This is a genomic window from Bradyrhizobium sp. UFLA05-125 (genome assembly GCF_059803515.1).
In genome coordinates this window covers 1-55671 of record NZ_JBANBJ010000023.1, presented here as the reverse complement: position 1 = coordinate 55671, position 55671 = coordinate 1, and the positions used below count along the sequence as shown (strand labels likewise).

The following is a 55671-nucleotide window of genomic DNA, read 5'->3' as shown; positions in this document are numbered from 1 at the left end:
CCCGCGGCTCGCGGGCCTTTACGCATGCGGGACGATGGACTTATCGAAGCCGTGCACCAGATAATGTCCGGCGTCCGCCCAAGTAGCCCGGCCGCGGGCATGACGGCGCAGTAGGCGGCGGGAGAAAGCCCAACATGGTCTCAGCAGCGGAACAACTGGCAGCCAACCTCAATTTCGGCGCGCTTGCCAAGGCCGACGAACTGAAGAAGCGCATCTGGTTCACCCTGGGTGCGCTGCTCGTTTATCGGCTCGGCACCTACATCCCGCTGCCCGGCATCGATCCCAACATCTGGGAGCAGGTGTTCCGCTCGCAGGCGGGTGGCATCCTCGGCATGTTCAACATGTTCGCCGGCGGCGGCATCCACCGCATGGCGATCTTCGCGTTGAACATCATGCCGTACATCTCGGCCTCGATCATCATCCAGCTCCTCACCACCGTCTCGCCGCAGCTCGAGGCGCTGAAGAAGGAAGGCGAGGCGGGCCGCAAGACGCTGAACCAGTACACCCGCTACCTCACCGTGATCCTGGCCGCGTTCCAATCCTACGGCATTGCGGTCGGTCTGGAAGGCGCCGGCAACGTCGTCAGCGACCCCGGCCTGTTCTTCCGCCTCTCCACCGCGATCACGCTCACCGGCGGCACCATGTTCCTGATGTGGCTGGGCGAGCAGGTGACCTCGCGCGGCATCGGCAACGGTATCTCGCTGATCATTCTCTCCGGCATCGTCGCCGAGCTGCCCTCGGCGCTCGCCAACATGCTCGAGCTCGGCCGTCAGGGCGCGATGTCGACCGGCCTGATCCTGATCGTCATCATCATGGCGGTCGCCGTGATCGCCTTCATCGTGTTCATGGAGCGCGCGCAGCGTCGCCTCCTGATCCAGTATCCGAAGCGCCAGGTCGGCAACAAGATGTTCGAGGGCCAGTCCTCGCATCTGCCGCTCAAGCTCAACACCTCGGGCGTCATTCCGCCGATCTTCGCGTCCTCGCTGCTCCTGCTGCCGACGACGGTTGCGAACTTCAACGCGGGCAAAGGACCGGAATGGTTCCAGTGGCTCACGACGCAGCTTGGCCACGGCCGGCCGCTGTTCCTCATCCTGTATCTCGCGCTGATCGTGTTCTTCGCGTTTTTCTACACCGCGATCGTGTTCAACCCGACCGAGACCGCGGACAACCTGAAGAAGCATGGCGGCTTCATCCCGGGCATCCGTCCCGGAGAGCGCACCGCCGAATACATCGACTACGTGCTGTCGCGCATCACCGTGATCGGCGCGATTTACCTCGCGATCGTCTGCTTGATCCCGGAAATTCTGATTTCCTACGCCTCGGTGCCCTTCTACTTTGGTGGCACCTCGCTGTTGATCGTGGTCAGTGTCACCATGGACACGGTGGCGCAGGTTCAGGGATATCTGCTCGCCCATCAGTACGAAGGGCTGATCCGGAAGTCGAAGCTGCGGGGCCGCCGCAACAGGTAAGTTCGGACTTGCGGTCCCGGTCGCCGTTGCGATCGGTGCGCTGCTACCCGTTTAGAACGCGCATCATTCCGTTGGTAGCGTTGACGGGGGCGGCTTGAGCCGTCTACCTGACCGTGCAGACCGATTCCCAAAGCCTTCGTCGCTTGCGGCAAGGCGACGCCGTGTCATTATGGGTAGTGGTGCGGCGCTGATTGTGGTTTGCACTATTCTCGATCTTCAAACACAGGTGCGCGATTTATCGCTCACCGATCCGGGGGCGAACGCCAATGAGAATTATCCTTCTGGGACCGCCGGGGTCAGGCAAGGGGACCCAGGCGCAACGGCTGATCGAGCGCTATGGCATCGTGCAGCTCTCGACCGGTGAGATGCTTCGCGCTGCGGTTGCGGCGGGAACGCCGGTCGGGCTGAGGGCGAAGGAGATCATGGCGAGCGGCGGCCTCGTGCCCGACGATGTCGTGGTCGGAATCATCGCCGACCGGATCGAGCAGCCCGATGCCAAGAAGGGCTTCATCCTGGACGGCTTCCCGCGCACCGTGCCGCAGGCCGAGGCGCTGGACGAGCTGTTGAAGCTCAGGCACCTCAAGCTGGACGGCGTGATCGAGCTCAGGGTCAACGAGAGCGCGCTGCTCGACCGCGTCGAGACCCGCGTTGCCCAGATGCGCGAACGCGGCGAAGAGGTCAGGGTCGACGACACCCCGGAGGTGTTGACCAAGCGGCTCGCCAGCTACCGCAGCCAGACGGAACCGCTGATTCACTACTATTCCGAGCGGCGCAAGCTCTCGACCGTCGATGGCATGATGACCATCGAGGAGGTCACCCGTGCCGTCCACCGCCTTCTGCTGGCGCTGGGGGCGATCGAGCCCAGAACCCACGCCAAGACCGCCCACGCCAAGACTGCGGCTAAGCCTGCGGTCAAGGCGGCTTCAGCCAGGAAGGCAGCCAAAAAGGCCAAGAAACCCGCGAAAACGGCCAAAAAGGCCACCAAGTCCGCCAAGAAGGTCGCCAAAGGCGCCAAGAAAGCCGCAAAAAAGACCGCCAAGAAGACCGTTAAAAAGACCATCAAAAAAGGTCCGAAGAAGGGTCTAAAAAAGGTCACGAAAAAGCGAGCTAAGCGCTAGCAGCGGTTGACGAAACCCCCCGGAATCCCTTAATAAGCCCCGCATCCAAGTCGGATAGTTTCAGACGATGCCGGGCCCCAGGAAGACCGGGGGTGGGCGTCGTGTTCGCGTTTGTGAACACCTGCCCGAGAAAGCAAGCACTTAAAGCCCGATTCCTGACGAGGGATTGGCAACAGGAGAGAAGGCCGTGGCCCGTATTGCCGGCGTAAACATTCCCACCAACAAGCGCGTGCTGATCGCGCTGCAGTACATCCATGGCATCGGCCCCAAGATCGCCGGTGACATCATGGAGAAGGTGAAGATCCCCGAGGATCGTCGCGTCAATCAGCTGAGCGACCAGGAAGTGCTCCAGATCCGCGAGGTCATCGACCGCGACTTTCTCGTCGAGGGCGATCTGCGTCGCGAGGTCGGCATCAACATCAAGCGTCTGATGGACCTCGGCTGCTATCGCGGCCTGCGTCATCGTCGCGGACTGCCGGTGCGCGGTCAGCGCACCCATACCAATGCGCGTACGCGCAAGGGTCCGGCCAAGGCGATCGCCGGCAAGAAGAAGTAAGTTTTCGAATTCAGTCGCGGCGTGTGGCGAAGAGGGGATGACCCGCTCGCCACGCGCCTTTCGTTCCACAGGTGTAGCCGCTGGTATTACGGCGGCGTTTGAGATCTCCAGGAAAGGTACTCAATGGGCAAGGAAGCCACCCGCGTTCGCCGTCGTGAGCGCAAGAACATCGCCTCCGGCGTGGCGCACGTGAACTCGTCGTTCAACAACACGACGATCACCATCACCGATGCGCAGGGCAACACGATCGCCTGGTCGTCGGCTGGCACGATGGGTTTCAAGGGGTCCCGTAAGTCGACCCCGTATGCAGCGCAGGTTGCTGCGGAGGACGTTTCCAAGAAGGCGCAGGAGCACGGCATGCGCACGCTGGAAGTCGAGGTCGCCGGTCCCGGTTCGGGCCGCGAGTCGGCGCTCCGCGCGTTGCAGGCTGCGGGATTCACCGTCACCTCGATCCGCGACGTGACCACGATCCCGCACAATGGTTGCCGCCCGCGCAAGCGTCGGCGCGTTTGATACGAGGTCGCGGGCGCCGTCGTCGTCCGCGATGACTTTGCTTTGCGAAGCCGCAAGCGCGACTTGCGGCCTTTCTCCAACGCCAGTGTCCGCAATGGCAGACTGACTGGCCTGTATGGGTGAAACAGTGACGATCCAGAAAAATTGGCAAGAACTGATTCGGCCGAACAAGCTCCAGGTTTCCCCGGGTAGCGATCCGGCCCGCTTTGCGACCATCGTCGCCGAGCCGCTCGAGCGTGGCTTCGGCCAGACGCTCGGCAACGCGCTGCGCCGCATCCTGTTGTCTTCGCTTCAGGGCGCCGCCGTGCAGTCGGTGCACATCGACGGCGTGCTGCACGAGTTCTCCTCGATCGCGGGCGTCCGTGAGGACGTCACCGACATCGTGCTGAACATCAAGGACATCTCGATCAAGATGCAGGGCGAGGGCCCCAAGCGCATGGTCGTGAAGAAGCAGGGTCCGGGCGTCGTCACCGCCGGCGACATCCAGACCGTCGGCGACGTCACCGTGCTCAACCCGGACCTCCAGATCTGCACCCTCGACGAGGGCGCCGAGATCCGCATGGAGTTCACGGTCTCGACCGGCAAGGGCTATGTGCCCGCCGAGCGCAACCGGCCCGAGGACGCGCCGATCGGCCTGATCCCGGTCGACAGCCTCTACTCGCCGGTCCGCAAGGTCTCCTACAAGGTCGAGAACACCCGTGAGGGCCAGATCCTCGACTACGACAAGCTGACCATGACGATCGAGACCAACGGCGCGATCACGCCGGATGACTCGGTGGCCTACGCTGCGCGCATCCTCCAGGATCAGCTCAACGTGTTCGTCAACTTCGAAGAGCCGCGCAAGGAAGTCGCCCAGGAGATCATCCCGGACCTCGCCTTCAACCCGGCCTTCCTCAAGAAGGTGGACGAGCTCGAGCTGTCGGTGCGTTCGGCCAACTGCCTGAAGAACGACAACATCGTCTACATCGGCGACCTCGTGCAGAAGAGCGAAGCGGAAATGCTCCGCACCCCGAACTTCGGCCGTAAGTCGCTGAACGAGATCAAGGAAGTGCTGGCCCAGATGGGTCTGCACCTCGGCATGGAAGTGCCGGGCTGGCCGCCGGAGAACATCGACGAGCTCGCCAAGCGGTTCGAGGATCATTACTGATCCGATTTCACCGTCGTGGCCGGAGACTCCGGCCACGATTTTTTGCGTGATCCCGGAAAAGTGCGAAGCGGTTTTCCGGATCACGCTCAAAGAAGGAAGCAAGAGCGTTCTTGAACGCTTTTGCGGGCGAACGCAGGAAGCCCACCTGAGCAACATGTCCGACGAACCGTCGCGGCAGTTCAAAACGTAAGGAATAGTCACATGCGTCACGGCAAGGTTCATCGGAAGCTCAACCGCACGGCCGAGCACCGCAAGGCGATGTTCGCCAACATGGCGGCTTCGCTCATCAAGCACGAGCAGATCGTCACCACGCTGCCGAAGGCCAAGGAGCTCCGTCCGATCGTCGAGAAGCTCGTCACCCTCGGCAAGAAAGGCGGCCTCTCGCTCCGTCGTCAGGCGATCGCGGAGCTACGCGACGTCGATATGGTCAAGAAGCTCTTCGACACGCTCGCGACCCGCTACAAGGACCGCCAGGGCGGTTACACCCGCATCATCAAGGCCGGCTTCCGCTACGGCGACAACGCCGCGATGGCCGTGATCGAGTTCGTCGACCGCGACGTCGACGCCAAGGGCCAGGACTCCGGTCCGTCCCAGGCGAAGGAAGCCGAAGCGGCGTAATACGCCGGCTGGCATCGAGTTCAGAAGCGGCGCCCTCGGGCGCCGTTTTTTGTTTTGAATTGTAGGGTGGGCAAAGGCGCGCTGCGCCGTGCCCACCACTTCTGCTGCGGCACGCAAAGTGGTGGGCACGCTTCGCTTTGCCCACCCTACGAAGCTCGACGGGGGCATGTCGCCCTCACGCGTGGGTGAGCGCCGATTGCAGCGCCATCGACCACGCCCGATATCTCCATCGACATCAATGGAGATATCGCATGAAGATCGACCTTTCCGGAAAGACTGCCCTCGTCACCGGCTCGACCGCCGGCATCGGCCACGCCATCGCCAAAGGCCTTGCAGCGACCGGTGCCAGCGTCGTCATCAACGGGCGTAGTCGAGACAAGGTCGATGCCGCCGTCCGCAAGCTGGAAGGGGCGGGCAGTCAGGTGCGCGGCATTGCCGCCGACGTCTCGACGGCGGCAGGCTGCAAGACGCTCGTTGCAGCGCTGCCGGACGTCGACATCCTCATCAACAATGCCGGCATCTTCGAGCCGAAGCAGTTTGTCGATATCCCCGACGAGGACTGGTCCCGTTTCTTCGAGGTCAACGTGATGAGCGGTGTACGGCTCTCGCGTGCGTATTTCCCGGGTATGCTGAAGCGCAATTGGGGCCGCATCGTCTTCATCTCCTCGGAATCGGCACTCAACATCCCCGTCGAGATGATCCACTATGGCATGACCAAGACCGCGCAACTCTCGGTCGCGCGCGGGCTCGCGCTACTCACCCGCGGCACCGGCGTCACCGTCAATTCCGTGCTGCCGGGCCCGACGATGTCGGAAGGCGTCGAGGCTTTTGTGAAGGATCTCGCCGAGCAGAATGGTCAATCCGTGGATGAGGCGGCCGCCAATTTCGTCAAGCAGCATCGCCCGACGTCGCTGCTGCAGCGCTTCGCCAGCGTCGATGAGATCGCCAACATGGTGATCTTCCTCGCCTCCACGCAATCCTCAGCCACCAACGGCGCCGCGCTACGCGCCGAGGGCGGCATCGTCAACACCATCGCGTAGATCGGAAAGGTGCGCAGCGGTTTTCCCTCGCGACAAACGCGGAACGCGTTTGCGCGGAGATCATGCTCGAGCAAGAGGTGCGCGCATGCCGGCCTATGTCATCTCCGAGGTCGAGGTCCGCGATCAAAGCGCGATGGAGGCCTATCGCACGCTTGCCGCAAAGACGATCGCGCAATATGGCGGCCGCTACCCCGCGCGCGGCGGCGCCGCAGACGTGGTGGAGGGCAGTCCGCGGGCCAGGACCATCATCATCGTCGAATTCCCCTCGATGGCGCGCCTGCGCGAATGGTATGCCTCGGCCGAATATGCCGAGGCGCTGAAGCTGCGGCGGACCGCGCTGGAGCGGCGGCTGATGTTTGTCGAGGGCGTGGTGCCGGCGTAGAGTGCCGAAATCGTAGGGTGGGTTAGCGTAGCGTAACCCACCTCTTCTCCATCAATGTTGAGAGAAGTCGGTGGGTTACGCCTAGCGGACTGCGCTTCGCGCAGCCGCAGGGCTAACCCACCCTAAAAGGCGACGCAGTGACTACCACCCCTCCAGCACGATCTTGCCGCGCGACTTGCCGCTCTCCAGCAGCGCGTGCGCGCGCTTGAGGTTCGTCGCATTGATCGTGCCAAAGGTCTGATCGAGCGTGGTGCGCAGCACCCCCTTGTCGATGAGGTCGGCGACGTCATTGAGCAAGTGATGCTGCGCGATCATGTCAGGCGTCTGGAACGAGGAACGCGTGAACATCGATTCCCAGTGCAGCGAGATCGCCTTGCCCTTGAATACGCTTACGGTGAATTCCGGGGGATCGTCGATCAGGCCGAACCTGCCCTGCGGCGCCATGAGGTCCGCGATCGCCTTGTAATGCTGGTCGGTGAAGGTGAGGCTCGCCACCAGCGCGACCGGCGGCAGCTTGAGCTTTTCGATCTGCTCCTTCATCGGCTTGCCGTGATCGATCACTGCATGCGCGCCGAGATCGAGGCACCATTTCTGCGATTCCGGCCGCGTCGCGGTCGCAAGCACCGTGAGGCCGGTGAGACGGCGCGCAAGCTGGATCAGGATCGAACCGACGCCGCCGGCGCCGCCCGTGATCAGGAGCGTGCGCGGATCGACGCTCTTGCCGGGCACGGCGCCAAGCCGATCGAACAGCAACTCCCAGGCGGTGATGGAGGTGAGGGGAAGCGCGGCGGCCTGCGCGAACGAGAGCGATCTTGGCTTGCGGCCGACGATGCGCTCGTCGACCAGATGGAATTCGGCATTGGTGCCTTGGCGCAGGATCGAACCCGCGTAAAACACCTCATCGCCCGGCTTGAACAGCGTGACATCGGGCCCGACCGCATCGACCACGCCGGCCGCGTCATAGCCCAAAATCTTGACCTCGCCTTCGGGCGGGGCGGCGCGCTTGCGCACCTTGTAGTCGACCGGATTGGCCGAGATCGCCTTGACCGCGACGCGGATCTCGCGCCCCTTCGGCTCCGGCCTTGCGGTTTCGAAATCGATCAGGGAATCCTGTTCCTCGATCGGAAGCGATTTTTTGTAGCCGACGGCCTTCATGTCTCAAGTCTCCATCAGATGGTGAGATCGCCGGGTTAAGTGTCGGGGTAGCTCCGATTTTGCAAGTACTGTAAAAACGGGGATATAGTCCCTGTTTGGATACTATTGGGGAACACGCATGAAACGGCGCAATTTCGCTCGGCGTCCCGGCTGCTCGGTCGAGGCCACGCTGGACCTGATCGACGGCAAATGGAAGGGCGTGATCCTCTATCACCTCCAGGGCGGCACGCAGCGCTTCGGCGAATTGCGCCGCCTGATGCCGGGCATCACCCAGCGCATGCTGACAAAACAGCTTCGCGCGCTGGAGGAGGACAAGCTCATCATCCGCAAGGTCTACGCGGAAGTGCCGCCGCGGGTTGAATATTGTCTTTCCGAGCTCGGCGAGAGCCTTCGGCCGGTGATCGACATCTTGAAAGCCTGGGGTGAAAGCCACCAGGAGCGGCTCTCCTGCGCGCCGGCGCCTGAAGCGGAGCCGGTCGTTGAGAAGAAGCCGAAGCGCGCGGCGTGATGAAGCGTCACGTTTGTGACGAGGCCAACGCCACACTCTAAGTGTCGTCCCCGCGCAGGCGGGGACCCATAACCACAGGGTGCAGTTGTTGACGGACTGTTAGTTGCGGCTTACGCGACAACTGTCGCCTGTGGTTATGGGTCCCGGGCTCGCGCTTCGCGCGCCCCGGGACGACGAGTGAGAATCAGAACGCGACCTGGGTCCGCATCGCAATCGCGTCGAACTTCGAGCCCGCATTCACCGCAGAGGTTGAGCTCACCTGCTTGGAGATGTCGCCATGCAGGTAGTCCAGCATGAAGCGGATGTTGCCGTTGACGTACCAGTTCAACGCGGCAGTGTAGATGGTTTGCCGTCCACCCGCGATGCCGGCCGCAGTTGCGAGCTGATCGTTCAGGTTCATCGTGCTCACGCGTCCGGCGATTTCCCAGGCACCCCAGCCGCCGCCGGTGAGTGAGAACGGATTCGCCGGCTTGACGCCGCCGTAGGAGGCCGTCGCGGGATTGTAGGCATGCGTCTCGCCGGTAAGCACGTAGCCGACCTGCGCGTAGCCGCCATCGAATTTCAGGCTCGACGCGCCGAAGGGCGGCAGGCCAGTATTCGCTGTGCGGTCGACATTGAACCAGTAGTATTCGCCCTGCGCGATGAGCGGGCCATAAGTCCCCGCCACTTCGACGCCGTAGACCTGCGCCCCGGAAACGTTGGCGATCGCACCGGTCGATATCAGCGACGTCGGATCGATCCGCAGCTCAGGCCGGTCACTGAGTGTGAGCGTCTGCGCCTGCGTCACCAGATTGCGCGGCGGCTGGATCAGCCACTCCGCATCGGCGCCGATATGAAACGAGTAGTCCTTGCCGCTGATGGGATTGCCGGCAATGCGGGCGGTGGCGCCATATTGCTCGCTGGTCCCGGGCGGAGAGACGCTGGACGCAGAGTGGATCTGGCCCGTGGTCGGTCCGGTGACATAGGCGCCGACCCAGAGCTGGTCGTTCCACCAGCGGGTGCCGGCGGCCGAACGGAAGTCACCGGCCGCGATATTTTGTGCGATGACGCCGACCGAAGCACGCTCCATGAACATGATGTCGTTGGAGCTGGTCGCTTCGTCGAGCGTCCAGGCCAGGTCCATGATGCCGGCTTCGACCGCCATCTTGCCGCCGAACGGTTTCAAGCCGGTGTAGCTCAGATAGGCGTTTTCGACGCCGGACGTGCCGCCGCCGGGCAGCGAGCCCGGAGCTGTGCCGCCGAAGCCGTCGGACGAGCCGCCGAAGTCGTAGATGAGCGCGTAGTTCCAGTCGCCGAAGAACTTGCCGACCACACCGATGCGTGCGCGGCGGAGATTTTCGCCGCTGTCGAGCTTTTGCGGCACCGTCGCTGCGGTGTTGGGACGGTAGTCGTAGCCGCCGACGTCCCAGTGCACCCGGCTCGTGATCGCGACGCAGTTCTGTTCATCCGCGGTGCAGATCGTCGGCCGGTTGTTCGGCATGGTCACGACCACGCCGGATGGAGCCACCGGACCCTTGACCGGAATGGCGGCTTGCGCGTTGGCAACCGCGGCCTTGGCTTCAGTCCTCGCCTCGGCTTTCGCCTCGGCCTTGGCCTTCGCTGTGGCCGCCGTGTTCGCCGCGGTCTGATTTTGCAGTTTATCGAGCTTCTGCTCGAGCAGCTTCAATTGCTGCTTCAACAATGCGATCTCCTGATCGCTGTTGCTCGCCGTCTGTGCGTGGCCTTGCGAAGCCGCGAGCGCGCCGGCGAGGCCGAGCGCCGCGGTTGTGAATCTTTTCCTATTCACGTCATCCACTCCCTTACTGATCAGCGTCCCCATCGTCACGAAGAATCGTACGATCGGCAGATGACCGCCCCGCGACGAATATCACGCACGAGCTCGGTTCCCGCTGATGTAAATTCGCATCAACCGAATCCTGCCTAGCTTGCACTCTGGAGGATGATGGGCGTCATGCCAATCCCGCGGGCAGCGGCAAAATGGCCGCTCCCCTCGCGGGACTTGCATGCCGGGGCGGGGAGGAAAGGGGGCGAATATTGGCGGCTGCCGCCCTTCTATTGAAGGTCGAACATGCCTATATTCCGGCGTCTTTTCCGAGAGGTAGGAATGTTTCGATTGATCCGTGCCACCGTTATTGCCGCAAGCTGCGTGACCCTTCTGGGCAGTCTCGATCCCGCCGTCGCGCAGGACCGTCGCGTCCCGTCGTCCCCGGCGGAGCTCAAGCTGTCCTATGCGCCGATCGTGCAGCGGGTGCAGCCGGCGGTGGTCAACGTCTATGCCGCCAAGGTGGTGCAGAACCGCAATCCGCTGCTTGACGACCCGATTTTCCGCCGCTTCTTCGGCGTGCCGGGCCAGCAGCCCGAGCAGATGCAGCGCTCGCTCGGCTCCGGCGTCATCGTCGACCCCTTGGGCCTCGTCGTCACCAACGTCCATGTCATCGAGGGCGCCGACCAGGTGAAGGTGTCGCTCTCGGACAAGCGGGAGTTCGAGGCCGAGATCCTGCTGAAGGATTCCCGCACCGATCTGGCGGTGTTGCACCTAAAGGACGCCAAGGAGAAATTCCCCACCCTCGACTTCACCAATTCCGATGAGCTGATGGTTGGCGACGTCGTGCTCGCCATCGGCAATCCCTTTGGCGTCGGCCAGACCGTGACCCACGGCATCATCTCGGCACTCGCACGCACGCAGGTCGGCATCACCGACTATCAGTTCTTCATCCAGACCGATGCGGCGATCAATCCCGGCAATTCGGGTGGTGCGCTGGTCGACATGAACGGCAAGCTCGCCGGCATCAATACCGCGATCTATTCGCGCTCCGGCGGCTCGCAGGGCATCGGCTTCGCGATCCCGGCCAACATGGTGCGCGTCGTCGTCGCTTCCGCCAAGAGCGGCGGCAAGGCGGTGAAACGTCCGTGGCTCGGTGCGCGGCTCCAGGGGGTGACGCCCGACATTGCGGAGAGCCTGGGCCTGCGCTCGCCGACCGGCGCACTCGTCGCGAGCGTCGTGCCGAATGGGCCTGCGGCGAAAGCCGGCCTGAAAGCCTCCGACCTGATCGTCGCGATCGACGGGCAGGCGGTCGACGATCTCAACGCCTTCGACTACCGCCTCGCCACCCGTCCGATCGGCGGTACTGCGCAGCTCGACGTGCAGCGCGCCGGCAAGCCGATCAAGCTCACGGTGCAGCTCGAGACTGCGCCAGACACCGGCCGCAATGAGATCGTGATCACCGCGCGCTCGCCGTTCCAGGGTGCGAAGATCTCGACCATCACGCCGGCGGTCGCCGACGAGTTGCATCTCGATGCCGACACCGAGGGCGTCGTGATCACCGAGATCGGCGACGACACGACGGCCGCCGGTGTCGGCTTCCAGAAGGGCGACATCATCCTCTCCGTCAACAACCAGAAGATCGACAAGACCAACGATTTGGAGAAGGTAGCGGGAGCCTCGTCGCGGCTCTGGCGCATCACGCTGGTGCGTGGCGGCCAGCAGATCAACGTCACGCTCGGCGGATGAGCGCGAAGCGACCACAGGAGACGCCAACGCTGTTTGCCGCGGCGGGGCTCGATCACGATGCCCCGCATCCGCTGCCGGACCGCCTGCGCCCGCGCGCGCTGTCGGAGGTCGTTGGCCAGGACCACATCCTCGGCCCCGACGGCGCGCTGACGCGCATGCTGGAGACGCGCACGCTCGGCTCGCTGGTGTTCTGGGGCCCGCCCGGCACCGGCAAGACCACCGTGGCTCGGCTGCTTGCAGACGCCACCGACCTGCATTTCGAGCAGATCTCCGCGGTCTTCTCCGGGGTTGCTGACCTGAAAAAGGCCTTTGACGCCGCGCGCGCCCGCCGTGAGATGGGTAGGGGCACGCTGCTGTTCGTCGACGAGGTGCACCGTTTCAACCGCGCGCAGCAGGATTCCTTCCTGCCGGTGATGGAAGACGGCACCGTGGTCATGGTCGGCGCCACCACCGAAAATCCGTCCTTCGAGCTCAATGCGGCGTTGCTCTCGCGCGCTCGCGTGCTGGTGTTCCATTCGCTCGACGCCGCCGCGATCGAAAAGCTGTTCGCGCATGCCGAGGCGGTCGAGGGCAAGAAGCTGCCGTTGGACGCGGAGGCGCGCGCCGCGCTTGCACGCATGGCCGATGGCGACGGCCGCGCCGCGCTGACACTGGTCGAGGAAGTCTGGCGCTCCGCGCGCGCCGGCGAGATCTTCAACGCCGCGCAGTTGCAGGACATTCTGCAGCGCCGTGCGCCGATCTACGACAAGTCGGCCGACGGCCACTACAATCTGATCTCGGCGCTCCATAAATCCGTGCGCGGCTCCGACCCGGACGCTGCTCTCTATTATCTCGCGCGCATGCTGGACGCCGGCGAGGATCCACTGTTCCTGGCGCGGCGTGTGGTGCGCATGGCGGTCGAGGACATCGGGCTTGCTGATCCGCAGGCGCTCGTCATTGCCAATTCGGCAAAGGATGCCTTCGATTTTCTTGGCCATCCCGAAGGCGAGCTCGCGATCGCCCAAGCGGTGGTCTATCTCGCCACCGCGCCGAAATCGAACGCGGTTTACACCGCCTTCGGCGCGGCGATGCAGACCGCAAAACAGGCCGGCTCGCTGCTGCCGCCCAAACACATCCTCAACGCGCCGACCGGTCTGATGAAGTCGGAGGGCTATGGCGCAGCTTACGAATACGACCACGACGCGCCCGACGCCTTCTCCGGCCAGGACTATTTCCCGGAGGCCTTGGGACGCCAGACCTTCTACGACCCGCCCGAGCGCGGCTTCGAGCGGGAGATCAGGAAGCGGCTGGAGTATTGGGCGAAGCTGCGTAAGGAGCGGGGCGGCTCACGTTGAAATCGGCCATTTCGTCGTGACGAGACGCTGCTTTTAGGCTACGCAGGCAAGCATGAGCCGCCGCATCAAGAGAACCGACCCAAAGCCCCGTTCGCGCGATGAGCGCAAGGAGGCGCGCCCGTTCAAGGCGCGCAGCGCGCACAAGGCGGGGCCGCGGCCGGGCGGCAAGCCGGGTTCGAAGCCGCAGCGCTTTGTGTCCGAGCGCGCCGAGCGACGTGCACCCGAGCCGGTGACCGCAAAGCCCGTCGAAGCACTGCTGCCGACCAAGGTGCAGACCGTTACCGTGACTGCCGACGAGAACAACATGCGCGTCGACCGGTTTCTGGAAGCGCGTTTCCCGGGGCTGTCGTTCTCCCACATCCAGCGCGTCGTGCGCAAAGGCGAGCTGCGCGTCGACGGCAAGCGGGTCGACAGCAAGGACCGGCTGGAGGAGGGGCAGAGCGTCCGCATTCCGCCGTTGAAGCTGGACACGCCGAAAGCTCCCGGCGCGCTCTCCGAAGCCGCGCAAAAAACGCTTGCCGCGCTCAAGGAGATGACGCTCTTTGAGGACGACGACGTCCTCGTGCTCAACAAGCCGGCGGGACTTGCAGTGCAGGGCGGCTCCGGCACCACGCGGCACATCGACCAGATGCTGGAGGTGATGCGCGACGCCAAGGGGCAGAAGCCACGCCTGGTGCATCGCATCGACAAGGACACGTCAGGCTGCCTGTTGATCGCGAAGACGCGCTTTGCCGCGACCCATCTCACCGGCGCCTTCCGCTCGCGTTCGGCGCGCAAGATCTATTGGGCGCTGGTGCCGGGTCTGCCGAAGCCCAAGCAGGGCCGCATCTCGACCTTCCTCGCCAAAGAGGAGAGCGAGGACGACACCATCATGCGCATCGCCCAACATGGCGATGAGGGCGCGAGCCACGCGGTGACTTACTATGCAGTGGTCGAGACCGCCGGCAACAAGCTGACCTGGGTGTCGCTGAAGCCGGTGACGGGGCGCACGCACCAGCTTCGCGCGCACATGGCACATATCGGCCATCCCATCATCGGCGATCCCAAATATTTCAACATCGAGAACTGGGAATTGCCGGGCGGTCTGCAAAACCGGCTGCATCTGCTCGCGCGCCGTATCGTCATTCCGCACCCGCGCGGCGGGGTGATCGACGCCAGCGCTCCGCTACCGCCGCACATGCAGCAGTCCTGGAACCTGCTTGGCCTCGACGCAACAAGATTTGATCCGATCGAGAACGCGCCGGAAGAGTAATCCGGTTGCGAGACTATGGGAGGCGTACGATATGTCCTCCATGAAGGCGACGCTATCCATCCTGATGGTTCTGGTCGCGCTCTCGGCGGGGCAGGGCAGCTTCGCGCAGACGCTGATGCCGGGCACGCCTCTGTTGCTGCCACCACCGCCTCCTCCGCCGCCACCGCCGAAGATCGAGGTACCGAAGGTCCCGCAGGTCAACGCGCTGCCGACCTTCAATTACAAGCAGCCGCCGCGGCCTTCATTCAGCGACCGCATCACCAAATGCCTTGAAGACGCCGCCGGGGCGGGCCTGACCCCTGCTGATCGCGGCACCTATTCGCGGATGTGCGCGAACCAGTAGGGCATCTCGCGACGCTCTCAATGTCATCGCCAATAGTCATAGAGGTTACGCACACTGAAACCAGCCTCCGCCGCGGCCGGCCAGAACCCGGCGAACAGGGCCAAAATGCCCGCGATTTCCTTCATGCCTGCCGCTCGCTTTATCGGCTGCCGGACTTATTTTAGAAGCCTAAAGCGCGATGAGATTGGGATGAATCGTCATCGCGCTTTAGGTTGTTGTTTGCGCATGATCTTTTCGGAAAACCGCTTCGCACTTTTCCGGATCATGCTTTAGCATCCAGGGATCAGGGTCGAAAACCGAATGCGCGAATTGTTTGACGAGGTTGCGGGCCAGTCCCGGCTCGATCCGCAGGAAGCCGCGCGGGCTGCCTCCCGTGCGCCCCTGCGCAAGCGCTTCTATGCGGAGGCGGGCGTCGTGGAGGCCGAGGATGGCTTTGCCATCACGCTCGATGGCAAGCCGATCAAGACGCCGTCCGGCCGCCAGGTCGTCATCCCTGCGAAGCTGCTCGCGGACGCGGTCGTCGCGGAATGGGCCGGCCAGACGGAGACGATCGACCCCATGACCATGCCGCTGACGCGGCTCGCCAACAGCGTGGTCGAGGGCGTGATCGACCGCGTCGATCTCGTCAGCGATGACCTCGCAAAATATTTGCAGTCCGACCTGCTGTTCTATCGCGCCGGCCATCCCGAGGGCCTGGTGGCGCGCGAGGCCGCGCATTGGGACCCCGTCCTGTTCTGGGCGGCCGAGACGCTTGGCGCGCATTTCATCCTGTCCGAGGGCATCATGCATGTGACCCAGCCGGAGCAGGCGCTCGCGGCCGCGCGGGCTGCCCTGCCCAGGGATCCCTGGTCGGTCGCGGCGCTGCACGTGATCACGACGCTGACGGGGTCGGCGCTGCTGGCCCTCGCCCTGGCGCATCGGGCACGCGATGCCGATCAGGTCTGGGCGGCCGCCCATGTCGACGAGGACTGGAACGCCGATCAGTGGGGCGTGGACGAGGAGGCGGCCGGCCGCCGCGCCGCCCGGCTGAAGGATTTTGCCGCGGCGGTGGCGGTCCTCGAGGCCGTGAACGGGCCGCCGACGCAGGGTCCTTAACGAGAGGTTTACGACGGACGGCTAGGGTTGCTCGCGTTCCGCGGGCCCTTAAGACATGCCGACGCCGATAAGCTCGATCGTATCAGTCACCGCCGCCACCTCCGTGGCCGATGCGGCGACGCCGGAACTCGTGCTTCAGGCGGGCTCGGTCGTCGACGCCAAGGTCGTCAGCGTGATGGCCGACAATCTCGTGCGCATTGCGATCGCCAACCTCTCGATCGACGTGATGTCGGAGGTGGCGCTATCGCCGGGCCAGAACCTCCAGCTCGCGGTGTCGCAGAACGATGGCACTGTGCGGCTCGCAATCGTCAACGGGGCGGGCGGGGCGGCGACCGATCAGGTCACGCTGACGCCAGGTGCGGTCGCGTTCACCGACGCGCCCACGCTCGCACCGTCCGCGACCGCTGGGCGCAACCTCCTCACGCCGCTCGAGCAGATCGCCGTTTCGGTGGCCTCCAGTGAGGCCGTGACCAAGCAGGGCAGCCAGGCGCCGCTGTTTGCCAATCTCGCCTCGGTCGTCACCAGCAGCGATCTGCCGGCGGGGCTGAAGCAGGCCGTGCTGGACGTACTGGCGCAGCAGACACCGCTCAGCCCGCAGCTCGACGGTGGCGACATCGAGTCCGCGTTCCAGAAATCCGGGCTCTTCCTCGAGGCCTCGCTGGCGTCAGGGCTGACGCCTGCAGGCGGCAGCGTTCCTGATCTGAAGGCAGCGCTGCTGGTGCTGCGCCAGACGCTGGCGGCGACGTCGGGCGCGCTTGAAACTTCGGTGCCGCAAGTGGCGGCAGCGGCAACCGCGCGTCCTGCCGCGCCCGCGGCCGTCGCGCAGGCCGTGACATCGCTCGAACGCATCGGAGGCGAAGCGTTCCAGGCTCCGCCGCTATCACCTGAAGCCGGTCCGGGCGAGACGCTGCAAGCGCCACGAGGAGCAAATGTCGCAGCCGTCGCGCTCGCCGAGGCTGTGACCGAAGGTGCGGTGTCACCTGGCGTCGCATTGAGCCTGCTGCAGGAAGCCGTGCAGGAGCTGCCGCATGCGATGGGCGGCGCATTCGCGGTGCCCAAAGCCGCGGTGCCGGACGCGCACAGCCTCGACACGATGCCGCGTGCGACCACCGCGCCACCGCCATTCCGCGGTGCGCTGCCATCGCCGCAGGCGATCGCAACGGCCTCGCTCGCATCAGGCGCACCGCTGAGTCAGACCGTGCACCGGCTTCTCGACGACACCGACGCCGCGATCGCACGGCAGACGCTGTTGCAGGTCGCATCGCTTCCGGATCGCGTCGACGCCAGCGGCCATCGTGTCGATCCCTCGGTGCCGCAGTGGAGTTTCGAGATTCCCTTCGCGACCCCGCAGGGCACCGCGATGGCGCAGTTCGAGATCTCGCGCGATGGCGGCGGCAGCGAGTCCGATCCGGCGAAAAAGGCCTGGCGCGCGCGCTTCTCGCTCAACGTCGAGCCGGCCGGCCCGGTGCACGCGCTGATCACGCTCAATGGCGACAAGACTTTTGTTCGGATGTGGGCGGAGCGTCCCGCCACCGCGCAGCAATTGCGCGACGGCGCCGGCGAGCTCAGCCAGGCGCTGGCCAAGGCCGATCTCAAGCCTGGCGACATCGTGATCCGCGACGGCACGCCGCCGCAGCCCCAACCGGCCCGCGCCGGACACTTTCTGGATCGCGCAACATGAGCGAGGAGAGCAAGCTCGCGATCGCGCTGCACTATGAGAAGGGCAGCGGTGCGCCGCGGGTCGTTGCCAAGGGCAAGGGCACGATCGGCGCTAGAATCGTGGAACTGGCAAAGGCCCATGACATCCCGATCGAGGAGAACGAGGTGCTGGCCGGCGCGTTGTCCAAGGTCGAGCTCGGCGACGAGATCCCGCCTGACCTGTACAAGGCCGTCGCCGAGGTGCTGGTGTTCGTGCTGCGGCTGTCAGGCCGGGTGCGTTAGAGCCACGCTAAAGCGCCGTCATCGTTTCACCACGAAATCGGCTGCACCGTCGCTACAAATCATTGAACGGATACCGCCTTGCTGACCCGTCGCTCCACCCTCGGTCTTCTCGCGGCTAGCGCGATCCTGCCGTCGCGCGCGCTCGCCAATGTCGCGCCGCCACTCAGCGAAGTTCGCGACAGTCTTGCCAAGCGTTTTACTGATGCCGGCACGGCCGGGACCTTCGTCGGCTACAAGACCGACGACTACATGATCATCCTGAGCGACAAGGAGCGCTCCGCCGAGCCACGGCTGCCGGCCTCGACGTTCAAGATCCCGAACTCGCTGATCGCGCTGGAAACGGGCGTGGTGCAGGACGTGGACAAGGACGTCTTCCCATGGGATGGCGTGAAGCGCGACATCGAGGCCTGGAACAGGGATCACACGCTGCGCAGCGCCATCGCGGTCAGCGCGGTGCCGGTCTATCAGGAGATCGCGCGCCGCATCGGCCAGGAGCGGATGCAAAAATATGTCGACCTCTTCGAATATGGAAATCGCGATATCGGCGGCGGCATCGACCAGTTCTGGCTGACCGGAAATCTGCACATCGATCCCATGGACCAGATCGACTTTGTCGACCGGCTGCGGCGCCGCGCGCTGCCGATCTCGAAGCGTAGCCAGGATCTCGTCTGCGATATCCTGCCGGTGACGCAAGTCGGCTCGTCCATCATCCGTGCAAAGTCCGGCCTCACGGGCAAGGAGCAGGGCTCGCTCGGCTGGATGGTCGGCTGGGCGGAGAAGGGCGACGCGCGCACCGTGTTCGCGCTCAACATGGATTGCCGCGAGCCGCGCCACATCGCCGACCGCATGGCGCTGACGCAAGCCTGCCTGACGGATATTGGCGCAATCTGACGTCGCGCTGCTGGCGAAACTCGCGTCGCTCGACTAGCATCATGGTGCCACCAGCAAGGTTGGCGCACGGCCGCACACGGGGTCTTTATGCTGCATCGCCGCTCGGTTCTGCTCGGAGGCTCCGCGCTTCTTCTTGGCGGTGCGGGGTTGCATGCGCAGACTTCGCCTGAGCAGGAGCTCGCAGCCTTGCTCAAGGACCACATCGAGGCTGGCCACGAGACGATGGGGCTCGTCGCGGGCCGCATCGAGGGCGGTCGCCGCATCGTCGCGACCTATGGGCGTTCGGGAGCCGCGGACGATCGCGCGCTCGACGCCGACACCGTCTTCGAGATCGGCTCGATTACAAAAGTCTTCACCGCATTGCTGCTGGCCGAGATGGTCGGGCGGGGCGAGGTGGCGCTGGATGATCCCGCGGCCAAATTCCTGCCCGAGCGGGTCACGATGCCGGAATATCAGGGCGTGCCGATCACGCTTCTAGATCTTGCAACCTATACCTCCGGCCTGCCGCGCATGCCCAACAATTTTGCGCCGAAGGATCCCACCAACCCCTACGCCGACTACACCGCCGATCAGCTCTACGATTTCCTGTCGGGCTACAAGCTCGCCTATACGCCGGGCAAGCACTACGAATACGCCAATCTCGGTTTCGGCCTGCTCGGGCACGTGCTGAGCTTGCGCGCCGGCAAAACCTACGAGGAACTTGTCACCTCGCGTATCTGCGCGCCGCTCGGTATGGACGACACGCGGATCACGCTCGGGCCTTCGATGCGCGAGCGCCTGGCGCAGGGCCACAATACGGCGTTGGCTCCCGTGGCGAATTGGGACCTCGATGCACTCGCAGGCGCCGGCGCACTGCGCTCGACCTTGAGCGACCTCTTCAAGTTCGTCGAGGCCTATCAGGGCACCCGCGACACGCCGCTCGCAGCCGCGATGAAGATGACGCTGTCGCTGCGGCGTCCGCAAGCGTCGCAGAGCGACGTCGCCATGGGCTGGTTCACCAGCCTGCGGTTCGACGACGAGGTGAACTGGAAGGACGGCGGCACCGGTGGCTATGCGACCTTCGTCGGCTATTCGACCAGGACCGGGAAGGCATCCATCCTGCTCTCGAATGCGAACGACTACGGCGCCAACACCTCGCTCGCGCTGAACATGATCAACCCGGCCTATCCATCGCCGAAGATCAGGCGCGCGGTCCCCGTCGATCCAGCGCTGCTCGCGGCCTACGTCGGCCGCTATCAAATCTTTCCGACCTTCGTCCTGACGGTGCGCGCCGACGGCGGCCATCTGTTCGTGCAGGCGACCGGGCAGGCCGAATACGAGGTGTTTGCCGAGAGCGAGACGGATTTCTTCTACCGCGTCGTCGACGCCCAGCTGACCTTTGCCAAGCCCGAGGACGGCACCGCGCCGATGCTGACGCTGCACCAGAACGGCAAGGACATGCGCGGGCGGCGGGTGCCCTAGAACGCGGTGGGATTGGGCTTGATTGTTGCGACAAGGGACAAGGAAAGTGCGCTCCCTCTCCCGCTTGCGGGGGGGAGAGGGTGTCTCCGCAGTGGACAATCCCCAAGCGGAGGGAGCCCTCACCCCACCCCTCTCCCGCAAGCGGGAGAGGGAGCGCACCACCTTCGTCCTAACAATCAAGCCTAATCCCACCGCGTTCTAGTCTAGGAATCGGCCGTCTTCTTCGCCGCCAGCGCCTGGTCGATCGCGCAGCCGCCGATCTCGCTGATGGCGCGAGAGATCACGTCGCCGTTCTTGGCAAAGCCGTCCGACAGGATGTCGAACTGCGAGCGGGCGAGCCGAAGCATCACGATCGGCACGGCCACCACGGTCTCGTTGAAGGTATCGACGGACTTGCGCAGCGCGCCGAGTTCGGCGGTGACATCAGCGACATGGGCCTCGGCGTTCTGCATCAGCTTCAGCATCCGCTCGCGCTCCGCCTCGAACTGCGCACGCTCGGCCGCACTGGTCGCGGTGATCTCCGCAAGCTGTGCGCGCAGCCCCTCGACCTCCCGCAACAGACCGTCCGAGGTGACCTCGGCGACCTCGCGCAGCTTGGCATTGCGCGTGCTGGCTTCGAACTGGCGGCGATAGAGCTGCTCGGCCGACATCGCCCGCTGTGACAGCGTTTCGATCGTGGCCGCGGCGCGCATCAGCATCTCGCCGTTGCGGCCCGAGACCATGCTGGCCATCCGCCGCAGGAAATCGACGGTTTCGTCACCGGTTTGGGGCGGCAGGGATACGACCGTGGCGGACATCCGGGATGCCTGGGAGCGGGGGCAAAAACAGCCGAACAAACAAGCAGAGCGTAATTGACCGCCGCCGTACCGACTGAAAGCTCACGCGAACCCATCGGCGCTGATCGTTGTCAGAAACAAGCCTGAATCGGCTGAATCGGTCAATCCGCCCCGAGGACCAAATCGCGGAGAAACGCGTGGCCCCCGCCAGCCATTCACGCTTTCCCCATCCGTCCGATCCGCCCCAGATGGGTGAAGCCGAAGCCGGCCTGATATTTCAGCCCGTAGCCCAGCGCCCGGTCGAATCCGATATGGGCGAGCCAGATCATGGCGATGGAGAGCAGGAGCGGCCATTCCAGCGCAAAACCCGCCGTGAGCAACGCCACCGGGACCATGTAGCTGTGCGCGGCATTGTAGACGATCGCGCCGAACCGGCTGTCGCTGAGGTATGCCAGGAAGCTCAGATCCGGCGCCAGGAAGAGCAGGGCGAAGACCAGCCACGAACCGCCCCAGACCGCATAGAGCAGCACCATGCCCGCAAACAGCGTCAGCCCCTCGAGCCGGAGCAGAACCTTGATGCCGCCGGTCACCTCGCCGGTTGCTGTGACTGCATCGTCCATCTGAGTCTCCTGGAGTAGCCCCTGTAATTCCTTGGGCTTTCTAGCCTGTCCAGGCGCGGCGGGCATGCGCAAAGCGGCTTTCCGGCCCGCAAAATGCCGTGTTAGAACCCGCAGCAATCGCACCTTAAGAACTGGCGGGAGCAAATGAAGCATATCCTGGACGCCCTTGAAGAACGTCGCGCCGGCGCCAAGCTCGGTGGCGGGGAGAAGCGCATCGAGGCGCAGCACGCTCGCGGCAAGCTGACCGCGCGCGAGCGCATCGAGCTGCTGCTCGACAAGGGATCGTTCGAGGAATTCGACATGTTCGTCGAGCATCGCTCCATCGAGTTCGGCATGGAGAAGAGCAAGGTGCCGGGCGATGGCGTCGTCACCGGCTGGGGCACCGTCAATGGCCGCAAGACCTTCGTGTTCGCCAAGGATTTCACCGTGTTCGGCGGCTCGCTGTCCGAGACCCACGCGCTGAAGATCACAAAGCTCCAGGACATGGCGATGAAGGCGAGGGCGCCGATCATCGGCCTCTATGACGCCGGCGGCGCGCGCATCCAGGAGGGCGTCGCGGCGCTTGCGGGCTATTCCTACGTCTTCCGCCGCAACGTCATCGCCTCCGGCGTGATCCCGCAGATCTCCGTCATCATGGGCCCCTGCGCCGGCGGCGACGTCTATTCGCCGGCGATGACCGACTTCATCTTCATGGTGAAGAACACCAGCTACATGTTCGTTACCGGCCCCGACGTCGTGAAGACCGTGACCAACGAGGTCGTCACCGCCGAAGAGCTGGGAGGCGCCTCCGTGCACACCACGCGCTCCTCGATCTCCGACGGCGCATTCGAGAACGACGTCGAGGCGATCCTCCAGATGCGCCGCCTGATCGACTTCCTGCCCTCGAACAACTCGGACGGCGTGCCGGAATGGCCGAGCTTCGATTCGATCGAGCGGATCGACATGTCGCTGGACACGCTGATCCCCGACAATCCGAACAAGCCCTACGACATGAAGGAGCTGGTCCTGAAGGTCGTGGACGAGGGCGACTTCTTCGAGATCTCGGAGGCCTTCGCCAGGAACATCGTCACCGGCTTCGGCCGCATCGCGGGCCGCACCGTCGGCTTCGTCGCCAACCAGCCGATGGTGCTCGCCGGCGTGCTCGACAGCGATGCGTCACGGAAGGCGGCGCGCTTCGTTCGCTTCTGCGACGCCTTCAACATCCCGATCGTGACCTTCGTCGACGTGCCGGGTTTCCTGCCGGGCACCGCGCAGGAATATGGCGGCCTGATCAAGCACGGCGCAAAGCTGCTGTTCGCCTACTCGCAATGCACCGTGCCGCTGGTGACGATCATCACCCGCAAGGCCTATGGCGGCGCCTTCGACGTCATGGCGTCCAAGGAGATCGGCGCCGACATGAACTACGCCTGGCCGACCGCCCAGATCGCCGTGATGGGTGCCAAGGGCGCGGTGGAGATCATCTTCCGCGCAGATATCGGCGACCCCGACAAGATCGCGGCGCGAACGAAGGAATACGAGGACCGCTTCCTGTCACCGTTCATTGCGGCGGAGCGCGGCTACATCGACGACGTCATCATGCCGCACTCGACGCGGCGGCGCATCGCAAGGGCGCTGGCGATGCTGAAAGACAAGAAGGTCGAGATCCCCGCGAAGAAGCACGACAATTTGCCGTTGTGAGGACTTGTAGCCCGAATGAGCGAAGCGACATCCGGGTCTTTGCCTAGGTCCCGCATGTCGCTTCGCTCATGCGGGCTACTGGTTTTCGTTTCTGACTTGGCATCCTCGATCTGTACCCGATGACCGAAGACGATCCGACCGACGAGATTTCAGACATCGAAGCCCGGATCGAGGCGCTGGCCGAGATCGCGGAGCGATGCCGGAAGTTCATTCTGGCTTCGAAAATAGCGATCGCGGGCGGCGCCGCATTGCTGCTCATCGTGGTGCTCGGACTGTTCGGCGTCGGTTCGGCGGCTGCGCTTGGATCGATCGCTTTGATACTGGGCGGGATCGTATCGCTCGGTTCCAACGTCAGCACGCTGCGGCAGACCGACGACGCCATCAGCGCCGCCGAGGCGCTACGGGCGGAGTTGATCGGCCGGATCGATCTCCGCGTGGTGCACGATGCGTCGATGAAGCTGATGTGAGGCGCTGCCGCATGCACGGTGCGTAGGGCGGGTTAGCGTTAGCGTAACCCGCCAACTTTTGCGGCGATGGAAGCGGCGGGTTACGGCGGCGCCTAACCCACCCTACGGCTTTCGTCGGCCGCGGCGAAATGCGCCATCTGTTCGGCGTGGGCTTTTGCAAACGCCGGGCGGGCCGTGGCGCGCGCGACATAGGCGCGGCAGGCAGGACTGTCCGCCAGCCCATCGAAACGATCGACGGGGCGCAGCACGTCCGACATCAGGATGTCGGCGACGGAGAATGAGCCGGCCAGCCATTCGCGGCCGGCCAGTACCGTCTCCATGTGCTTGAGGCGGAGCTTGAGGAAGTCGTCCAGAAACTTCCATGCCGGTGTGTCGCCGGCATTGCCGGTGAACTTGAGGATCGACCAGGGCAGACTCGCCATCTCCACGGAATTGAGCGCGGCGAACGCCCATTCCGTCGCGCAGCTGCGGCCGCGCGGATCGGATGGCATCAGTGCCTCGCTCAGTCCGCCGAGATGCATCAGGATCGCGCCGCTCTCGAAGATCGAAAGGTCGCCGTCGGTCAGCCACGGCACCTGGCCGAACGGCTGGTGCGCGAAATGCTCGGCCGAGCGGTCGCCGAACGGCATGCTGGCGACGCGATAGGGCAGGCCGGCCTCTTCCAGCGCCCAGCGGACGCGGAGATCGCGGACGTAGCCGCGGGGCATTTCGGGAACCCAGTCGAAGGTGGTGAGGGTGAGGTCGGCCATGCGATGTCTCCGTGCTGTCCAGGCATAGGACGGGTGAAGGGCTGGCGTTCCGACAGCGGGGGCGAGATTTTTGCAACGGCCGTTTGCTAGCTTGCCTTGCCTTGCGGGCTCGACGCTCCGCTCTCGCGTCATTTCTTATTGGCGGGAACAGCCTATATCATTGCGGCCGACGAGCTCGACATCTGTCCGGGGAAATCCAGCCATGTCCACGCTGTTCGCCTTCCTGCACCATCTCTGCGCCTTCACGCTGGTCTCGGCCGTTGCGATCGAGTTCACGCTGATCCGGCAGGAGCTGACGGTCGAGTCGGCACGCAGGCTCCAGCTCACCGATGTCGTGCTGGGCATTGCCGCCGGCGCGCTGTTCGTCGTCGGGCTGTTGCGGGTGTTCTTCTTTGAGAAGGGCTCCGACTACTATCTGCACAGTCACGCCTTCCTGACCAAATTCTCGCTGTTCATCATCATCGGCCTGCTATCGATCGTTCCGACGCGGGAATTCCTGTCCTGGAGCGCGGCGATCAAGGCTGGCAAGGCGCCGGTGATCGACGTGAAACGCCGGCGGCTGGTGACGTCGATCATCCATGGCGAGCTCGCGGCGATCGTCGTCATCCTGCTCTGCGCGGCCATCATGGCGCGGGGAGGGTGGGTTTAGCCGACCGACTGTATCGGCTATCCTCCGCAGCAAACAGGAAGTTGGAGGAACCCATACCAGCAGCCTTCCCGGCTGGGTGTCGAGGCCGATGCAGATATTGCGCGGCGGAAAGACCTGCTGCGAAAGATCGGCTATAAGCTCGAGGTGACGGGCATCGACAATCCGCCGATCCACGATAGCAAGACGCCCGGCACGTTAACCATCGGCGGCGCACTCCAGCTCCAGACCCGAGGAGCAACAACATGAATCCAAACATCCCCGAAGAGTTTTTCACCGGCTTGATGGGTTGGAATAGCTTTGTGATCAAGGGCAGCACGATGCCGCCCCGGGATCCTGATGACGATGAAGAGGACGATGAGGACGATGAGGACGATGAGGAAGAAGAGGACGACGACGAGCCCGCGGTCGTACGCGAACCGGACGAAGACTAGAATAGTTGATGGCAGTGGCGTACAATATCTCCCATGAGTTGGGATGCGAAAGACGTAGCGCTGCTCAAAAGACTCTGGGTCCAGGGACAGAGTGCCGCGCAGATCGCGCGCCGTCTCGGGTGTAGCCGTAACGCTGTCTGCGGCATGCTGACCCGCTTGGGCCTGAAGCGTGGCCATAAGCCGCCAACGGCAAAACCCCAGATAAGGTCGGTCCGGAAGCAAGAGCCGGTGTTGTCGGCTGCCTGCGCCCAGCCGGCAGCAAAGAAGGTGTCGCGGAAGACAACAGACAAGCAGCCCAAGGAATTCAGCAAGCGCCAGCTTTACGCCATGCTGGCTGAAGCAGTCAGGAATACGGGCTAGCGCTGGCTCGGCCGCTACGGCTCTCCCTTTGATAGTTGGCACCGCAACATCGCCAAGCGGCTCGGGCCTGTCAGCCCTGCGACATGCGCGTCCTTTCGGCACCGATACCGTGCTAGGTTTGAACGCGGCAGGGAGCAGCTGCTTCCTGCTTCATACCGAACGGGAGAACGACATGCCTGAGAGCATTTACAAGGTCATAGAACTGATCGGTACCAGCACCGACTCCTGGGAAAAGGCCGCCGGCAATGCGGTCGAGCAAGCGGCAAAAACTCTGAGGGACCTTCGCGTCGCCGAGGTCGTCAAACTCGATATGCAGCTGGACGCGAAGGGAAAAGTGGAAGCCTATCGCGCCAAGCTCAACGTGTCGTTCAAGTTCGAGGGCAGCTGAGCTCGAGCAAACCTCGCCTGGCGGGGCGAGGGGGATCTTGCGCATGCCGAAGAATCTGCGCTCAGCCGCCGCACTCCCATTCAAGGCCATTGGAGTGCGTAGGGCGGGTTAGCTTCGCTAACCCGCCCCTTTTATCGCAAGCACGCTGGCGGATCATGCTGTGCTAATCCGCCCTCGGAGCCCGCGGCTGCTTACGCTGCCTTGTTCTGCCGCTTCATGAATTCCGCCGCCCGCTTCTTCAGCTCAGTCGGCGATACGTCCTCGATGTGGGTGCCGATGTGCCAGTGGTTGCCGGCCGGATCCTTCACACCGCCGCTGCGGTCGCCATAGAACTGGTCCGTTGGCTCCATCAAGGACGTGCCGCCGGCCTTGATGGCCTTCTGGTAGACTGCATCGACATTGGGAACGTAAAGATACAGCATCGTGGACGTTGCCTGTGCCCGCTCGGAGGAGTCGGCCATCATCACGATGGAACTTCCTATCTTGAACTCCGCATGCATGACCTTGCCGTCGGGCCGCATCATTGGCTCGAACAAGGGCTGGGCGCCGAAAGCCTCTTTCATGAAGTGGATGACCTTCTCCGCGCCGTCGACGATGAGATAGGGCGTGACGGTGTGATATCCTTCGGGAACCGGCTTCACCTGTGTTGCCATGGCTGTCTCCTCTGGTCTGATGGACTTGATCCATGCAGGACGACCCCACGTACCCCGGTTTTGCCCGGAATGTTCGACCCTTTCCTTGAACAAAGTAAGACGGCCGTTGTGCCATCCCGGATGCACGCCGGCGTGTCAGCTTCATGCAACCTACCTGAATGCAGGGTTCAGTCCGAGTTCATTTCGTCGGCGCGACACTTCCTTCGCATCATTCAACGCTGATTGAAGAGGAAGACATCATGGAGCGCCGGCATTTCTTGAAACTCGCATTCGGTGTTGCGGCCGGTGCCGCTGCATTGACGGCGGCCGCGCAGGCCGCGCCGCTGGCGCCACAACCGATCGAAGGCCCGGCCAACGTCCCACGCGGCAATCCCGAGGTCCATCCCGCAGTCACCAGCAGCGCGGAGGTCGGCCAGCTCAAGCCTGAGCAGGTGCGCTGGCACGGGGGCGGTCATCACTGGGGCTGGCACCATCGTCACTGGGGCTGGCATCATCGTCACTGGCGTCATCGTCATTGGGGTTGGCGTCGCCGGCACTGGGGCTGGCGGCATCGCTGGCACCGCCGCCACTGGCGTCACTGGTAGGGCGTGCTGCAAGTTGCCAGTTGAATCAGAAAAGGGGATCGCGGTGGCGATCCCCTTTTTTGTGCCCGCGAAAACGGCAGGCGTTCAAAAAGAAAACGGCCGCGCGGTGGAACGCGCGGCCATGCTTAGGCAAAATCAGATCAGACCGGGCGGCAGCGGCCGGCCCACCAGCGGAAGCCCCACGGACAGACGCGCGGACGGGCGACGACGACCGGAGCGACCACGACAGGCGCTGGTGCTACCATGACCGTACGGCCCATCGGGCGGCAGCCGCCATAGGCGCCGCGATACCACCCGGGCCCGCAACCGCCGGCAGCGCTGGCTGCTTCGCTGAAACCGACAACGGCGCCGGCGAGCATGACGGCGGCAAAAAGATATTTCATGTGAACTCCCTCTCTAGTCCTTGGGTCACGCGCTTGTGGCGCACAATGAATCAAAAGGTGCGATTCGGCATGTTAAATTTTGGCGACATGCCGAAGCGGCGCGATCCAAATTGGCAATCATGACCTGAATACGGCATGAACGCCGCCGTTCATGCTGCTTGAAGCGACATGAGGGAAGCTAGCGGCCGAGAAAGCCGAGCACCAGGTCGCGATATCGCTCGGGCGCCTCCAGGAAGACGAGGTGGCCGGTGTCCGGAATGGTCTCTGCCCGCGCATTCGGCATCTTTGCAGCGAGCGCTTTGGCGAGATCGGCGTTCTGCCCCATCTTCGGCCGCAGCGCTTCCGGTGCATTCGGTCTGCCCGGCGCGTTGTGGTCGTCGGCGCCCATGATGAACAGCGTCGGCTGCGAAAGCAGCGGGATTTCATGCACCACCGGCTCGCGATAGATCATCTGGCCGGAGCCGACGAAGGCGCGCAGCCAGCGCGGGTAGTCGGGGCTGCCCTTGATGTTGAAGCGGGCGTCGATGAACGGCGTGATCGCCTCAGGCGGCAGCTTGATCGCGTAGTTGGTCTGGAGCTGCTTGCGATAGCCCTCGGCCGTGAGCTTGTCCTCGATCTCGATGGTCTTTTCCGTCGGCACCGGCGGCACGTAGAGACGGTAGTCTTCCAGCCCGATCGGCGCGGTCAGCACCAGATGCGACACGCGTTCCGGATAGGCCCGCGCGATGCGCACCCCCAACATGCCGCCCATGGAATGGGCGATGATCTCGGCCTTGTCGATCCCGAGATGATCGAGCAGTGCGATGGTGTTGCGCGCCAGCGTATCGAAATGCAGTTCCCCGAGCGGCTTGGACGATTTGCCGAAGCCGATCTGGTCCGGCACCACGACGCGGAAGCCAGCCTCGCTCAGCATCTTGATCACGGGCGCCCAATAGCTCGACGGAAAATTGCGGCCATGAAGCAGACGACGGTGCGGCCGTTCGGCGCTTGAGGTGCGACGTCCATATAGGCCATGCGAAGCTCTTCGCCGTCATTGACGAGCGGCAGCAGGCTCACGGGGTAGGGATAGGCAAACCCCTCAAGGGCGATCCCGTAGGGCTCGCGCGCCGCGGGTTCGCTGGCGTAAGTCGAAGCGAGCGGGAAAGCGAGGAGGGCGGCCGCGAGCGCAGTCGGGAGGATGCGGGTCATTGAGGGCTCTGATGTCTGACAACGTCGTTCCGGGGCGATGCGAAGCATCGAGCCCGGAACCTCGAGATTCCGGGTTCGGCCCTGCGGACCGCCCCGGAATGACGGTGCCCATAAACGCGTGGATGGCCGGGTCAAGCCCGGCCATGATGACGGCACTCATTCACACGCGATTGTGTAACTACTCGTGCCTGTCGCCGAACAGCGCCGCAAACTGCTTCTCGCCGGTGCGGGTGAAATTCACCACGCGGCTGCCGGGCGTCGCATCGCGCGCCGCCCATTTCAATTCGGTGAAACGCTTCATCATGGCTGCGCCGAGCGTGCCGGCAAGGTGATGCCGACGCTCGCTCCAGTCGAGGCACGCCTTGCAGACTGGCCGGCGCGGATGGGTCAGCATGTCGGGCGAGATCTGCAAATGCTTTGCGAGGAAGCGTTCGCCCTCGACCGTGAGCTCGATGTCCTGCTTCTTCTGCTTCACCAGGCGCCGCTCGCGCAAGGAGTCGAGCATCTGCACGCCGAGGTCGCCGGCGAGATGGTCGTAGCAGATCCGCGCCCGCCGCAACGCCGGATCCTTCGGCCCGGTGCGCACGCGCATGTGGCCGGCGCGGGCGGCAAGTCCTTGCAGCGCCTCCAGCACGCCGGCGACATCGGGATCGCTCAGGCGGTAGTAGCGGTGCCGGCCCTGCTTCTCCGGCTCGATCAGTCCGCCGGCCTCGAGCTTCGAAAGATGTGAGCTCGCGGTCTGCGGGGTGATCCCGGCCTCCTGCGCGAGCTCGCTTGCGGTGAGCGCGCGGCCGTTCATCAGCGCTGTCAGCATATTGGCGCGCGCGGGGTCGCCGACCAGCGAAGCGACCATGGCAATGTCAGGTCCTGCTTTCATGCTTCGATGATAGCCGAAGCATTGCGGTCGGGCAAGGGTGTAGTCTGCCAACCACAAACTCGTCATTGCGAGCGCAGCGAAGCAATCCAGACTGTTTTCCGCGGCGACAGTCTGGATTGCTTCGTCGCTTCGCCCCTCGCAATGACGGGGACAGAGAGGAGAGCCCATCATGTCCATCACCGTCTTCATCCGCTACCAGCTCGATCCCTTCAAGCGCGCGCAGTTCGAGGAGTACTCGAAGCGCTGGCTCACCATCATCCCGAAATGCGGTGGCGATCTGGTCGGCTACTTCATGCCGCACGAGGGAACCAACAACATCGCCTTTGCGCTGATCTCGTTCGAAAGCCTGGCGGCCTACGAGGCCTATCGCGCGCGGCTGCGTCAGGACGCCGAGGGGATGGCGAACTTCCGTTTCGCCGAGGAGAACAGGTTTATTGTCGCGGAGGAGCGGACGTTCCTGCGCAAGGTGGTATTGTAGGCGCAAACCAAAACAAGGGAGGCGCCCATGATCGCCGTGATCTTCGAGGTCTGGCCGAAGCCGGAGCACCGGCAGCATTATTTCGATCTCGCGGCCGATCTCAAGCCGATCCTGCAGACCATCGACGGCTTCATCTCGGTCGAGCGCTTCGAGAGCCTGACCGAGAAGGGCAAGGTGCTGTCGGTTTCGTTCTGGCGCGATGAGGCGGCCGTAGAGGCCTGGCGCAAGACCATGGAGCATCGCCGCGCGCAGGCCAAAGGCCGCGGAAGCTTCTTTGCCGATTATCGCCTGCGGATTGCCAGCGTCGTCCGCGACTACGGCATGAACGATCGCGACGAGGCGCCGAAGGACAGCCGCGTCGTGCACGACGCGCACTAGCGCGTGCGCGGGCGCGCTACTGGCGCTGCCCGGGCGCGTACTGGCGCTGCCCTGGTGGCGTGCCTATGTCTGCGCGGCCAACAAGGGAGAGAAACATGCACGTTACGACTGCGGACAAGCGCGCGACATTCAAGAAGCTGCACGAGAGCGGCTGCTTCATCCTGCCCAATCCGTTCGACGTCGGCAGTGCCAAGGCCTTGCAGCATCTCGGCTTCAAGGCGATCGCCTCATCGAGCGCCGGCTTTGCCTGGACCATCGGGCGCGCCGACAACCGCGTCACCGTGGACGACGTCTGTCAGCATCTGGCAGCATTGTGCTCGGCCGTTGACATCCCCGTGAATGCGGATTTCGAGGGCGGCTTCGCGGTCGAGCCGGACAAGGTCGCGGAAAATGTCGAACGCGGCGTGCGAACCGGCGTGGCCGGGCTGTCGATCGAGGATTCCACGGGGGACAAGGACAAGCCGCTCTATGATCGCGCGCTCGCGGTCGAGCGCGTGAAGGCGGCACGCAAGGCGATCGGCGATAGCGGCACGCTGCTGGTCGGCCGCTGCGAGGCCTATCTGTGGGGCGTGAGCGACCTCAAGCTCGTCATCGACCGGCTCACGGCTTACGCCGATGCCGGTGCCGATTGCCTTTATGCGCCGGGCCTCAAGACGCGCGAGGATATTTCGGCCGTGGTGAAGGCGGTGCATCCACGGCCGTTCAATCTCCTGATCGGCGCCTCCGGCCTGTCGCTGCAAGAGGCTGCCGATCTCGGCGTGCGCCGCATTAGCGTCGGCGGCTCGCTCGCCCGCGCCGCCTGGGGCGGCTTCATGCGCGCGGCGAAAGAGATGGCGGAGAAGGGCACGTTTGCCGAGCTCGGGAGCGGGTATCCCGGCGGCGAGCTGAACAAGCTGTTCGGCTGACGCATGACAAAAAGCGGCGGGACGTTGGCGTCCCGCCGCTTTCGTGTTTCGGCAGCGTTACTGCGCCTTGCCGGCGTCAGGAGACGGGGCTGGCGAGGCCGGCTGGCTCGGTGCCGCACCGGTGGTCACGCCCGGCGAGGTGTTGCCCTTTGGCGTCACGTCGCGCATGCCGGGAGGCGCGGCCGGATTTGCAGGTGTCGTCTGTGCGGTCTTCGCCGGCGGTTCGGTCGAGGCCTGGTTCACGCTGGTATTGTTCAAGCCGTAGAACACTGCGCCGAGCACGACCGCGATCGCGACCGCAAACAGCGCGATCTTGCCGCTGGAGGCGGGGCCTTCGCCAAGTTCGGGATCCACCTGGAGGTCGGCATCCCGTCGTGCGGCGCGAAGATACTCATCCTCACCGATGGGACGATAGGGGTCATTCGGAAAACGGTCATCGGCCATCGCTTGATCTCCTCGAATTGACTGACCAGACAACCCGGGGATGCGAATTTCGGTTCCGGGGATCTCATGCTTTCGTCGCATGTTGCCGCGCGCAGGAATCGGGAACCTGTTCATTCCCGATGAACCTTGCTCATTCTGGAACTGGAGACGTAAGTTCCGCCCTCGAAACGGGATGACATCCGATGTGGAGCCTGCCACCGAGCGACAGCGTGCTGCATTTCCTTTCCCTCGTCGCGGTTGCGGCGCAGGGGATGACGGCGGCGCTTGCCGCGGGCCGGCGCAGCATGGACTGGCTCGGCGTCTGTTTCCTCGGCTGTATCACGGCGCTCGGCGGCGGCACGCTGCGCGATCTCTTCCTCGGCCACTATCCGCTCGCCTGGGTGCAAAACCCCATCTATCTCGTGCTGAGCGGCGGTGCCGCCTTCATTACCATTCTGATCGCGCGCCTCGTGCATCGGCTCAAGCTGGCCTTCATCGTGCTCGACGCGATCGGCCTCGTGGTCTTCACCATGGCGGGGTGCGACGTCGCCTGGCAGATGGATGCAACGCTCCCCATCGTGATCGTCTCCGGCATGGTGACGGGCTGCGCCGGCGGCGTGCTCCGCGATATCCTCTGCAACGACGTGCCGCTGCTGTTTCGCTCCGAGCTCTACGCCAGCGTCTCGGTGGTGACGGGCCTGTTCTATGCCACCGCTTTCGGGCTGAAGATCAACGACGAGCTCTGGACCATTCTCACCTTCGCGCTCGGCATCAGCTTCCGCCTGCTCGCGGTTCGCTACAAATGGGAGATGCCGAAGTTCGTGTTTACGGGCGACGAGAAGGAGAAGTAGGGCTTACATTGCCTCACTCTATCCACGTCGTCATTGCGGGCGGAGCAAAGCAATCCAGAATCCGTCCGCGGCAACACTCTGGATTGCTTCGTCGCTGCGCTCCTCGCAATGACGGCGTTGCGACTAATCCTCCTTCCGCGCCTTCCCGACCTGCGCCGCCGTGACCGGCGGAGCGGCGTTGCCCCAGGAGTTGCGGATGTAGTTCGTTACCGCCGCGATCTGCTCGTCCGACAATTGCTTGGCATAGGCCGGCATCTCGCCGGTGTTGGGTGCGCGCGGCGTCGTCACGGTGTGCGCTCCGTCGAGAATGATGCGGAGCGTGGAGGAGGGATTGCCGGATTGCAGCAGCGCATTGCTGGGCAGTGGCGGATAGATGCGCGGCGCGCCGGAGCCGTCGGCTTCATGGCAGGCGATGCAGAACTTCGCATAGACGGCTTGGCCCGCCTTCATCTCGCTTTCCGATGGCGGCGTCACCGCGGGCTCGTTCGGTCCCGGTGGCAGCTCTTTCAGATAGACCGCCATGGCGCGCACATCGGCATCGCTCATCTTCGAGGTCGAGTTGACGATGACCTCGGCCATCGGCCCGTCGGCATGGCTCTTGGCGTTGCGGCCACTTTGGAGATATTCGGCGATCTCGTCGACGCTCCACGACTTCAGCCCGCTGTGCGCGGCGCTATCGAGCCGCGGTGCGAACCAGCCACCCACCTCGTTGCCCGAAAACGCCAGCCCGCGCTTGTCGGCACCAAAATAGTTCTTCGGCGTGTGGCAGGCGCCGCAATGGCCGAGTCCTGTGACGAGATAGCCGCCGCGATTCCAGGCCGCGGTCTTGAACTGGTCGGGTTCGAACAGGCCGGGCTTGAAGAACAGCCAGTTCCAGGCGCGCATCAGTGATCGATAGCCAAACGGCCAGCGCAATTCCGGCGATTTGACGCGGTTCGTAACGGGCGCCTGCGTCGAAAGATACGCGCGGATGGCCAGCGTGTCGTCCTTGGTCATCTTGGTGAAGTAGGGGTAGGGGAACGCCGGATAATAATAGGAGCCATCAGGCGCGATGCCGAAGCGCAGCGCACGGGTGAAGTCGGCGTCCGTCCAGCCCCCGATCCCGGTGTCGCGATCCGGCGTCAGGTTCGGCGCATAGATCTCGCCAAAGGGTGTATCGATGCGCTTGCCGCCCGCGAATGGTTTTGCGGGATCGGCGGTGTGGCAGCTTGCGCAGTCGCCGGCCTCCACCAGCGCCTTGCCATGAGCAATCGCCTCCGGCGACGGCTCGCTCGCGGTCGCTGCAACTGCACTGCACAACGTGAGCCCTGACACCAGAGATGCCAGAATCGTCCGCATTCCCGGTCTCCCCCTGCGACCAATCGCCATGGGGCGCATTATAGACGCGTTACGTCGTTTCGCGACGCCCCGGGTATGCTGACACAAATTGAAAAGGGCGGGCAGACTTGCCGCCACGAAATTGCGATTTTCGCCAATGCCCCGCTTCGGTCCAGATTTGTGATGCGGAGGCTTAAAATTCCGACATAAAGTGGCGCGGGCATCCGGGGCGCCCTAACTAAAAACAACGGGCACGCCAACGACTTAAGAGGGCGAAGAGGACAAAAATGGGCATCAACCAGGGTCCGATCAGTCTCGACCAGAAATACACCCAATCCACCGGACACGTCTTCACCACGGGAATCCAGGCGCTGGTCCGCCTGCCCATGGCCCAGATCCGGCGCGACCGCGCCGCAGGGCTGAATACCGCAGGCTTCATCTCCGGCTATCGCGGCTCGCCGCTCGGCGGCTATGACCAGCAACTCTTCGCCGCGCGAAAGCACCTCGAGCAGTACAACATCAAGTTTCAGCCCGGCGTGAACGAGGATCTCGCCGCCACCGCGATCTGGGGCTCACAGCAGCTCAATCTCTCGCCCGGCGCCAAGTACGACGGCGTGGTCGGCATCTGGTACGGCAAGGGCCCCGGCGTCGACCGCTGCGGCGACGTCTTCCGGCATGGCAATACCGCCGGCTCGGCCAAGCATGGCGGCGTGCTGTGCCTCGCCGGTGACGATCACGGCGCAAAGTCCTCGACCGTTCCGCATCAGTCCGACCATGCCTTCATCTCGGCGCTGATGCCTTATCTCTATCCCTCCAGCATCCACGAGATGATCGAGATGGGCCTGCTCGGTATCGCGATGTCGCGCTACTCGGGCTGCTGGGTCGGCATGAAGGTGATCACGGAGACGGTGGAGACCACCGCCGAGATCGATCTCACCGACGAGATGAAGCCCTTCATCATTCCCTCGGATTTCGAGCTGCCGCCCGGCGGCCTCAATCTTCGCTGGCCCGATGACCGCTTTGAGCAGGACCGCCGCCTGCAGGACTACAAGGGCTATGCGGCGATCGCCTTTGCGCGCGCCAACAAGGTCAACCGCGTCACGATGGATAGCCCGAACGCCCGCTACGGCATCATGGCGTCGGGCAAGAGCTATGAGGACGTCCGGCAAGCGCTGCGCGAGCTGGGTATCACCGAGGAGGTCGCTGCCAAGATCGGCCTTCGCCTCTACAAGATCGGCATGCCCTGGCCGCTGGAGCCGGAAGGCGTACGGCAGTTTGCGGTGGGCCTCGAGGAGATCTTTATCGTCGAGGAACGCCGCGAGATCGTCGAGAACCAGGTCAAGCAGGAGCTGTTCAACTGGCGCGACGACGTCCGCCCGCGCATCGTCGGCAAGATGGACGACCACGACAAGCGCTTCCTTACCTTCGCCGCCGAGCTCAGCGTCGCCTCGCTTGCTAGCTCGATCACCGAAAGGCTCCTTCGACTTAATCTCAACCCCGAAATCGCCGAGATGCTCCGCGCCAAGGCCGACTGGTTCAACGGCCGCCAGGCGACCCAGATGCAGGCCACCGCGCCGGTCTCCCGAACCCCTTACTTCTGCTCCGGCTGCCCCCACAACACATCGACCAAGGTCCCCGAAGGCAGCCGCGCGCTCGCCGGCATCGGCTGTCACTTCATGGCGCTGTGGATGGACCGCTCGACCGAAACGTTCACACACATGGGCGGCGAGGGCGTGCCATGGGTCGGCATCGCGCCTTTCACCAACGAGAACCATATTTTTGCGAACCTCGGCGACGGCACTTACTTCCACTCGGGAATTCTCGCCATCCGCCAGGCGATCGCCTCCAAGGCCAACATCACCTACAAGATCCTCTACAACGATGCCGTCGCCATGACCGGCGGCCAGCGCCACGACGGCGACCTCTCGCCGCAGAAGATTATGGCGCAGCTGCACGCCGAGGGCATCAGCGAGATCTACCTGGTCTCGGAAAATCCCGACGCGTATCCGCCCCATTCCATCGCGCCCGGCGTGAAAAAGTACCATCGCGACGAGCTCGAGAACGTCATGAAGATGTGCCGCGAGTACAAGGGCACGTCCGCGATCGTCTTCGTACAGACGTGCGCGGCTGAGAAGCGTCGCCGCCGCAAGCGCGGCCTGATGGAGGATCCGCCGCGCCGCGTGATGATCAACCCGGCGGTCTGCGAGGGCTGCGGCGACTGTTCGGTGCAGTCGAACTGCATCTCGGTCGAGCCGCTGGAAACCGAGTTCGGCCGCAAGCGCACCATCAACCAGTCCTCCTGCAACAAGGACTATTCCTGTCTCAAGGGCTTCTGCCCGTCCTTTGTTACCATCGACGGCGGCGCGCCACGCCATCGCGCACCGGCGGAACCTACTGATATCGGCGAGCTGCCGGAGCCCACCTCGCGACCGGCGCTGGACAAGCCCTACAATATCGCGGTCGGCGGCGTCGGCGGCACGGGTGTGCTGACCATCGGCGCGCTGCTCGGCATGGCCGCCCATATCGAGGGCAAGGCCTCGATGATCCTCGACATGTCCGGCCTCGCGCAAAAGGGCGGGGCGGTGCTGAGCCACGTCCGCCTGTCGGATCATCCGGCCGAGGTGACGTGCTCGCGCATCGTCACGGGCACCGCCGATCTCGTGCTCGCTGCGGACGAGGTCGTCGCGGTCGCCAAGGATACGATCTCGCTCTGCGATAGCAGCCGCACCCGAGGCATCATCAACAGCCACGTCATTCCCACCGCCGACTTCATCCTCAACCGCGACTTCAACTTCCAGACCCGCAAGCTGAATGCGGTGCTGGAGACCGCGCTGCACAAGGACTCCACCTTCTTCGACTTCACCAAGCCTGCCGAGCAGCTCCTTGGCGATGCCATCGCCACCAACATGATGATGATGGGCTACGCCTATCAGAAGGGGCTGCTGCCGATCGGTGCCGAAGCGATCGAGCAGGCGATCGAGGTCAACGGCGTCTCGATCAAGATGAACAAGGAGGCGTTCCGCCTCGGCCGGCTTGCGGTGGCCGATCCGAAGCGGCTCGCCGACATGCTCAAGGGCCAGGATGAGGTCGTCGCGCCGAAGAGCCTGGAGGCGATGACGCTGGACGAGATCATCGAGCATCGCGCTAAGCATCTCACCGCCTACCAGAACGGACGCCTGGCAAAGCGTTATCGCAGACTGGTCGACCAGGTCCGCGACGCTGCGGCGAAGGGCGGTTATGGCGATGCGCTGCCGCGCGCGGTCGCGATAAACTACGCCAAGCTGCTCGCCTACAAGGACGAGTATGAGGTCGCGCGTCTCTTCACCGACGGCCAGTTCGAGCAGCAACTTCGCGACCAGTTCGAAGGCGACTTCAAGTTCAGCTTCAACCTCGCGCCGCCGATCCTCAGCAATGGCGTCGATGCACAGGGCCGCCCGAAGAAGCGCGCCTTCGGCCCGTGGATGCTCGGTGGCTTCCGCTGGCTGGCAAAATTCCGCTTCCTGCGCGGCACCCCGCTGGACATCTTTGGCTACTCGGCTGACCGCAAGCTCGAGCGCGACCTGATCAGCGGCTACGAGAAGGACGTCGCCACCGTGCTCGGCCTGTTGTCGCCCATCACGCACGACACCGCCGTGGAGCTGTTGTCGCTGCCCGACCGCATCCGCGGCTACGGCCCGGTGAAGGAGAAGGCGGTGGAGGCCGCCAAAGCCCGCTACGCGCAACTCGCCGCCGACCTCGCGAACCCGCCGCCGGCGCCAAGGCAGATCGCAGCGGAGTAGGCGTTCGTCCCCGAACGCATCTGCCGTAGGGTGGGCAAAGGCGCAAAGCGCCGTGCCCACCTTTTTTGTTGCCACGAAAGCGGTGGCCACGTTTCCGCCTTCGCTCTTCGAGCGACGGCGGGCAAGTCGCGTGGCCCACCTACGAATTGCGATGCGTTGTCCGGTAGGTGCTGCAAAGACGCTCTTGCAGGCCTCGCAGCGCGACGCGAGAGTGGGCAACGCTAGGCCGCGAAGCGTTTGCTTTACGCAAGGGTGATGGCGATGCAGGGGCTTGCTCAACCTCGAAATGGTTTCCGCCAATTTGACAAAGGTTGTGGCAAATCGTTATGACCAACTTATGATAGTGATGCGCGCCGGATTAGGCGGTCGCGCTACGCGGGCTGATGAATGCAGGGCGGTAATCGATGTCATTGCGCGGTTTTTTGATTGTGTGTTTGACCGTAGGCGTGATGGGCGTGTTGGGGCTCTACTGGAATCAGCATGCAATCGAACGCGTTATGCGTGATGGCTATGCCACCACGGGGAAGATCACTTCGGCCGAAGTCGTATCGTCGAGATTTCCGTTCGTGTTTGACGAAGGTTGGCCCCGCTATGTCGACGAAAATCTATCGATCGGATTGTGGTGGACCGGAAGGGATGGCGTTCAACGCGAACGTAAGGGTATCGCTGTCAGTGCCGCATATGCGGCGCGCGTAACGGTTGGAAATCAACTCAGGCTTCTGACGATTCCCATTCAAGCCGTTGACGACGATGCATCTCTTCCGGTGGTCATCGAGGATCTGGATGACCACCTGAGCCATATCCGATCCCTGTCCGGGTTCATGGCGGCGGGGGCGGGTATTTGCGCCGTTCTCTTGGTGCTCGTGATCGGATGGCAGGCATGGTCGGCGCGTCGAAGCGGGCCCGGGAACGGCGTAATCGCCACCGGGGCGAGGCGTCCCTTTCCTTACATCCTCGCGCTGCTAACTGCCGTGATGCTTCCATTCGGTGGCTACATGCTGGTGAACTCCTATGCCGAGCAAAGCACGTTGAAGGAGATCCTCGACCACGGCGACGAGGCCACCGCCGATCTTACGCGGGCTTATAGTGAAGTGAACAAAGCCGGCGAGGCTCCGAGCTATCTGGTCACCCTGGCGTGGACCGACAGGGGCGGACAACAGCAGATCTACGGGCCGACCCATATCAGCCCGGCCTTCTGGCGGCAGATCACGCGTAACGGCGTCCAGACGGTCAGGCAGACGAAGATCCGGTATCTCGCTGGTAGGCCGGATGCTCGGCCTCTCATCGTGGACGACGCGGCCGAACGCCAATTTCAGGATAGCTTCGGAGTTAAGGGGGGCGCGACTTTTCTTGCCTTCGGTCTGATCTTGGCCGGGCTGACGGTGTTCCGTTATCGCGCAAGTCCGAGCACGGTTTGATCGCGGGATAGCCGATTTGGTTTCTTGCCCGCCCGGAGAGGTGGGAACGCTTTCGCCTTCGCTCTTCGAGCTACGGCGGACAAGTCGCTTTGCCTACCCTGCGAACTGCTCGGCGTTTGATTGGCGATCGAAGCGAGCCTTCACACGCGCATCGTCCGCGGCCGCCCCGCCGCGCGCGCTGGTTCAATCGGGAGGGTACTATTCGTTGTGCTACCCAACGGGCAACACGCACCACCGCTACTTTGCATGGGGTTGATTTCGACAAAACGGGTTTGATTTCGAAAAAAAGAAATCGCTTGTCCCGTCGGGCAAATCACCTTTATGACTTTGCGTGCCGCCGATGGCTCACTTGCGCCCACCCGCTACCCTCTCGCCCGACGGAATATTTCCGCGCTTGCCAAGCCCGCCGCAGCGCGTCAGAAAAACGGAGCAAGAAGAAACGTCAGCGGAGACTCGACTTGACCATCAAGGGCAAGGCCTACATTGCCGGGATTTATGAGCACCCGACCCGGCATGCGCCGGACAAATCCACTGCGCAGCTCCACGCCGAGGTCGCCAAGGGGGCGATCGAGGATGCCGGGCTCAGCAAGGACGACATTGACGGCTATTTCTGCGCGGGCGATGCGCCCGGTGGCGCCTGGCCGATGGTCGATTATCTCGGCCTGAACACCAAGAAGCTGCGCCACGTGGATTCCACGGAAACCGGCGGCTGTTCCTACATCATCCACCTCGGCCATGCTGCAGAAGCGATCGCCGCGGGAAAATGCTCGGTGGCGCTCATCACGCTCGCGGGCAAGCCGCGCACGGGCCCGATGCCGCCGCGTGCGGCCGGCGCCGAACTTGATTTCGAATCCGCGTACGGCGCGACCACCCACAATGCCTATGGCATGTGTGCCATGCGCCACATGCACGACTATGGCACCACCAGCGAGCAGCTCGCCTGGATCAAGGTCGCAGCCTCCCATCACGCGCAATACAATCCGCATGCGATGCTGAAGGACGTCGTCACCGTCGAGGACGTCCTGAACTCGCCGATGATCTCCGATCCCCTGCACCGCATGGATTGCTGCGTCGTCTCCGACGGCGGTGGCGCGCTGATCGTGACGACGCCGGAGATTGCCAAGAGCCTGAAGAAGCCGCTCGTGCGGCTGATCGGTCATGGCGAGGCGATGAAGGGCCCGCGCGGCGGCAAGGATCTCGACCTCACTTATTCCGCAGGCGTGTGGTCCGGCCCGCGCGCCTTCGAGGAAGCGGGCGTTACACCGAAGGACATCAAATACGCCTCGATCTACGACAGCTTCACCATCACGGTGCTGATGCAACTGGAGGACCTCGGCTTCTGCAAGAAAGGCGAGGGCGGCAAGTTCGTCGCCGACGGCAATCTGATCTCGGGCGTCGGCAAGCTGCCGTTCAACACCGACGGCGGCGGCCTCTGCAGCAACCATCCCGTCAACCGCGGCGGCATGACAAAAATCATCGAGGCCGTGCGGCAGTTGCGCGGCGAGGCGCACCCGAAAGTGCAGGTGCCGAACTGCGATCTCGCCATCGCTCACGGCACCGGCGGACTCCTGGGCGTGCGTCACGCCGCCTCGACGGCTATTCTGGAGCGCGTGTGATGAGCGAAGCGAAAAAGTATCCTGCACCAGTCACGAACGCCGAGACCGTGCCGTTCTGGGAAGCGGCTCGCCAAGGCAAGTTCATGATCAAGCGCTGCACGGCGTGCGGCGAAGCGCACTACTTCCCGCGCGCGATCTGCCCGTTCTGCTTCTCCGACAAGACGGTGTGGGAGGAGAGCTCGGGCGAGGGCACGATCTACACCTACAGCCTGATGCGGAAATCGCCGACAGGGCCTTATGCGATCGGCTACGTCACGCTGAAGGAGGGGCCGTCGCTGCAGACGAACTTCGTCGATTGCGATCTGACGACCCTGAAGATCGGCCAGAAGGTGAGGGTGGTGTGGAAGCCGACCGACGACGGCGCGCCGTTGCCGTTCTTCACGCCTGCCTAAGATGACGTGCTGATCCTTCTCCCCTTGCGGGAGAAGGTGGCGCGAAGCGGCGGATGAGGGGTATCTCTCCGCGGAGATACTTTTGATGCGGAGCCAACCCCTCACCCCAATGAGTTTGCCGCGCCGTCCTCGCCGCCCTCTCCCGCAAGGGGAGAGGACACTTCAACTGGCAGCGGCGCGGAGAGATATCCGGGGAGGAAACCAGAAAATGTCCGCCAGATACGAAGAGCTAAAGAACCTCAAAAACCTCGGCCAGAAATATGCCTACACCGACCGCGAGGTGATGCTCTACGCTTATGGCATCGGGCTAGGCGCCGATCCCATGGACGAGAACGAGCTCGCTTTCGTCAACGAGGGCACGCTGACGCCGCGGCCGCTGAAGGTGGTGCCGACCTTTGCGTCCGTCGCGGCGTGGGGCTCGGGGCCAGGCGAGATGAATCTCAATCGCGTCATGGTGGTCGACGGTGAGCGCGATATCACGTTCCACCAGCCGCTCGCGCCGACAGCCCACATCACCGCCGACTCCTCGGTGCTCGAGGTCTACGACAAGGGCAAGGACAGGGGCGTGGTGATCAGCCACCAGACCGTGCTGAAGAACGAGAGCGGCGAGAAGCTCGCGACCCTCGTCGCCTCGCGCTTCGCCCGCGGCGATGGCGGCTTTGGCGGGCCGAACCTGACCCAGCCCGATCCGCACGAGATCCCGTCACGCAGCCCCGACAGGACGATCGACATCTCGACGCGCCCCGACCAGGCGCTGGTCTATCGCCTCTGCGGCGATCGCAACCCGCTGCACTCGGATCCTGAGTTCGCCAAGAAGGCTGGTTTTCCGCGCCCGATCCTGCACGGCATGTGTACCTACGGCATCACCTGCCGCGGCGTGCTCCAAACCTATGCCGATTACGATCCAAGTGCCTTTCGCCAGCACATCGCGCGGTTCTCATCGCCCGTCTATCCCGGCGAGATTGTGACCATGGACATGTGGAAGGACGCCAACGTGATCTCGTTCGAGGCCAAGGTGAAGTCGCGCAGCGTCACCGTGATCAAGAACGGCAAGACGGTTTTGGCTTAACTCTCGTGCCCCGGACGCGAAAGAACAAAAACAGGGAGAAGCCACCATGGGACTACTCGACGGCAAGGTCGCGTTGATCACCGGCGCGGGCGGCGGGCTCGGTGAGGCCTACGCAAAACTGTTCGCGCGGGAAGGGGCGGCGGTCGTCGTCAACGATCTCGGCGGTCCGCGTGACGGCTCCGGCGCCGACAAGTCGATGGCGCTGCAGGTGGTCGACGCGATCAAGGCCGAAGGCGGCCGCGCGGTCGCCAACGGCGCCGACATCTCCACCATGGAAGGCGGCCAGTCCGTGTTCGACGACGCCATCAAGCACTTTGGCCGCGCCGACATCCTCGTCAACAATGCCGGCATTTTGCGCGACCAGACTTTTGCCAAGGCCGAGGAAGCCGACTGGGACAAGGTGATCAAGGTGCATCTGAAGGGGACCTTCTGTTGCACATTGCCGGTGTTTCGCTGGATGCGGGAAAACGGCGGCGGCGTCATCGTCAACACCTCCTCGACCTCGGGCCTGATCGGCAATTTCGGCCAAACCAATTACGGCGCGGCCAAGGGCGGCATCTGGGGCCTGTCCAATGTGCTGGCGATCGAGGGCCGCAAGTACAACATCCGGATCTGGACGCTGGCACCGGGCGCGCTGACCCGCATGACCGCAGACCTGCCCCGCTATAAGGAGAACCCCGGTGCGGCGCTCGGGCCGGACGGCATCGCGCCGGCCGTGCTATACATGGTCAGCGATTTGTCGGGCGACCAGACTGGCAAGGTGCTGGGCGTGTCCGGGCCCCGCGGCGTGCGTGAAATGCGGATGATGGAGATGGAAGGCTGGAAACCGCCACACACGGGCTGGAAGGCCCAGGACATCGTCGATCACGCCAAGGAAATCTTCTTCTCCGAGGCGGAGATCAAGAAATCGGCGCGGCGGTTTTAGCAACACCGTCATTCCGGGCGCGACGAAGTCGCGAGCCCGGAATGACCAAGCATAGATGCAGAGATTAAGGAAAGACGATGAAACTCACCGCCGAAGCCAAGGGCACCTTCGCGATCGCGCCGACGCCGTTCCATGATGATGGCCGGATCGACGAGCGCTCGATCGACCGCCTGACGGATTGGTACGAACAGGTCGGCTGTGAAGGCGTGACCGTGCTCGGCATCATGGGCGAAGCGCCCAAGCTCGATGCGGCGGAAGCCGAGCAGGTGGCGGTGCGCTTCGTCAAGCGCGCCAAGAAGATGCAGGTGATCGTCGGCGTGTCCGCGCCGGGCTTCGCCACGATGCGCTCGCTCGCCAGAGCCTCGATGGATGCAGGCGCCGCCGGTGTGATGATCGCGCCGCTGCCGTCCTTGCGCACCGACGATCAGATTGTCGGCTATTTCAAGCAGGCGGCCGAAGCGATCGGCCCCGACGTGCCGTGGGTGCTTCAGGATTATCCGCTGACGCTCTCCGTCGTGTTCACCCCCGCGGTGATCCGCAAGATCGTCATGGACAATCCGAACTGCGTGATGCTCAAGCACGAGGATTGGCCGGGGTTGGAAAAAATCTCAACATTGCGCAATTTCCAGAAGGACGGCTCGCTACGGCCACTTTCGATCCTCTGCGGCAATGGCGGCCTGTTCCTGGACTTCGAGATGGAACGCGGCGCCGACGGCGCGATGACCGGTTATGCCTTCCCCGAGCTCCTGATCGACGTCGTGCGCCTCTTCAAGGAAGGCAAGCGCGACGCCGCCCATGATCTGTTCGATGCCCATCTGCCGCTGATCCGCTACGAGCAGCAGCCGGGCGCCGGCCTTGCGGTGCGCAAATACGTACTCCAGAAGCGCGGCGTCATCGCCTCCAGCGCGCAGCGCAAGCCGGGTGCGATCATCACGCCGGCGGCGCAGGCGGAGGTCGATTACCTGCTGTCGCGCGTAGCCCGCGTCGACAAGCGCGCCAGTCTCCAGCCGCAATCGAGCGCCGCAGGTTAGTTGCATGCCCGGGACATCAGCATCACGCCCCGCCTCGACGATTCTCCTGCTGCGCGATGGCGCAAAGGTCGAGGGCAAGAGCCGCGGCGAGGTTGAGGTCTTCATGATGGTCCGTCACCATCAGATCGAGTTCAATTCGGGCGCCCTGGTGTTTCCTGGCGGCAGTGTCGATGCCGGCGACAAGGAGATCATCGCGCAGCCTGCGCTTTACGCAGGCGGCGAAGGGCTTTCAGAGTCCGATCTCGGCTTCAGGATCGCGGCGATCCGCGAGACGTTTGAAGAGAGTGGCATCTTGCTGGCGCGCGAGAAGGGGTCTTCCGCTCCGGTCGACGCCAAACGTGCCGGTGCGATCGCGGACGCTCATCGCGTCGCGCTCAACGAGCACAAGATCAGCTTCCTCAGCATCCTCTCCGACAACGGCCTCCAGCTCGCGCTCGATGCGCTCGTGCCTTACGCGCACTGGATCACGCCGGAGGGCATGCCAAAGCGCTTCGACACCTGGTTCTTCCTCGCCGCCGCGCCGCCCGATCAGCTCGGTGCGCATGACGGAAGGGAAGCGACAGACTCGATCTGGGTGTCGCCGCGAGAAGCGGTGGAGGGTGGTGAGACCGGCCGCTTCAAGCTGCCGTTCCCGACCACGCGCAACCTGATCCGGCTTGCCAAGCAGCCGACGGTGATGTCCGCTCTCGACCATGCCCGCGGCATGTCCATCGTCACGGTGATGCCGGTGATGACGAAGACTGAAACGGGTCGCCAGCTCCGCATCCCACGCGAGGCCGGCTATGACGGGGAGGTGTTCGAAGTCGGTGCGGTGGGCTGACATAGTTCGATATTTAGCGAAGTATTTGGGGCTGGGTGCGCGATAGGTTCCGTCCGATATCAGGATGGAATGCGCCATGGACACCACCCGCCAGGATACGACGATCACCTTCGAGCTCGCATTGCTGCTCCTCCTTGCGACACTCTGGGGCGGCTCCTACACCTTCATCAAGCTCGGCGTCGCCACCATTGCGCCGATCACGTTGATCGCGGCACGCACCGCGATCGCGGGCACGCTGCTGCTGATGGTCATGCGCCTGCGCGGCCTCGCCATGCCGACTGATCTTGCAACCTGGCGCCGCTTCGCCTTCCAGGCCTGCCTCAACAGCGTCGTGCCCTGGACCCTGATCGCCTGGGGCGAGCGCTATGTCGATGCGGCGCTCGCCACCATCCTCAACTCGGCCGCGCCGATCTTCACCTTCCTGTTCACGGCCCTGGTGACCCAGCACGAAGCCACCACGGCGCGAAAACTGTTCGGCGTCGTCGCCGGGATGGCCGGCATCTGCCTGATCGTCGGCGTCGATGCATTCCATGACATCGGCCGCGGCCTCGTCGCCGAAATCGCGATCGTTGCGGCAACGCTCTGCTACGCCTGCGCGGCCATTTTCAGCCGCGGGTTCAGGGGGCTCGATCCGATGGCGCCCGCCGCAGGCTCGCTGCTCGCGGGCGCCGCGGTCCTGATCCCGGCCTCGCTCGCCATTGAGCAGCCCTGGACGCTGTCACCCTCGCCAGGTTCCGTCCTTGCGCTGCTGGCGCTCGCCGTGTTTTCGACCGCGGCGGCCTTCGTGATCTATTTCCGTCTGATCCAGACCCTCGGTTCGGTCGGCACCACCGCGCAGGCCTATCTGCGCGTGCCGATCGGCGTCGCCATCAGCGTGGCGTTCCTCGGCGAGAGCCTGAGTCGGACGGCGTGGATCGGGCTCGCCTTAGTCGTCATCGGCGTCGCCGCCATGACCATCCCGGGAAGCGCTGCGCGTATGGCTAAGGTATCGTAAAAGCCGGCCCGGCCGGCCGGTCGAGGCATGTTCCCTCAAGGATAGAATACGTCGTATATTGGGGCCGAATGGAGTCCGGTCCTGACCAAATGCCTGCCGAACTGACGCCGAATTCGCACCCGAAGCGAGCGTTTTCGCTCTCGATCGGTCAACTGACGTTCGGCAGCTTCATCCTGGTGCTGGCCGTAATCATCGTCACCTCGACCGCGAGTGTGATCGCGATCCGCCACATCGATTCGACCTTCGCGGAGCTTCAGCGGCTGCAGAGCGTTGGCGATCTCGCCGAGGAGATCGACCGCCGCATGAACGAATTGCGGCTCGCCGCGCGTGATTTCGTCACCGACCCCGGCGCGGGCATCCAGTTCAAGCAGGTCGGGGAAGCCGCCGCGACGCTGAGCGACATCCTGAAGAAAACCCGCATCGAGCTCGCTCCCGAGCAGCAGGACATGATCGATGGGGTCACCGAGCGCCTTGCGACCTATCGCAGCGGGTTGGACCGGATCTCGGCCCTGATCGATCGCCGTGCCCAGTTGCTCGCCGGCCTGCCGCCGCTACGCGAGGCGCTCGACACGGCCGTTGCCGAAACCGGCGATCGGGAGCTCGCCTCTCGGCTGTCGGAGGCTCAGAGCCGGATCGCACTCGGCTTGCTGGCCCGCAATCCGTCGGCCGCCGAGCAGGCGGCGCAAGGCATGCGGACCTTGACCATCGCCGATGCCAGGCTGAGATCGGCGGTCAATAACTATTCCGAAGCCATCATCGCCGTCGCGGTCCGCGAACGTCAGATCGCCGATATCGACAGCGAAGTGCTCGGCACCGAGGGACGGCTGATCGGGCGCGTCACCGAGTTGCTGCGCGAGGTCAGCGCGCGGCGCGGGCACGTGCTGTCGCGGGACTTCGCCCGGACGCTGGCCGAGGCGAGATGGCAGAGCATCGTGCTCGGCACCATCGGCGTGCTGATCGGCATCATTGCGGCCGGGTTCGTGGTGCGCCGGACGGTGCGTCCGCTGGCCCAGATCGCGCGGTCGATCCGCGCGCTTGCGGCCGGCGAGAAGAATACGTCCATCCCGTCTGCCGATCTCGACAACGAGATCGGCGACATCGCGCGCGCCGCGGAGGTGTTCCGCCGCGCGCTCGAGGAGGCCGATACCGCGCGTGAAGCGGCGGTCCGCGCGCTCACCGAGCAGCGCCTCGCGGAGGAAAGCTACCGCAAGCTGTTCGAGGGCTCGGTCGACGGCATTTACGTCACGACGCCGGCCGGCGACCTCCTCAATGCCAATCCGGCGCTGGCACGGATGATGGGCTATGACGGCCCGCAGCACCTCATCAACAGCATCAGCGACATCGCCCACACCATCTATGTCCATGTCGAGGCGCGCGAGGAATATCAGCGCCTGATGGAGCGTGACGGCATGGTGCGCGAGTTCGAGTACCAGGTGCGCCAGCGCAGCGGCGACATCCTGTGGCTATCCGACAGCGCGACCGGTGTCCGCGACGAGGAGGGCAGGATCGTCCGCTACGAGGGCACGCTGCGCGACATCACCGACCAGAAGCGCGCGGAAGACGCCATCGCCGAAGGCCGGCGGCTGTTGCAGCAGGTCATCGACACCGTGCCGGCGGTCATCAACGTGAAAGACCGCGAGCTCCGTTACGTGCTGATGAACCGCTACATGGCCGGCATCTTCGGTATCGAGCCGGGTGACGCGCTTGGTCGCACCACCGCCGACCTGATGTCGCGCTATGGCGCGGCCAAGACCGACGAGAACGACAAGCGGGTGCTGAAATTTCGCAAAGGGCTCGGCTTCTACGAGGAGGAGTACGAGGATGCCTCCGGCAACATGCGGCAGTGGCTGGTCAACAAGCTGCCGCTGCTCGATGCCGACGGCGAGATCGAGCGGATCGTCACCGTGGCGCTCGACATCGGCGAGCGCAAGCGCGGCGAGCAGGAGATGCGCAAAGCGAAAGACGCCGCCGAAACCGCGCTGCGCAATCTGCGCGAGACCCAGGCCTCGCTGATCGAGGCGGAGAAGCTTGCGGCGCTCGGGCGCCTGGTCGCGGGCGTCGCGCATGAGGTCAACAATCCAGTCGGCATCAGCCTGACGGTGGCGTCCGCACTGGAGCGCAAGACGGCGGTGTTCTCGGCAGAGGTCGAGCGCGGCGGGTTGCGCCGCTCGACGCTCAACGACTACCTCAACACCAGCCGCGACGCGTCTTCACAGCTCGTCGCCAATCTCAATCGTGCGGCCGAGCTGATCCAGTCGTTCAAGCAGGTGGCCGCCGACCGCAACTATTCGGATCAGCGCACCTTTGACCTTGCCGACCTCACCGAGCAAGTGGTGCTGAGCCTGCGGCCGGGCCTGCGCAAGCACAACCTGACGCTCAATGTCGAGTGCCAGCCCAACCTGATCATGAACAGCTATCCCGGCCCGTACGGCCAGGTGCTCACCAACCTGTTCCTCAATTCCGTCGCGCACGCCTTCCCGGACGGACGGCCAGGTCTCATCGACATCCAGGTACGCGAATCTGGCAAGGACAATGTCGAGATCATCTTCTCCGACAATGGCTGCGGCATGTCACTCGACGTTCGCCGCCGCGCCTTCGATCCGTTCTTCACCACGCGACGCGACCAGGGCGGCACCGGCCTAGGCCTGCACATCGTCTACAGCATCGTCACCAACCGGCTGGGCGGGCGTCTCGATCTCGACTCCGAGCAGGGCGGCGGCACGCGCATCCAGATGATCCTGCCGCGTGTCGCGCCGCTGGAGCAGGCCGCGGAATAGCGCGTGTCTAAAGCGCGATGAGATTAGGTTTTTGTTTCAGCATGATCTCCGCGCAAACGCATTCCGCGTTTTGTCGCGAGGAAAACCGCTCCACACTTTGTGCTGGCGCGATCCTTCGGGCCCGGATCATGCTCTAATCGATGTCTGCGAGCTTGCGCAGCGTGGCACCAAAGATCAGGCTTGCCTTGCCGACGAGCGCGGTTCCCGTCATCTCCGCGCCCGCATCGGTGAAGGTGCCGCTGACGCCGACGCCGACCGGCGCCGGACCGCCGAACAGGGGATTGTCGTCGCCGCGCGGTGAGGTGTGGCGCTGCACCAGCACCTCGCCCTTGAAGGTGCTGTCCTTCACTGTGTAGCTGCCGGTGTAAAAGAGGTAGGCATCGCCGCCGAGAATCTGGCCGTCGCGAAACATGATCACGCCGCTGCCCTTGCCGACGCGTCCATCGAGCAACGTCACGTGAATCGAATAAAGACCGTTCTTCATGACGTCCCGCGGCCGGCTGCCTTCGCCCCTCGGCGCGCCGGTCCGATGTTTATGCCAAAGCGCCATCCTTCGTGCAACGCAGCAGTTCACCCGCGGCCCTGGCGCCAAGCCGTAGTTGTCCCGGCTTGCGCATGACAGGGCTATGACGGCCTCATAGTGCAGCGAGGCCCTCTGACGCGAATCAAGTTGGCCCGCGAAATGCATAAACCCTAGTTGCACTGGCCGCGGGGTGCTGGAGCAAGACGAACGTGACCGACTGGATCAATTCCGGCGGCGATGAGCCGCGTCTACACAGTGCGGGTGTAGACAATGTCAGTTGTGAAGCAAGCCGTTGTGAACCGAGTCATAGGCAGATCGGCAGCTCGACGCGCTGGAAACGCGCTGCGAAACTCGGTTGTGGTATACTCTTGGTGGTGCTCGCGGCCCCCTTCGGGCACGCACGTGACCGCGGCCAATTCGTCAACACCAATGCCGAATTGAAGGCGTGGTTTGACGGCTTGCGCAGCGGAAAGGGGCCCTGTTGCTCGGATGCCGACGGGTCGGCGATCTCGGATTCCGATTGGGAAAGCAAGGACGGGCACTACCGTGTCCGCGTGCCGCGCTATGGCTTCATGATCCATGGCCAGCAGCAGGAGCTGGTGTGGGTCGATGTCCCGGAAGAAGCCGTGATTTCGGAGCCGAACCGTGTCGGGCGAACCATGGTATGGCCGATCTACGGCTACATGGGTGTCACGATCCGGTGCTTCATGCCGGGCAGCATGACCTGACGATGCCCGATCCAGCGTAGCTCGGCGGAGCTGCGGCGGATGGATCGGGCAATGCAGCGTGTTGCAGGCTCAGGTGTATTTCTTGTCGCGCTCGAGCAGCTCGACTGAAATACCTTCGGGGCCGCGGATGAAGCAGATGCGGACGCCGGGCCGGATCGTCGTCGGTTCGCGCGTGAACTCAACACCCTTCGCCTTCATCTCGGCGGCGACGGCGTCGATGTCCTTCACCGTGACGCCGAAATGGTCGAGGCCCTGATGGGGATGGGGCGGGGGCGGGTTCATGGGCTTGCCGGACTCAAGCGGTGCAATGAAGATGTTGGCGCCGCCGAGCTTGACGTCGATGCGTGCCGGGCCGCGCACGATTTCGCCACCCAGCACGTCCCGCAGCCAAGCCGCCGTTGCCTCCGGATCGGGGCTGCGCAGATGGACATGGTCCCAGGTGACTACAGGCATTTCGTTCCTCCGGTCGGGCTTCGCGGCTTTGCCGTCATGTTAGCGATCCCCTCGGCCGACCGCCACTCGCGCATTCCTGTTACCCGAGATTCGGCTGCCTGCGGGAACCCAATGCTGCCTCGCGGGTTAGGGACGAGGACGGCACGTGCGAAACGCGCGTGGTCGCATACGGGGCGACGCATCCATGCTCGCAGGGCTCTATCGCGTCGATCTCAACGGTTTGGCCAAACTCGGTGCCTTGCTGAGGCCGGCCTTCTCAGTGAGGCGAAAAAGCCCGTTGTGGCTTGCGGCAGCGGTCCTTGCCGGGGGTGGCACTTGGGGGCTGATGTCCGCTTCCGAAGGCAATGAGAGCGACGGGATCGAGTTGGCAACGGTCCAGCCTGAGCCTGCGCAGTCTGTGCCACCGGCAACCGCAGCGACCCAGGCATCAGTGCCGGCCGAGCTCGATCGTTTGCGGATTTCGTCGCAAACCTGGCGCCGCGGCGGGCTCGGTTCGCGGGCGCTTGTCACCTTCACGTTGCGAAATGACAACGACTATGCGGTCAAGGACCTAGAGATCCTCTGCGCCTTCACCCGCCGCGACGGCAGCCATCTCACCGATCGCAGGCGCGTGCTTGCCGAAACCGTGAACATGAAAAGCCGCAAGACGTTTGCGCATGTGCAAATCGGCTTCGTTAACGTGAACGCCAGTCAGGCCAAGTGCTCGCTCGCCGCGGCGCGACGCGTCTAAAGGGTCATTGTTGCGATAGCGGAATAGTTACCGTCATGCCGTCGAAAAAGTTCGCGTTGTCCTTGAACCAGAAGGCGGGCAGAGGAACATATTAATGGATCGCCGGTTAAGGCGAAGGGCCCGTGCGCTGCTGTGCGGGTGGAGCGCTGCCAGATGCCCATCCTTCGGTATTTTGTGTTCGTCGGCGGCGCATTGCTTGCGCTGCTGTTGGCCGTGAATCTCGCGCTGCCCGAAGGGCCGGTCGGCGAGAGCATCGTGACATCGAGCGAGGCACCGCTGATCCGGATTCGGTCGGATCGCAAGCTGCCGGAACGTGTGGTGCTGGATACCAGCCAGCCGACGATTGCGCCGGCCACGCCTGTGAACACGGCGAGCGTTGCTCCCCAACCGCCTGCCCCCGGCGATATGTCAGCCAAGGCACGGGTCCGCGAAAGTTTCGCCCAGTTGACCCCCACCGAACCGAAGGGCGATGCGGCGTCGGTCAAGAAGCCCGTCCAGCCGAAGCGCAAGGTCGCCAGGCGGTCTCCACAGCCCTACTACTATGGGCAGCCGACTTATTATGGTTTTGGGCAGCCGATGTTCGGCAGGCCGATGCGCGTGGCGCAACAGCCCCATTTCGGGCTCTTCAACACGACCTGGTGAGCATCCTTCGACCTGCCCGGATCGAGCAGGTGGGGGCTTTTGCTCGTTAGACCTCTCTGCTAATCCCATGCATCCGAACGATCGGGCGCCTAGCCTGACGGAACTCGGAACTCGCCCGGTCCCGGGCACGACGCGCTCGTAGCTCAGCTGGATAGAGCGTCGGATTTCGATTCCGAGGGTCGGGAGTTCGAATCTCTCCGAGCGCGCCAGTAAAATATAAACAAGATCAATATTTTAAATCGGATTCAAGCGGTGGCTTCTTGCCGCTGGGGAGCTTGGAAAATCGCGATTTGGGTCCACTTTTGGGTCCGCGCCGGTTTGTCGGGTCCAACGTTTGCATGCCTTCTCTACTCTTGAATAACCCACAACGGACTGGGTGGTCCGTGCTGGAGCATCCTAGGGATCGTTGTTGTCAACGAAAGCACTCGGAGCTACGGGGCGGGGGTCGTGCCGAAGGTATTGGGGTTCTGCCGCTCGGTGCCCATCGAGATGATGGATTCGCCAATAGGCCATCATGGCCTAACCGGGGACGCCGCTGCAAAGTTGCCAGCGGAGGGCGGGAGCCGGTCAGCGGGGGATCGAATGCGTTCGGGTGCTCGAACCAGTTACTGTGACATGTTTTCTTGACCCAGCGCAGTTGCCCTTATTTTGAGCGCGGGACGCGAACCAGCGCCGGGATAGCGCCTCTCACTCCAGAACGACGCCAGTCGCGCTTGCCGGTGGCGGATCGATAGGCGGGATCGACCAGTTAGACGGTTGAGACTCGAAAAAGCAGGAATTCCTGTTTTTCCCAGAGACGGTCATAGTTCTCGCTCCATCGCCGGATGGCTGCGGTTCTTCACCTTGATCCAGTGCTTCTGTCGGCCGCCCCGGTAAGGCCGGTCACGATGCTTGGAAACGAGACCTTCAAGACCCATGCGGCACGCGGCTCGGAATAGATCGGGCCCGATCTCGCCGCGCTCGAATGGGGCAACCGTGATCCCGTCCGGTCTCCGTGCCAGCAGCCTCTCCAAGTTGGTTTTGCGCAAGTGCAGCGGTAGGTCGCGCAGATCGTCGCCGCCGATGGCGAGAACATCGAAGGCGTAGAGTTGGACCTCGCGGTCATGCTTGCGCGAGTGCAGCGCATTGAAGTCGGAGATGCCGTCAACGCCAAGGATCACGGCCTCGCCATCGATGACGAAGTGCTTCTGCCGGTTCTTCAGAGCAGCCTCAGCGATCCACGGATAACGCTTAGTCCAATCGCTGCCGTTGCGGGACAGCAGCCGCACGCGCTCGTTCTCCCGGATCACCAGCATCCGGTATCCATCGTGTTTGACTTCGTGAAGGCACTCCGGTCCCGAGGGGACCTGCTTGCCTGCGGTCGCAAGGCAAAGCTGAAAGGCGTTACGCATGAGCGGAAGATAGGCACTTCAGCGGAAAACGCGAACGGCCCCTAGGGGCTAGCGGCCCCAGCAACCGGCTGGAGGCTTGGTTAGGCCGAGGCCGCTAGTGGCGCTGGTCACGCAAACCATTGCTTACTCACGGCCCCTGCGCATTATCGTATGTGAATTCAGCGCCTTACGGAAACGAGTAGCGTGAAGGTTATGGACAATGACTGGTCGTTCATCGTGTCTGTCACCTCGCCGTCCGTGCTAACGACGGCACTGATGGCGCTCGCGCTACTCTTCATTTGACCGAACCATCACACCCCATCGGGCGTTCTGCATCCTTGCAACGTATTACCGCGCGCCGATCGCGAAGTGCGCGGCGCGGACATGAGCGCCGACCGTGGCGTTTGTGATCGCATCGCCACAGAAGCAGCGCGCCGTTCCGTCGAGCCTCTGCGTCGGCAGCGGCATCGCCAGCCGGTGCATCCGGTCCTTCCAAGCGGTCCAGTCACGCTGGCGACGCCACGTCTCGAAGTCTGCCTCTGTGCGCGCTGCGGCCAGCTCCTGCCACGCTGCTTGGAAACTCATGCGGGCTTCGTCGAACGTCTCGGCAATGCCGCTGCGGTGCTCACCGGGATCGGTGCCGGGATAGAAGCCGCAAGACCAACTCCACTGCGGGGCCGAGTTCGGGACACCGGCGCGGCGACCTACGACCCCGACACTGACATCGCCGAAGAATATCAGCCATGTCTCGCGGTGCGGATCGTCCTTGCTGCGGCGGCGGGTGAGAGCGGGCATGCCGCGATCAAAGCGACGCACGACCTTAGTGGCAAATTGTCTATCCCTCGTGGATCAGATCGTCGCGAGACTACAGTCAGTCGTGGCTGTGAACGGTTCTGCACGCCGGGAGATCTCAGAGAGTGTCTGCTGTGCGCGAAACCTCCGGCGGAGGTCGAAAGAATGCTTCTGGGCTCACGTCTGCTTAGCCCCCACCAGCGGCACGAGAGCAGACATTCCGGGATCGCCGCTTTGGGGCCAAAAGGCGACATCGGGCGCCCTTGGCCTGTATATGAAAACAGGCCGCCCACAGAGGGGCGGCCTCAGCACATTTTGATCTGATCTTTTTTAGTTCTTGAACCCCAAACTCGAGCAATACCACCAGCTTTCGAAGTCTCTCCAACCGGATTTGGCTATGCCCTCCTTGCACTCGCTGTAGGATTTCCAGTTGCCCACGTTTTTGCACCTTGAAAAATTCCAGCCACCAGCCCAGGAGCATCCGACCGAAGGGGCGTTGCCATTAGTCTGGACCGGTGCGGCATTAGCGGGTGCAATCGACGAGATTGCGATAGCTAAACCCGCAACGAAGAGTGACGCGGCATTCATGGCTATCTCCCAAATCTCCGGGACAGGACAGCAGTCGCCATCCCGGAGCGAAAGCGTATGCGCCTGTCCAAGGAAGGCAACTGGAAATTCGTGCCAGCACGTAAGGGCTGACCTGCACAAACCGGAGAACAGCCCAATCAGGACACTCTCAAATTCAGATGAGGACACCGGCGCTCAAATGCGAGGACTGCCTCGGCGTGCATTGCAACATTTTACAACTACGATACCCTCCTTGAACTTCGCAGATGCCGACCGAATGTCGGTTGTGGGTCAAACTGCGAAGAACTCAACGTGAGCAAATCGAGTCCGCTATTCACCCCCTAAGCGGACCTCGACGAGGCGAGCGGCCACTTCGCTGATGGGCCAATCGCAGAGTGATCGGTGCGGCCACTGCGTCTGAGAGCCATCAGGTCAAACCTTACGTTGCCGGTTTGATCGCTCTAAGGCTGCTTCTCGAACGTTCGCATCGAGCCTACGGATGTGAGCCATGGCTGCGCGGAGCGAGACCACCACTGAGTATGGGGGACGATCTGGTC

At 63.7% G+C, this 55671-nt stretch carries 56 protein-coding genes, 1 tRNA gene and 2 pseudogenes; 44 read left to right on the top strand and 15 right to left on the bottom strand.

Annotated elements, in window-relative coordinates:
- Nucleotides 1-134: 134 nt before the first annotated feature.
- The 8 genes from secY to SO156_RS21055 all read left to right on the top strand — a co-directional run bounded on the left by secY (nt 135) and on the right by SO156_RS21055 (nt 6843).
- Nucleotides 135-1469 (top strand): preprotein translocase subunit SecY, encoded by a 1335-nt coding sequence (gene secY / locus SO156_RS21090; RefSeq protein ID WP_458149223.1) that lies wholly within the window; start codon nt 135-137, stop codon nt 1467-1469.
- A 266-nt stretch (nt 1470-1735) separates the two neighbouring features.
- Complete coding sequence (locus tag SO156_RS21085) at nt 1736-2587, top strand: adenylate kinase (protein WP_498536136.1); 852 nt, start codon at nt 1736-1738, stop codon at nt 2585-2587.
- 187 nt (nt 2588-2774) lie between these two features.
- Complete coding sequence (rpsM, locus tag SO156_RS21080) at nt 2775-3143, top strand: 30S ribosomal protein S13 (protein ID WP_458149221.1); 369 nt, start codon at nt 2775-2777, stop codon at nt 3141-3143.
- A 123-nt stretch (nt 3144-3266) separates the two neighbouring features.
- Complete coding sequence (gene rpsK, locus SO156_RS21075) at nt 3267-3656, top strand: 30S ribosomal protein S11 (RefSeq protein WP_007603045.1); 390 nt, start codon at nt 3267-3269, stop codon at nt 3654-3656.
- A gap of 115 nt (nt 3657-3771) precedes the next feature.
- Nucleotides 3772-4803, top strand: a complete 1032-nt coding sequence (locus SO156_RS21070) for a DNA-directed RNA polymerase subunit alpha (RefSeq protein WP_212403727.1) — start codon at nt 3772-3774, stop codon at nt 4801-4803.
- 201 nt (nt 4804-5004) lie between these two features.
- Nucleotides 5005-5421: a 50S ribosomal protein L17 gene (rplQ, locus tag SO156_RS21065; RefSeq protein WP_027520940.1), complete on the top strand. Its 417-nt coding sequence runs from the start codon at nt 5005-5007 to the stop codon at nt 5419-5421.
- Nucleotides 5422-5672: 251 nt separating this feature from the next.
- Nucleotides 5673-6461, top strand: a complete 789-nt coding sequence (locus tag SO156_RS21060) for an SDR family NAD(P)-dependent oxidoreductase (RefSeq protein WP_498536135.1) — start codon at nt 5673-5675, stop codon at nt 6459-6461.
- Nucleotides 6462-6546: 85 nt separating this feature from the next.
- Entirely contained in the window at nt 6547-6843 is a 297-nt protein-coding gene (locus SO156_RS21055) for a DUF1330 domain-containing protein (protein ID WP_498536134.1), read from the top strand.
- Between the two features lie 141 nt (nt 6844-6984).
- Here the strand turns inward: SO156_RS21055 and SO156_RS21050 are convergent, their stop codons facing one another.
- Nucleotides 6985-7998 (bottom strand): zinc-binding alcohol dehydrogenase family protein, encoded by a 1014-nt coding sequence (locus tag SO156_RS21050; protein ID WP_498536133.1) that lies wholly within the window; start codon nt 7996-7998, stop codon nt 6985-6987.
- A gap of 118 nt (nt 7999-8116) precedes the next feature.
- Between SO156_RS21050 and SO156_RS21045 the strand changes: the two genes are divergently transcribed.
- Nucleotides 8117-8506 carry a winged helix-turn-helix transcriptional regulator gene (locus SO156_RS21045; protein WP_458149217.1) on the top strand — a complete coding sequence of 130 codons (390 nt, stop codon included), beginning with the start codon at nt 8117-8119 and terminating at the stop codon, nt 8504-8506.
- Between the two features lie 184 nt (nt 8507-8690).
- Here SO156_RS21045 and SO156_RS21040 read toward each other — a convergent pair whose 3' ends face one another.
- Nucleotides 8691-10292: an OprO/OprP family phosphate-selective porin gene (locus SO156_RS21040; RefSeq protein WP_458149216.1), complete on the bottom strand. Its 1602-nt coding sequence runs from the start codon at nt 10290-10292 to the stop codon at nt 8691-8693.
- 318 nt (nt 10293-10610) lie between these two features.
- Between SO156_RS21040 and SO156_RS21035 the strand changes: the two genes are divergently transcribed.
- The 9 genes from SO156_RS21035 (at nt 10611) to SO156_RS20995 (ending at nt 20334) form a co-directional block, all read left to right on the top strand.
- A complete protein-coding gene (locus SO156_RS21035) occupies nt 10611-12017 on the top strand; it encodes a DegQ family serine endoprotease (protein ID WP_498536132.1) in 1407 nt (468 codons plus the stop codon).
- A complete protein-coding gene (locus SO156_RS21030) occupies nt 12014-13351 on the top strand; it encodes a replication-associated recombination protein A (RefSeq protein WP_498536131.1) in 1338 nt (445 codons plus the stop codon). Before SO156_RS21035 ends, SO156_RS21030 begins: the two co-directional genes overlap by 4 nt.
- A 52-nt stretch (nt 13352-13403) precedes the next feature.
- Nucleotides 13404-14603 (top strand): RluA family pseudouridine synthase, encoded by a 1200-nt coding sequence (locus SO156_RS21025; protein ID WP_498536130.1) that lies wholly within the window; start codon nt 13404-13406, stop codon nt 14601-14603.
- A 31-nt stretch (nt 14604-14634) separates the two neighbouring features.
- On the top strand, nt 14635-14946 hold the full coding sequence (locus SO156_RS21020) for a hypothetical protein (RefSeq protein WP_458149212.1): 312 nt from the start codon (nt 14635-14637) through the stop codon (nt 14944-14946).
- A gap of 300 nt (nt 14947-15246) precedes the next feature.
- Entirely contained in the window at nt 15247-16041 is a 795-nt protein-coding gene (locus SO156_RS21015) for an ATP12 family chaperone protein (RefSeq protein WP_498536129.1), read from the top strand.
- Between the two features lie 55 nt (nt 16042-16096).
- Nucleotides 16097-17722 (top strand): flagellar hook-length control protein FliK, encoded by a 1626-nt coding sequence (gene fliK / locus SO156_RS21010; RefSeq protein WP_498536128.1) that lies wholly within the window; start codon nt 16097-16099, stop codon nt 17720-17722.
- On the top strand, nt 17719-17982 hold the full coding sequence (locus SO156_RS21005; protein WP_498536127.1) for an EscU/YscU/HrcU family type III secretion system export apparatus switch protein: 264 nt from the start codon (nt 17719-17721) through the stop codon (nt 17980-17982). Before fliK ends, SO156_RS21005 begins: the two co-directional genes overlap by 4 nt.
- A gap of 78 nt (nt 17983-18060) precedes the next feature.
- Nucleotides 18061-18873 (top strand): class D beta-lactamase, encoded by an 813-nt coding sequence (gene blaOXA / locus SO156_RS21000; RefSeq protein WP_498536126.1) that lies wholly within the window; start codon nt 18061-18063, stop codon nt 18871-18873.
- Nucleotides 18874-18960: 87 nt separating this feature from the next.
- Nucleotides 18961-20334, top strand: a complete 1374-nt coding sequence (locus SO156_RS20995; RefSeq protein ID WP_498536125.1) for a serine hydrolase — start codon at nt 18961-18963, stop codon at nt 20332-20334.
- A 203-nt stretch (nt 20335-20537) separates the two neighbouring features.
- Here SO156_RS20995 and SO156_RS20990 read toward each other — a convergent pair whose 3' ends face one another.
- Complete coding sequence (locus SO156_RS20990) at nt 20538-21131, bottom strand: hypothetical protein (RefSeq protein ID WP_498536124.1); 594 nt, start codon at nt 21129-21131, stop codon at nt 20538-20540.
- Between the two features lie 194 nt (nt 21132-21325).
- The gene (locus SO156_RS20985; RefSeq protein WP_458149205.1) at nt 21326-21730 is read right to left on the bottom strand and encodes a DUF4260 domain-containing protein; all 405 of its coding nucleotides are present in this window, start codon (nt 21728-21730) and stop codon (nt 21326-21328) included.
- A 144-nt stretch (nt 21731-21874) separates the two neighbouring features.
- Between SO156_RS20985 and SO156_RS20980 the strand changes: the two genes are divergently transcribed.
- The gene (locus SO156_RS20980; RefSeq protein WP_458149204.1) at nt 21875-23407 is read left to right on the top strand and encodes an acyl-CoA carboxylase subunit beta; all 1533 of its coding nucleotides are present in this window, start codon (nt 21875-21877) and stop codon (nt 23405-23407) included.
- Nucleotides 23408-23526: 119 nt separating this feature from the next.
- Entirely contained in the window at nt 23527-23874 is a 348-nt protein-coding gene (locus tag SO156_RS20975; RefSeq protein ID WP_498536123.1) for a hypothetical protein, read from the top strand.
- Nucleotides 23875-23966: 92 nt separating this feature from the next.
- On the opposite strand, the gene SO156_RS20970 is transcribed toward SO156_RS20975, so the two are convergent.
- Complete coding sequence (locus SO156_RS20970) at nt 23967-24623, bottom strand: glutathione S-transferase family protein (protein WP_498536122.1); 657 nt, start codon at nt 24621-24623, stop codon at nt 23967-23969.
- Between the two features lie 202 nt (nt 24624-24825).
- On the opposite strand from SO156_RS20970, the gene SO156_RS20965 reads away from it, so the two are divergent.
- From SO156_RS20965 to SO156_RS20945, 5 genes and pseudogenes are all read left to right on the top strand, one after another.
- Complete coding sequence (locus SO156_RS20965; protein ID WP_498536121.1) at nt 24826-25272, top strand: DUF2214 family protein; 447 nt, start codon at nt 24826-24828, stop codon at nt 25270-25272.
- 66 nt (nt 25273-25338) lie between these two features.
- Nucleotides 25339-25413, top strand: a pseudogene (locus tag SO156_RS20960) (adenosine-specific kinase); the annotation flags it as partial.
- A gap of 101 nt (nt 25414-25514) precedes the next feature.
- Nucleotides 25515-25703 carry a hypothetical protein gene (locus tag SO156_RS20955; protein ID WP_498536120.1) on the top strand — a complete coding sequence of 63 codons (189 nt, stop codon included), beginning with the start codon at nt 25515-25517 and terminating at the stop codon, nt 25701-25703.
- A 33-nt stretch (nt 25704-25736) separates the two neighbouring features.
- On the top strand, nt 25737-26063 hold the full coding sequence (locus tag SO156_RS20950; protein ID WP_458149199.1) for a GcrA family cell cycle regulator: 327 nt from the start codon (nt 25737-25739) through the stop codon (nt 26061-26063).
- A 172-nt stretch (nt 26064-26235) separates the two neighbouring features.
- Entirely contained in the window at nt 26236-26451 is a 216-nt protein-coding gene (locus SO156_RS20945) for a dodecin family protein (RefSeq protein WP_458149198.1), read from the top strand.
- Nucleotides 26452-26642: 191 nt separating this feature from the next.
- Here SO156_RS20945 and SO156_RS20940 read toward each other — a convergent pair whose 3' ends face one another.
- The gene (locus tag SO156_RS20940) at nt 26643-27104 is read right to left on the bottom strand and encodes a VOC family protein (RefSeq protein WP_498536119.1); all 462 of its coding nucleotides are present in this window, start codon (nt 27102-27104) and stop codon (nt 26643-26645) included.
- A gap of 239 nt (nt 27105-27343) precedes the next feature.
- Here SO156_RS20940 and SO156_RS20935 point away from each other — a divergent pair, with 239 nt between their 5' ends.
- Nucleotides 27344-27688: a twin-arginine translocation signal domain-containing protein gene (locus SO156_RS20935; protein ID WP_458149196.1), complete on the top strand. Its 345-nt coding sequence runs from the start codon at nt 27344-27346 to the stop codon at nt 27686-27688.
- A gap of 140 nt (nt 27689-27828) precedes the next feature.
- Here the strand turns inward: SO156_RS20935 and SO156_RS20930 are convergent, their stop codons facing one another.
- From SO156_RS20930 to SO156_RS20920, 3 genes and pseudogenes are all read right to left on the bottom strand, one after another.
- On the bottom strand, nt 27829-28071 hold the full coding sequence (locus tag SO156_RS20930; protein WP_458149195.1) for a GCG_CRPN prefix-to-repeats domain-containing protein: 243 nt from the start codon (nt 28069-28071) through the stop codon (nt 27829-27831).
- Nucleotides 28072-28249: 178 nt separating this feature from the next.
- A pseudogene (locus SO156_RS20925) lies at nt 28250-29259 on the bottom strand (alpha/beta fold hydrolase).
- Between the two features lie 178 nt (nt 29260-29437).
- Nucleotides 29438-30136, bottom strand: coding sequence for an ArsR/SmtB family transcription factor (locus tag SO156_RS20920; RefSeq protein WP_458149193.1), 699 nt, complete (start codon nt 30134-30136; stop codon nt 29438-29440).
- 169 nt (nt 30137-30305) lie between these two features.
- Here SO156_RS20920 and SO156_RS20915 point away from each other — a divergent pair, with 169 nt between their 5' ends.
- The 3 genes from SO156_RS20915 to SO156_RS20905 all read left to right on the top strand — a co-directional run bounded on the left by SO156_RS20915 (nt 30306) and on the right by SO156_RS20905 (nt 31897).
- Nucleotides 30306-30614 carry an NIPSNAP family protein gene (locus SO156_RS20915; protein ID WP_458149192.1) on the top strand — a complete coding sequence of 103 codons (309 nt, stop codon included), beginning with the start codon at nt 30306-30308 and terminating at the stop codon, nt 30612-30614.
- A gap of 27 nt (nt 30615-30641) precedes the next feature.
- Nucleotides 30642-30992 carry an antibiotic biosynthesis monooxygenase family protein gene (locus SO156_RS20910; RefSeq protein WP_458149191.1) on the top strand — a complete coding sequence of 117 codons (351 nt, stop codon included), beginning with the start codon at nt 30642-30644 and terminating at the stop codon, nt 30990-30992.
- Nucleotides 30993-31087: 95 nt separating this feature from the next.
- Nucleotides 31088-31897 (top strand): isocitrate lyase/PEP mutase family protein, encoded by an 810-nt coding sequence (locus tag SO156_RS20905; RefSeq protein ID WP_498536118.1) that lies wholly within the window; start codon nt 31088-31090, stop codon nt 31895-31897.
- 57 nt (nt 31898-31954) lie between these two features.
- Here SO156_RS20905 and SO156_RS20900 read toward each other — a convergent pair whose 3' ends face one another.
- Nucleotides 31955-32341, bottom strand: coding sequence for a hypothetical protein (locus tag SO156_RS20900; RefSeq protein WP_498536117.1), 387 nt, complete (start codon nt 32339-32341; stop codon nt 31955-31957).
- A gap of 182 nt (nt 32342-32523) precedes the next feature.
- Here SO156_RS20900 and SO156_RS20895 point away from each other — a divergent pair, with 182 nt between their 5' ends.
- A complete protein-coding gene (locus tag SO156_RS20895; RefSeq protein ID WP_458149188.1) occupies nt 32524-33171 on the top strand; it encodes a trimeric intracellular cation channel family protein in 648 nt (215 codons plus the stop codon).
- Nucleotides 33172-33294: 123 nt separating this feature from the next.
- Here SO156_RS20895 and SO156_RS20890 read toward each other — a convergent pair whose 3' ends face one another.
- Nucleotides 33295-34509 carry a c-type cytochrome gene (locus SO156_RS20890; RefSeq protein ID WP_498536116.1) on the bottom strand — a complete coding sequence of 405 codons (1215 nt, stop codon included), beginning with the start codon at nt 34507-34509 and terminating at the stop codon, nt 33295-33297.
- 266 nt (nt 34510-34775) lie between these two features.
- On the opposite strand from SO156_RS20890, the gene SO156_RS20885 reads away from it, so the two are divergent.
- The 10 genes from SO156_RS20885 (at nt 34776) to SO156_RS20840 (ending at nt 49309) form a co-directional block, all read left to right on the top strand.
- Nucleotides 34776-38267: an indolepyruvate ferredoxin oxidoreductase family protein gene (locus tag SO156_RS20885; RefSeq protein WP_498536115.1), complete on the top strand. Its 3492-nt coding sequence runs from the start codon at nt 34776-34778 to the stop codon at nt 38265-38267.
- Between the two features lie 404 nt (nt 38268-38671).
- Nucleotides 38672-39685 (top strand): hypothetical protein, encoded by a 1014-nt coding sequence (locus tag SO156_RS20880; RefSeq protein ID WP_498536114.1) that lies wholly within the window; start codon nt 38672-38674, stop codon nt 39683-39685.
- Between the two features lie 458 nt (nt 39686-40143).
- Nucleotides 40144-41301 (top strand): thiolase family protein, encoded by a 1158-nt coding sequence (locus tag SO156_RS20875; protein ID WP_498536113.1) that lies wholly within the window; start codon nt 40144-40146, stop codon nt 41299-41301.
- Nucleotides 41301-41693 carry a Zn-ribbon domain-containing OB-fold protein gene (locus SO156_RS20870; RefSeq protein ID WP_458150834.1) on the top strand — a complete coding sequence of 131 codons (393 nt, stop codon included), beginning with the start codon at nt 41301-41303 and terminating at the stop codon, nt 41691-41693. The genes SO156_RS20875 and SO156_RS20870 overlap by 1 nt, the downstream gene beginning before the upstream one ends.
- 208 nt (nt 41694-41901) lie before the next feature.
- A complete protein-coding gene (locus SO156_RS20865; RefSeq protein ID WP_498536112.1) occupies nt 41902-42762 on the top strand; it encodes a MaoC family dehydratase in 861 nt (286 codons plus the stop codon).
- A 46-nt stretch (nt 42763-42808) separates the two neighbouring features.
- Nucleotides 42809-43687 (top strand): SDR family oxidoreductase, encoded by an 879-nt coding sequence (locus SO156_RS20860; RefSeq protein ID WP_498536111.1) that lies wholly within the window; start codon nt 42809-42811, stop codon nt 43685-43687.
- 77 nt (nt 43688-43764) lie between these two features.
- The gene (locus SO156_RS20855; protein WP_498536110.1) at nt 43765-44718 is read left to right on the top strand and encodes a dihydrodipicolinate synthase family protein; all 954 of its coding nucleotides are present in this window, start codon (nt 43765-43767) and stop codon (nt 44716-44718) included.
- Nucleotides 44719-44722: 4 nt separating this feature from the next.
- Nucleotides 44723-45538: an NUDIX hydrolase gene (locus tag SO156_RS20850; protein ID WP_458150830.1), complete on the top strand. Its 816-nt coding sequence runs from the start codon at nt 44723-44725 to the stop codon at nt 45536-45538.
- Nucleotides 45539-45614: 76 nt separating this feature from the next.
- Entirely contained in the window at nt 45615-46532 is a 918-nt protein-coding gene (locus tag SO156_RS20845; protein ID WP_458150829.1) for a DMT family transporter, read from the top strand.
- An 89-nt stretch (nt 46533-46621) separates the two neighbouring features.
- On the top strand, nt 46622-49309 hold the full coding sequence (locus SO156_RS20840; RefSeq protein ID WP_498536109.1) for a PAS domain S-box protein: 2688 nt from the start codon (nt 46622-46624) through the stop codon (nt 49307-49309).
- 133 nt (nt 49310-49442) lie between these two features.
- Here the strand turns inward: SO156_RS20840 and SO156_RS20835 are convergent, their stop codons facing one another.
- Nucleotides 49443-49793 (bottom strand): GrlR family regulatory protein, encoded by a 351-nt coding sequence (locus SO156_RS20835; protein ID WP_458150827.1) that lies wholly within the window; start codon nt 49791-49793, stop codon nt 49443-49445.
- Nucleotides 49794-50041: 248 nt separating this feature from the next.
- On the opposite strand from SO156_RS20835, the gene SO156_RS20830 reads away from it, so the two are divergent.
- Nucleotides 50042-50560 carry a hypothetical protein gene (locus tag SO156_RS20830; protein WP_498536108.1) on the top strand — a complete coding sequence of 173 codons (519 nt, stop codon included), beginning with the start codon at nt 50042-50044 and terminating at the stop codon, nt 50558-50560.
- Between the two features lie 69 nt (nt 50561-50629).
- Here SO156_RS20830 and SO156_RS20825 read toward each other — a convergent pair whose 3' ends face one another.
- Nucleotides 50630-51013: a VOC family protein gene (locus SO156_RS20825; protein WP_498536107.1), complete on the bottom strand. Its 384-nt coding sequence runs from the start codon at nt 51011-51013 to the stop codon at nt 50630-50632.
- Between the two features lie 184 nt (nt 51014-51197).
- On the opposite strand from SO156_RS20825, the gene SO156_RS20820 reads away from it, so the two are divergent.
- The 3 genes from SO156_RS20820 to SO156_RS20810 all read left to right on the top strand — a co-directional run bounded on the left by SO156_RS20820 (nt 51198) and on the right by SO156_RS20810 (nt 52594).
- Nucleotides 51198-51743: a hypothetical protein gene (locus SO156_RS20820; RefSeq protein ID WP_498536106.1), complete on the top strand. Its 546-nt coding sequence runs from the start codon at nt 51198-51200 to the stop codon at nt 51741-51743.
- 153 nt (nt 51744-51896) lie between these two features.
- Nucleotides 51897-52385, top strand: coding sequence for a hypothetical protein (locus SO156_RS20815; protein ID WP_458150823.1), 489 nt, complete (start codon nt 51897-51899; stop codon nt 52383-52385).
- A gap of 132 nt (nt 52386-52517) precedes the next feature.
- A tRNA-Arg gene (locus SO156_RS20810) sits at nt 52518-52594 on the top strand.
- 591 nt (nt 52595-53185) lie between these two features.
- Here the strand turns inward: SO156_RS20810 and SO156_RS20805 are convergent.
- Both SO156_RS20805 and SO156_RS20800 read right to left on the bottom strand, forming a co-directional pair.
- Nucleotides 53186-53776, bottom strand: a complete 591-nt coding sequence (locus SO156_RS20805) for an ATP-dependent DNA ligase (protein ID WP_498536105.1) — start codon at nt 53774-53776, stop codon at nt 53186-53188.
- Nucleotides 53777-54103: 327 nt separating this feature from the next.
- Nucleotides 54104-54550, bottom strand: a complete 447-nt coding sequence (locus tag SO156_RS20800; protein ID WP_498536104.1) for a hypothetical protein — start codon at nt 54548-54550, stop codon at nt 54104-54106.
- Nucleotides 54551-55671: the final 1121 nt, after the last annotated feature.

Excerpts from the sequence above, each read along its gene's own strand:
- secY (WP_458149223.1), top strand. The coding sequence starts at position 135 with ATGGTCTCAGCAGCGGAACAACTGGCAGCCAACCTCAATTTCGGCGCG.
- SO156_RS21085 (WP_498536136.1), top strand. The coding sequence starts at position 1,736 with ATGAGAATTATCCTTCTGGGACCGCCGGGGTCAGGCAAGGGGACCCAG.
- rpsK (WP_007603045.1), top strand. The coding sequence starts at position 3,267 with ATGGGCAAGGAAGCCACCCGCGTTCGCCGTCGTGAGCGCAAGAACATC.
- SO156_RS21070 (WP_212403727.1), top strand. The coding sequence starts at position 3,772 with ATGGGTGAAACAGTGACGATCCAGAAAAATTGGCAAGAACTGATTCGG.
- rplQ (WP_027520940.1), top strand. The coding sequence starts at position 5,005 with ATGCGTCACGGCAAGGTTCATCGGAAGCTCAACCGCACGGCCGAGCAC.
- SO156_RS21060 (WP_498536135.1), top strand. The coding sequence starts at position 5,673 with ATGAAGATCGACCTTTCCGGAAAGACTGCCCTCGTCACCGGCTCGACC.
- SO156_RS21055 (WP_498536134.1), top strand. The coding sequence starts at position 6,547 with ATGCCGGCCTATGTCATCTCCGAGGTCGAGGTCCGCGATCAAAGCGCG.
- SO156_RS21050 (WP_498536133.1), bottom strand. The coding sequence starts at position 7,998 with ATGAAGGCCGTCGGCTACAAAAAATCGCTTCCGATCGAGGAACAGGAT.
- SO156_RS21045 (WP_458149217.1), top strand. The coding sequence starts at position 8,117 with ATGAAACGGCGCAATTTCGCTCGGCGTCCCGGCTGCTCGGTCGAGGCC.
- SO156_RS21035 (WP_498536132.1), top strand. The coding sequence starts at position 10,611 with ATGTTTCGATTGATCCGTGCCACCGTTATTGCCGCAAGCTGCGTGACC.
- SO156_RS21030 (WP_498536131.1), top strand. The coding sequence starts at position 12,014 with ATGAGCGCGAAGCGACCACAGGAGACGCCAACGCTGTTTGCCGCGGCG.
- SO156_RS21025 (WP_498536130.1), top strand. The coding sequence starts at position 13,404 with ATGAGCCGCCGCATCAAGAGAACCGACCCAAAGCCCCGTTCGCGCGAT.
- SO156_RS21020 (WP_458149212.1), top strand. The coding sequence starts at position 14,635 with ATGTCCTCCATGAAGGCGACGCTATCCATCCTGATGGTTCTGGTCGCG.
- SO156_RS21015 (WP_498536129.1), top strand. The coding sequence starts at position 15,247 with ATGCGCGAATTGTTTGACGAGGTTGCGGGCCAGTCCCGGCTCGATCCG.
- fliK (WP_498536128.1), top strand. The coding sequence starts at position 16,097 with ATGCCGACGCCGATAAGCTCGATCGTATCAGTCACCGCCGCCACCTCC.
- SO156_RS21005 (WP_498536127.1), top strand. The coding sequence starts at position 17,719 with ATGAGCGAGGAGAGCAAGCTCGCGATCGCGCTGCACTATGAGAAGGGC.
- SO156_RS20995 (WP_498536125.1), top strand. The coding sequence starts at position 18,961 with ATGCTGCATCGCCGCTCGGTTCTGCTCGGAGGCTCCGCGCTTCTTCTT.
- SO156_RS20990 (WP_498536124.1), bottom strand. The coding sequence starts at position 21,131 with ATGTCCGCCACGGTCGTATCCCTGCCGCCCCAAACCGGTGACGAAACC.
- SO156_RS20985 (WP_458149205.1), bottom strand. The coding sequence starts at position 21,730 with ATGGACGATGCAGTCACAGCAACCGGCGAGGTGACCGGCGGCATCAAG.
- SO156_RS20980 (WP_458149204.1), top strand. The coding sequence starts at position 21,875 with ATGAAGCATATCCTGGACGCCCTTGAAGAACGTCGCGCCGGCGCCAAG.
- SO156_RS20975 (WP_498536123.1), top strand. The coding sequence starts at position 23,527 with ATGACCGAAGACGATCCGACCGACGAGATTTCAGACATCGAAGCCCGG.
- SO156_RS20970 (WP_498536122.1), bottom strand. The coding sequence starts at position 24,623 with ATGGCCGACCTCACCCTCACCACCTTCGACTGGGTTCCCGAAATGCCC.
- SO156_RS20965 (WP_498536121.1), top strand. The coding sequence starts at position 24,826 with ATGTCCACGCTGTTCGCCTTCCTGCACCATCTCTGCGCCTTCACGCTG.
- SO156_RS20955 (WP_498536120.1), top strand. The coding sequence starts at position 25,515 with ATGAATCCAAACATCCCCGAAGAGTTTTTCACCGGCTTGATGGGTTGG.
- SO156_RS20950 (WP_458149199.1), top strand. The coding sequence starts at position 25,737 with ATGAGTTGGGATGCGAAAGACGTAGCGCTGCTCAAAAGACTCTGGGTC.
- SO156_RS20945 (WP_458149198.1), top strand. The coding sequence starts at position 26,236 with ATGCCTGAGAGCATTTACAAGGTCATAGAACTGATCGGTACCAGCACC.
- SO156_RS20940 (WP_498536119.1), bottom strand. The coding sequence starts at position 27,104 with ATGGCAACACAGGTGAAGCCGGTTCCCGAAGGATATCACACCGTCACG.
- SO156_RS20935 (WP_458149196.1), top strand. The coding sequence starts at position 27,344 with ATGGAGCGCCGGCATTTCTTGAAACTCGCATTCGGTGTTGCGGCCGGT.
- SO156_RS20930 (WP_458149195.1), bottom strand. The coding sequence starts at position 28,071 with ATGAAATATCTTTTTGCCGCCGTCATGCTCGCCGGCGCCGTTGTCGGT.
- SO156_RS20920 (WP_458149193.1), bottom strand. The coding sequence starts at position 30,136 with ATGAAAGCAGGACCTGACATTGCCATGGTCGCTTCGCTGGTCGGCGAC.
- SO156_RS20915 (WP_458149192.1), top strand. The coding sequence starts at position 30,306 with ATGTCCATCACCGTCTTCATCCGCTACCAGCTCGATCCCTTCAAGCGC.
- SO156_RS20910 (WP_458149191.1), top strand. The coding sequence starts at position 30,642 with ATGATCGCCGTGATCTTCGAGGTCTGGCCGAAGCCGGAGCACCGGCAG.
- SO156_RS20905 (WP_498536118.1), top strand. The coding sequence starts at position 31,088 with ATGCACGTTACGACTGCGGACAAGCGCGCGACATTCAAGAAGCTGCAC.
- SO156_RS20900 (WP_498536117.1), bottom strand. The coding sequence starts at position 32,341 with ATGGCCGATGACCGTTTTCCGAATGACCCCTATCGTCCCATCGGTGAG.
- SO156_RS20895 (WP_458149188.1), top strand. The coding sequence starts at position 32,524 with ATGTGGAGCCTGCCACCGAGCGACAGCGTGCTGCATTTCCTTTCCCTC.
- SO156_RS20890 (WP_498536116.1), bottom strand. The coding sequence starts at position 34,509 with ATGCGGACGATTCTGGCATCTCTGGTGTCAGGGCTCACGTTGTGCAGT.
- SO156_RS20885 (WP_498536115.1), top strand. The coding sequence starts at position 34,776 with ATGGGCATCAACCAGGGTCCGATCAGTCTCGACCAGAAATACACCCAA.
- SO156_RS20880 (WP_498536114.1), top strand. The coding sequence starts at position 38,672 with ATGTCATTGCGCGGTTTTTTGATTGTGTGTTTGACCGTAGGCGTGATG.
- SO156_RS20870 (WP_458150834.1), top strand. The coding sequence starts at position 41,301 with ATGAGCGAAGCGAAAAAGTATCCTGCACCAGTCACGAACGCCGAGACC.
- SO156_RS20865 (WP_498536112.1), top strand. The coding sequence starts at position 41,902 with ATGTCCGCCAGATACGAAGAGCTAAAGAACCTCAAAAACCTCGGCCAG.
- SO156_RS20860 (WP_498536111.1), top strand. The coding sequence starts at position 42,809 with ATGGGACTACTCGACGGCAAGGTCGCGTTGATCACCGGCGCGGGCGGC.
- SO156_RS20855 (WP_498536110.1), top strand. The coding sequence starts at position 43,765 with ATGAAACTCACCGCCGAAGCCAAGGGCACCTTCGCGATCGCGCCGACG.
- SO156_RS20850 (WP_458150830.1), top strand. The coding sequence starts at position 44,723 with ATGCCCGGGACATCAGCATCACGCCCCGCCTCGACGATTCTCCTGCTG.
- SO156_RS20845 (WP_458150829.1), top strand. The coding sequence starts at position 45,615 with ATGGACACCACCCGCCAGGATACGACGATCACCTTCGAGCTCGCATTG.
- SO156_RS20840 (WP_498536109.1), top strand. The coding sequence starts at position 46,622 with ATGCCTGCCGAACTGACGCCGAATTCGCACCCGAAGCGAGCGTTTTCG.
- SO156_RS20835 (WP_458150827.1), bottom strand. The coding sequence starts at position 49,793 with ATGAAGAACGGTCTTTATTCGATTCACGTGACGTTGCTCGATGGACGC.
- SO156_RS20825 (WP_498536107.1), bottom strand. The coding sequence starts at position 51,013 with ATGCCTGTAGTCACCTGGGACCATGTCCATCTGCGCAGCCCCGATCCG.
- SO156_RS20820 (WP_498536106.1), top strand. The coding sequence starts at position 51,198 with ATGCTCGCAGGGCTCTATCGCGTCGATCTCAACGGTTTGGCCAAACTC.
- SO156_RS20815 (WP_458150823.1), top strand. The coding sequence starts at position 51,897 with ATGCCCATCCTTCGGTATTTTGTGTTCGTCGGCGGCGCATTGCTTGCG.
- SO156_RS20805 (WP_498536105.1), bottom strand. The coding sequence starts at position 53,776 with ATGCGTAACGCCTTTCAGCTTTGCCTTGCGACCGCAGGCAAGCAGGTC.
- SO156_RS20800 (WP_498536104.1), bottom strand. The coding sequence starts at position 54,550 with ATGCCCGCTCTCACCCGCCGCCGCAGCAAGGACGATCCGCACCGCGAG.